Annotated in this window: 42 protein-coding genes, 3 tRNA genes, 1 other RNA gene and 3 pseudogenes (2 of these 49 running past the window's edge); 23 read left to right on the plus strand and 26 right to left on the minus strand. The window is 48.1% G+C overall.

Annotation, left to right across the window (positions count from 1 at the left end; all coding sequences use genetic code 11):
- On the plus strand, positions 1 to 29 hold the end of the coding sequence (locus IPM52_03605; protein ID MBK9290706.1) for an MFS transporter. Its footprint begins 1141 nt before the window's first position; 29 of the gene's 1170 nt are visible here — the last part of the coding sequence; its start codon lies off the left edge, out of view; its stop codon occupies positions 27 to 29.
- Between the two features lie 50 nt (positions 30 to 79).
- On the plus strand, positions 80 to 685 hold the full coding sequence (locus IPM52_03610; protein ID MBK9290707.1) for a phosphatase PAP2 family protein: 606 nt from the start codon (positions 80 to 82) through the stop codon (positions 683 to 685).
- Here the strand turns inward: IPM52_03610 and dprA are convergent, their stop codons facing one another.
- Positions 686 to 1786: a DNA-protecting protein DprA gene (gene dprA / locus IPM52_03615; protein MBK9290708.1), complete on the minus strand. Its 1101-nt coding sequence runs from the start codon at positions 1784 to 1786 to the stop codon at positions 686 to 688.
- Between the two features lie 47 nt (positions 1787 to 1833).
- On the opposite strand from dprA, the gene IPM52_03620 reads away from it, so the two are divergent.
- The 4 genes from IPM52_03620 (at position 1834) to IPM52_03635 (ending at position 4906) form a co-directional block, all read left to right on the plus strand.
- On the plus strand, positions 1834 to 2913 hold the full coding sequence (locus IPM52_03620) for a glycosyltransferase (GenBank protein ID MBK9290709.1): 1080 nt from the start codon (positions 1834 to 1836) through the stop codon (positions 2911 to 2913).
- A 31-nt stretch (positions 2914 to 2944) separates the two neighbouring features.
- On the plus strand, positions 2945 to 3679 hold the full coding sequence (locus tag IPM52_03625) for a hemerythrin domain-containing protein (GenBank protein ID MBK9290710.1): 735 nt from the start codon (positions 2945 to 2947) through the stop codon (positions 3677 to 3679).
- Between the two features lie 6 nt (positions 3680 to 3685).
- A complete protein-coding gene (locus IPM52_03630; protein ID MBK9290711.1) occupies positions 3686 to 4300 on the plus strand; it encodes a response regulator transcription factor in 615 nt (204 codons plus the stop codon).
- Positions 4301 to 4405: 105 nt separating this feature from the next.
- Positions 4406 to 4906, plus strand: a complete 501-nt coding sequence (locus tag IPM52_03635) for a flavodoxin (protein MBK9290712.1) — start codon at positions 4406 to 4408, stop codon at positions 4904 to 4906.
- A 131-nt stretch (positions 4907 to 5037) separates the two neighbouring features.
- On the opposite strand, the pseudogene IPM52_03640 reads toward IPM52_03635, so the two are convergent.
- The 4 genes and pseudogenes from IPM52_03640 to IPM52_03655 all read right to left on the minus strand — a co-directional run bounded on the left by IPM52_03640 (position 5038) and on the right by IPM52_03655 (position 10106).
- Positions 5038 to 5358: pseudogene (locus IPM52_03640) on the minus strand (asparagine synthetase B).
- A gap of 16 nt (positions 5359 to 5374) precedes the next feature.
- A pseudogene (locus tag IPM52_03645) lies at positions 5375 to 6887 on the minus strand (IS1634 family transposase).
- A 296-nt stretch (positions 6888 to 7183) separates the two neighbouring features.
- Positions 7184 to 8452: an asparagine synthetase B gene (locus tag IPM52_03650; protein MBK9290713.1), complete on the minus strand. Its 1269-nt coding sequence runs from the start codon at positions 8450 to 8452 to the stop codon at positions 7184 to 7186.
- Positions 8453 to 8531: 79 nt separating this feature from the next.
- The gene (locus IPM52_03655) at positions 8532 to 10106 is read right to left on the minus strand and encodes a peptide chain release factor 3 (GenBank protein MBK9290714.1); all 1575 of its coding nucleotides are present in this window, start codon (positions 10104 to 10106) and stop codon (positions 8532 to 8534) included.
- A 1036-nt stretch (positions 10107 to 11142) separates the two neighbouring features.
- Between IPM52_03655 and IPM52_03660 the strand changes: the two genes are divergently transcribed.
- The gene (locus tag IPM52_03660; GenBank protein ID MBK9290715.1) at positions 11143 to 13383 is read left to right on the plus strand and encodes a TonB-dependent receptor; all 2241 of its coding nucleotides are present in this window, start codon (positions 11143 to 11145) and stop codon (positions 13381 to 13383) included.
- Between the two features lie 234 nt (positions 13384 to 13617).
- Here IPM52_03660 and IPM52_03665 read toward each other — a convergent pair whose 3' ends face one another.
- From IPM52_03665 to IPM52_03685, 5 genes are all read right to left on the minus strand, one after another.
- A complete protein-coding gene (locus tag IPM52_03665) occupies positions 13618 to 14658 on the minus strand; it encodes an IS630 family transposase (protein MBK9290716.1) in 1041 nt (346 codons plus the stop codon).
- A gap of 200 nt (positions 14659 to 14858) precedes the next feature.
- A complete protein-coding gene (locus tag IPM52_03670; protein ID MBK9290717.1) occupies positions 14859 to 15380 on the minus strand; it encodes an outer membrane beta-barrel protein in 522 nt (173 codons plus the stop codon).
- Between the two features lie 124 nt (positions 15381 to 15504).
- Entirely contained in the window at positions 15505 to 15765 is a 261-nt protein-coding gene (locus IPM52_03675) for a response regulator transcription factor (protein MBK9290718.1), read from the minus strand.
- An 89-nt stretch (positions 15766 to 15854) separates the two neighbouring features.
- Positions 15855 to 16499 (minus strand): response regulator transcription factor, encoded by a 645-nt coding sequence (locus tag IPM52_03680; protein ID MBK9290719.1) that lies wholly within the window; start codon positions 16497 to 16499, stop codon positions 15855 to 15857.
- A 5-nt stretch (positions 16500 to 16504) separates the two neighbouring features.
- Positions 16505 to 18640, minus strand: coding sequence for a tetratricopeptide repeat protein (locus IPM52_03685; protein MBK9290720.1), 2136 nt, complete (start codon positions 18638 to 18640; stop codon positions 16505 to 16507).
- A 64-nt stretch (positions 18641 to 18704) separates the two neighbouring features.
- Here IPM52_03685 and IPM52_03690 point away from each other — a divergent pair, with 64 nt between their 5' ends.
- The 6 genes from IPM52_03690 (at position 18705) to aroQ (ending at position 24173) form a co-directional block, all read left to right on the plus strand.
- Positions 18705 to 19217 (plus strand): hypothetical protein, encoded by a 513-nt coding sequence (locus IPM52_03690; protein MBK9290721.1) that lies wholly within the window; start codon positions 18705 to 18707, stop codon positions 19215 to 19217.
- A gap of 5 nt (positions 19218 to 19222) precedes the next feature.
- Complete coding sequence (locus IPM52_03695) at positions 19223 to 19774, plus strand: hypothetical protein (protein MBK9290722.1); 552 nt, start codon at positions 19223 to 19225, stop codon at positions 19772 to 19774.
- 43 nt (positions 19775 to 19817) lie between these two features.
- On the plus strand, positions 19818 to 22223 hold the full coding sequence (locus tag IPM52_03700; protein ID MBK9290723.1) for a TonB-dependent receptor: 2406 nt from the start codon (positions 19818 to 19820) through the stop codon (positions 22221 to 22223).
- A gap of 88 nt (positions 22224 to 22311) precedes the next feature.
- Positions 22312 to 23127, plus strand: coding sequence for a hypothetical protein (locus tag IPM52_03705; GenBank protein ID MBK9290724.1), 816 nt, complete (start codon positions 22312 to 22314; stop codon positions 23125 to 23127).
- A gap of 52 nt (positions 23128 to 23179) precedes the next feature.
- Positions 23180 to 23680 carry a thiol peroxidase gene (gene tpx / locus IPM52_03710; GenBank protein MBK9290725.1) on the plus strand — a complete coding sequence of 167 codons (501 nt, stop codon included), beginning with the start codon at positions 23180 to 23182 and terminating at the stop codon, positions 23678 to 23680.
- A 70-nt stretch (positions 23681 to 23750) separates the two neighbouring features.
- Complete coding sequence (gene aroQ, locus IPM52_03715; GenBank protein ID MBK9290726.1) at positions 23751 to 24173, plus strand: type II 3-dehydroquinate dehydratase; 423 nt, start codon at positions 23751 to 23753, stop codon at positions 24171 to 24173.
- A 6-nt stretch (positions 24174 to 24179) separates the two neighbouring features.
- Here aroQ and IPM52_03720 read toward each other — a convergent pair whose 3' ends face one another.
- The 3 genes from IPM52_03720 to IPM52_03730 all read right to left on the minus strand — a co-directional run bounded on the left by IPM52_03720 (position 24180) and on the right by IPM52_03730 (position 27641).
- The gene (locus tag IPM52_03720) at positions 24180 to 25196 is read right to left on the minus strand and encodes a glycosyltransferase family 2 protein (GenBank protein MBK9290727.1); all 1017 of its coding nucleotides are present in this window, start codon (positions 25194 to 25196) and stop codon (positions 24180 to 24182) included.
- The gene (locus tag IPM52_03725; protein MBK9290728.1) at positions 25193 to 26077 is read right to left on the minus strand and encodes a lysophospholipid acyltransferase family protein; all 885 of its coding nucleotides are present in this window, start codon (positions 26075 to 26077) and stop codon (positions 25193 to 25195) included. Before IPM52_03725 ends, IPM52_03720 begins: the two co-directional genes overlap by 4 nt.
- A gap of 64 nt (positions 26078 to 26141) precedes the next feature.
- Positions 26142 to 27641, minus strand: a complete 1500-nt coding sequence (locus IPM52_03730) for a GWxTD domain-containing protein (protein ID MBK9290729.1) — start codon at positions 27639 to 27641, stop codon at positions 26142 to 26144.
- Positions 27642 to 27912: 271 nt separating this feature from the next.
- On the opposite strand from IPM52_03730, the gene IPM52_03735 reads away from it, so the two are divergent.
- A tRNA-Ser gene (locus IPM52_03735) sits at positions 27913 to 28001 on the plus strand.
- A gap of 472 nt (positions 28002 to 28473) precedes the next feature.
- Here IPM52_03735 and IPM52_03740 read toward each other — a convergent pair.
- Complete coding sequence (locus IPM52_03740) at positions 28474 to 28788, minus strand: hypothetical protein (GenBank protein ID MBK9290730.1); 315 nt, start codon at positions 28786 to 28788, stop codon at positions 28474 to 28476.
- Positions 28789 to 28966: 178 nt separating this feature from the next.
- On the opposite strand from IPM52_03740, the gene IPM52_03745 reads away from it, so the two are divergent.
- Positions 28967 to 29296, plus strand: coding sequence for a multidrug efflux SMR transporter (locus tag IPM52_03745; GenBank protein ID MBK9290731.1), 330 nt, complete (start codon positions 28967 to 28969; stop codon positions 29294 to 29296).
- Positions 29297 to 29383: 87 nt separating this feature from the next.
- Here IPM52_03745 and IPM52_03750 read toward each other — a convergent pair whose 3' ends face one another.
- The gene (locus IPM52_03750; protein ID MBK9290732.1) at positions 29384 to 32251 is read right to left on the minus strand and encodes an AAA family ATPase; all 2868 of its coding nucleotides are present in this window, start codon (positions 32249 to 32251) and stop codon (positions 29384 to 29386) included.
- Positions 32252 to 32786: 535 nt separating this feature from the next.
- Here IPM52_03750 and IPM52_03755 point away from each other — a divergent pair.
- The 5 genes and pseudogenes from IPM52_03755 (at position 32787) to IPM52_03775 (ending at position 43325) form a co-directional block, all read left to right on the plus strand.
- Positions 32787 to 32874: transfer RNA gene (locus IPM52_03755), tRNA-Ser, on the plus strand.
- 553 nt (positions 32875 to 33427) lie between these two features.
- Positions 33428 to 34666 (plus strand): annotated as a pseudogene (locus IPM52_03760) (IS256 family transposase).
- A gap of 380 nt (positions 34667 to 35046) precedes the next feature.
- On the plus strand, positions 35047 to 36543 hold the full coding sequence (locus IPM52_03765; GenBank protein ID MBK9290733.1) for a DUF4384 domain-containing protein: 1497 nt from the start codon (positions 35047 to 35049) through the stop codon (positions 36541 to 36543).
- A gap of 149 nt (positions 36544 to 36692) precedes the next feature.
- Complete coding sequence (locus tag IPM52_03770) at positions 36693 to 39968, plus strand: caspase family protein (protein ID MBK9290734.1); 3276 nt, start codon at positions 36693 to 36695, stop codon at positions 39966 to 39968.
- 45 nt (positions 39969 to 40013) lie between these two features.
- Complete coding sequence (locus IPM52_03775; GenBank protein ID MBK9290735.1) at positions 40014 to 43325, plus strand: caspase family protein; 3312 nt, start codon at positions 40014 to 40016, stop codon at positions 43323 to 43325.
- 153 nt (positions 43326 to 43478) lie between these two features.
- On the opposite strand, the gene clpB is transcribed toward IPM52_03775, so the two are convergent.
- The 10 genes from clpB to IPM52_03825 form a co-directional block, all read right to left on the minus strand.
- Complete coding sequence (clpB, locus tag IPM52_03780; protein MBK9290736.1) at positions 43479 to 46070, minus strand: ATP-dependent chaperone ClpB; 2592 nt, start codon at positions 46068 to 46070, stop codon at positions 43479 to 43481.
- Between the two features lie 1023 nt (positions 46071 to 47093).
- Positions 47094 to 48584 carry a succinylglutamate desuccinylase/aspartoacylase family protein gene (locus IPM52_03785; GenBank protein ID MBK9290737.1) on the minus strand — a complete coding sequence of 497 codons (1491 nt, stop codon included), beginning with the start codon at positions 48582 to 48584 and terminating at the stop codon, positions 47094 to 47096.
- 5 nt (positions 48585 to 48589) lie between these two features.
- A complete protein-coding gene (locus IPM52_03790) occupies positions 48590 to 50365 on the minus strand; it encodes a PAS domain S-box protein (GenBank protein ID MBK9290738.1) in 1776 nt (591 codons plus the stop codon).
- 124 nt (positions 50366 to 50489) lie between these two features.
- A complete protein-coding gene (locus IPM52_03795) occupies positions 50490 to 51956 on the minus strand; it encodes an aminoacyl-histidine dipeptidase (GenBank protein ID MBK9290739.1) in 1467 nt (488 codons plus the stop codon).
- Positions 51953 to 52393 carry a response regulator gene (locus IPM52_03800; GenBank protein ID MBK9290740.1) on the minus strand — a complete coding sequence of 147 codons (441 nt, stop codon included), beginning with the start codon at positions 52391 to 52393 and terminating at the stop codon, positions 51953 to 51955. The genes IPM52_03795 and IPM52_03800 overlap by 4 nt, the downstream gene beginning before the upstream one ends.
- Entirely contained in the window at positions 52383 to 53057 is a 675-nt protein-coding gene (locus IPM52_03805; protein MBK9290741.1) for a ribulose-phosphate 3-epimerase, read from the minus strand. Before IPM52_03805 ends, IPM52_03800 begins: the two co-directional genes overlap by 11 nt.
- On the minus strand, positions 53054 to 54100 hold the full coding sequence (locus IPM52_03810; GenBank protein MBK9290742.1) for an NAD-dependent epimerase/dehydratase family protein: 1047 nt from the start codon (positions 54098 to 54100) through the stop codon (positions 53054 to 53056). Before IPM52_03810 ends, IPM52_03805 begins: the two co-directional genes overlap by 4 nt.
- Entirely contained in the window at positions 54100 to 55056 is a 957-nt protein-coding gene (locus IPM52_03815; GenBank protein ID MBK9290743.1) for a glycosyltransferase family 2 protein, read from the minus strand. Before IPM52_03815 ends, IPM52_03810 begins: the two co-directional genes overlap by 1 nt.
- 7 nt (positions 55057 to 55063) lie before the next feature.
- Positions 55064 to 55588: a DUF4199 domain-containing protein gene (locus tag IPM52_03820; protein ID MBK9290744.1), complete on the minus strand. Its 525-nt coding sequence runs from the start codon at positions 55586 to 55588 to the stop codon at positions 55064 to 55066.
- Positions 55589 to 55598: 10 nt separating this feature from the next.
- On the minus strand, positions 55599 to 56141 hold the full coding sequence (locus IPM52_03825; protein MBK9290745.1) for a DUF4199 domain-containing protein: 543 nt from the start codon (positions 56139 to 56141) through the stop codon (positions 55599 to 55601).
- Between the two features lie 178 nt (positions 56142 to 56319).
- On the opposite strand from IPM52_03825, the gene ffs reads away from it, so the two are divergent.
- The 3 genes from ffs to IPM52_03840 all read left to right on the plus strand — a co-directional run bounded on the left by ffs (position 56320) and on the right by IPM52_03840 (position 57231).
- An RNA gene (gene ffs, locus IPM52_03830) (signal recognition particle sRNA small type) lies at positions 56320 to 56417 on the plus strand.
- Between the two features lie 63 nt (positions 56418 to 56480).
- Positions 56481 to 57092 (plus strand): threonylcarbamoyl-AMP synthase, encoded by a 612-nt coding sequence (locus tag IPM52_03835; GenBank protein MBK9290746.1) that lies wholly within the window; start codon positions 56481 to 56483, stop codon positions 57090 to 57092.
- Between the two features lie 66 nt (positions 57093 to 57158).
- Positions 57159 to 57231, plus strand: a tRNA-Lys gene (locus IPM52_03840).
- 50 nt (positions 57232 to 57281) lie between these two features.
- On the opposite strand, the gene IPM52_03845 is transcribed toward IPM52_03840, so the two are convergent.
- Positions 57282 to 57671, minus strand: the 3' portion of a protein-coding gene (locus IPM52_03845; protein MBK9290747.1) for a hypothetical protein. The gene runs 1155 nt beyond the window's last position; 390 of the gene's 1545 nt are visible here — the last part of the coding sequence; the start codon falls outside the window, past its right edge; the stop codon is at positions 57282 to 57284.

Consider the following 57671-nt stretch of genomic DNA (forward strand, 5'->3'; position numbering starts at 1 on the left):
GGCTCCAGCTGGCTATGCGCAAAGAATGATCTTTTACTCAGACTTTTTTTGGAACTTTGGCACAAACAAATAGTTTGCTTTGAAGGGTAAAAAACTCATTCTCCTGCTTGTGTCGTTGCTGGCTATGCTGTCGGCTGCGCTTCTGGCCTGGTCGCAGTTGGATGTGCAGTTGCTGCACGAGATCAATGCAGGCCGGCAGAGGCAGTTCGACACCTTGTTTATCGTGATTACCCACACTGCTGGGCCTTTTACCTTTGGTATTCCTGTAATCATGCTGATTGTGGCGCTTTTGCGCTACGACAGGCTGCTGCGGCTGGCATCCTGGTATGTGATGATTTCGGTGGCTGTGGCCGTAGCCATTACCAATCTGCTCAAATACACCATCAATCGCCCTCGGCCATTCGAAACCTATACTTTTATTGAGAAGCTTACCTCCGGTGGGAGTCCATCATTTCCAAGCGGCCACACCTCCGATGCATTTGTGCTGGCCATGGCTTTAAGTCTGGCGTTCAGAAAATGGTGGGTTACGATGCTCTCATTTATCTGGGCTTTTGCCATGGGCTACACCCGGATGGGACTGGGCGTACACTATCCGGCCGACGTGCTCACGGGAGCCGTGGTGGGTGTGGCTTCGGCATTTGTGGTGTATGAGCTTACCCGCGAGAGACTGCTGCCAGGTAAATAATCAGTTGTTTAACCGGTAACGCTTTCCGGGAAGCGCACTCACCACACCATCGAATTCGAGTCCGAGCAGCAAACCGGCAAGCCGCGAAGCCGGAAAGCCGCTGCGCAACATGAGGTCGTCCAGGGCACACTCTTTTTCCCCATTGAAACACGACAGCAGTTGTTGCTCCTCATCGCTGAATTCCCTGAAAAGCTTTGTTTGCGCCGAAATGGGCTGCTGCTTGTTGTCCCAGCCCATGCTGTATATCAGGTCGGCGGCATTGCGGATCAGGGCAGCCTTGTTGGTACGGATCAGGTGGTTGCAACCTTCGCTGAAGGCATCGTTGACGCGCCCGGGCAAGGCAAACACATCGCGGTTGTACGACGATGCTATATCGGCAGTGATGAGCGCTCCACCTTTCACTCCCGACTCAACGACAATCAGGGCATCAATCATCCCGGCCACAATGCGGTTTCGCCTGGGGAAGTTTTCCTTGTCGGGCAAGGTCCCGGAAGTGAATTCGGTGAGCAGCCCCCCATTGTGCAGCATCTTCTCGGCCAGACCTTTGTTGGCGTATGGATAAATCCTGTCGAGCCCATGCCCCAGCACTCCGACGGTGGGCAGCCCTGCCTTCACTGCGGCACGGTGGGCTGCAGTATCGATGCCATAGGCCAGACCGCTGACAATGAGCACCCCCAGGGGCGCAAGTCCATCTACAAGCTGGTCGCACAGCTGCCTGCCATACTCGGTGGCATTGCGCGTACCCACGATCCCGACCACATATGTGGCATTGAGGTCGGCATCGCCTTTGTAATACAGCATGATGGGGCTGTCGGCACAGTGCTGCAAACGTTTAGGATAAGCTTTGTCGAGGTAAAACAAAGGTTTGATGTGGTACTTCACCACGAAAGCTATTTCCTCCTCCGCCCGGTCGAATACACTATGATTAAGGAGATTATGAATTGAAGCCGGCCCCATGCCGGGAATCTTTTCGAGCTGACGTTTCTTTTCACGGAACACAGCTTCGGGGCCACCGCAATAGGCCACGAGCTTTTTGCCCAGCACGTCGCCAATGCCCGGCACCAGTGTCAATGCTATTTTGTAAAGGAGCTGGTCTGTCATTCGTGCCAAAATTAGGAAAAAGCCTAACTTCGCCCAAAACACCCGGTTTGTCAGCCCATAAAAAACGCATTCTTGTATGTCCGCTCGACTGGGGCATCGGGCATGCCTCACGCTGCGTGCCCATCGTCCGAAGGCTTATCGCTTCGGGCCATGAGCCGGTGATTGCTGCAAGCGGAAATGGCAAGGCCTTGCTGCAAAGCCACTTCCCGGAAGTGGAAGTTATTGATTTTCCTTCTGTACAAATCAAATACAGCCGTGGCAAACATCTGGGATGGAAACTCCTGTGGCAGATGCCGGGATTTATTTTCGGAATAATTCGTGAACATCAAAAACTTCAGCAAATTATTCACGACAGAGGCATTGATGCCCTCATTTCCGACAACCGCTTTGGCTGCTGGTCGAAAAAAATTCCCTGTGTCTATATTACCCATCAGGTGAACCTGATCGCACCGCTTTTTCCCCGGCTGCTCTCTCCCATTCTCAGCCGGATGCACCATTGGATAATCAGAAGATATACAGCATGTTGGATTCCTGACTTAAAGGGAGAACCAAACCTGGCGGGAAAGCTTTCGCACCCCCCGCCCGAAAAACCGGAAAGCAGCTATGTTGGTTTGCTGAGCCGGTTCAATCATGCAGTGAAACAGGATACCTCTCACAGACCTTATGTGCTGGCCATCCTTTCCGGCCCGGAACCTCAGCGCAGCCTGCTGGAAGAAAAACTCATCTTAGAACTTACAGAATACGAACTTGTTATCGTCCGTGGACTACCCGGACAGCATACCCCTCCCCCACCCAATGCCAGAACTACCTGGTATAACCACGTGGACGACCAAACCTTTGTTTCGCTTGTGGCCGGGGCTGCCCACATTATCTGTCGCTCAGGCTATTCCACTATAATGGATCTTGGGGCCCTTGGGCGAACTGCCCACCTGATACCTACCCCGGGACAAACAGAGCAGAAATATCTTGCCCTGCACCTGGGCAAGATGGGGCTATTCAGCTGGCAAAGCCAAAACGGACGCATCCTATTGCCAGCGCAATCCGGCTCTCTGTCGCCTGCTTTGCTGGCACATCTGAAAACAGACCACCTGACCCTGGCGGTGGATGCGTGGCTCCATCAGCTTTAATCCGTATTTTTGTACGTAAATTCTAAAGCAAATGCATATCAGCAAAGACATGAAGATGGTGGATGTGGTGCATCTGAATCACCATCTCATCCACATCATCCATCGCTTTGGCATACAGCTGGGTTTTGGCGAAAAAACAACCGCTGAACTCTGTGCCGAGTATGGCATCGACCTGCCTTTCTTCCTCGAAGTGCTCAATACCTATCACGACCCTTCTTACTTTCCGGTGCACAACTTGCAGCAATTCGCTGCAAGCCAGCTTATTACCTATCTGAAACGCACCCACCACGATTACCTCGAATACCGGATACCCGAAATCGAGGCGCTGCTCAATAATCTCATGGAACGACCTGACCTGGACGGAAAAAGCCGCAGTCTGCTGAGCGATTTTTTCCAGCAATACAAATCCGAGCTTACGCGGCACATTCAGAACGAAGAGCAGATTGTTTACCCATATATCCTTGCCCTTGAGCGTTTTACGCTGAGCGGCAACGATGATGACCTGGCTTACCTCAGGTCGCTGCAATACTCAATACAGAAATACGAGGAAGAGCACGACGATGTAGAGGCCAAGCTATTCGACCTTAAGAACATCATTATCAAATACATACCAAAGCCAAAAGACAGCAGGCTGCTCAACAGAATCCTGCACGAGCTTTTCGAACTCGAGGCGGATCTGAACAATCATGCGCACATGGAAGACCTGATTCTTGTGCCCATAGTGGAGCAAATGGAACGCAGGCTGTCGTCAACCCAAAAGGCCTAAGCAAGCATGGAGCAACCCCTGGTGATATTGCTCATCGAGCCTTCCTTTCTTGTGCGTGAAGGGTTTAAGATCCTCTTCAGCCAGATGGGACTCTCGTTTCGTATGGAAGAAACAGATCTCCCGGTGGCCAATCTGGGTAAGCTGGTACAACGGTCGCAGGCCAGGTTGGTCATAGTAAACCCAGAACTGTTGCTCCAGCCATATATCAACCGTACCGACACCAGGCTTTCGGGAATCAGTTTTGTGGGACTGCTCAATCCCCATCAACCCCAGCCGGCTACAGGACAGTTTGATGCCGTTGTACCCTGCAATGCAGCACGCGCCGAATTGTTGAAAACATTCGAGGAATTATTTCGCAGGCAGGGCATACTCGACGAAGTTCAGTCGGACCAGCAGCTCAGCGAGCGCGAAACCGAAATTCTGCGCCTGGTGGCATTGGGCCTGACCAATAACGAAATCAGCGAGAAGCTTTTCATCAGCGTGCACACTGTGATGACGCACCGAAAAAACATCACCCGGAAGCTGGGCATTAAAACCGTCTCAGGTCTGACGGTTTACGCCATCCTCAACAAGCTGATCATGGCCGAGGAACTCAAAGGTGCTCAAAACCTGCAGGATTGACGAACCTTTTGCAGCAGAGGAGATTGTTTACACCGGTAAAAGTGATAATTTGCAGGAATAGTGTATCTTTGCAACCGTTTTTAGAATGATTTTAAATAACACCAAATGGAAAAAATAGGCATCTTCTACGGTAGCACAGGCGGAAGCACCAGATCGGTTGCAGAGCGCATAGCCAAAGCATTTGGCAAAAGGGCTGAGCTGCACAACATTGGCGAAACCACGCCTGAGATGATCGACGGTTACAAATACCTCATTTTTGGCACCTCGGCCTGGGGAATCGGCGATATGCAGGACGACTGGGAATATTTTATCTACGAGCTCGATCAGATTAACTTCGACGGTAAGAAAGTGGCATTGTTCGGATTGGGCGATCAGGCAGAATATTCCGACAGTTTTGTGGACGGCCTCGGCACCCTTTACTGCCGCCTGCCAAACAAGGATGTCGTAGTCGGGCAATGGCCTCTTGAAGGATACAAGTTTGCTTTTTCGCTGGCTGAAAAAGACGGCAGCTTTGTAGGCCTCGTGATTGACGAGCACAACCAGGCCGACCAGACGGATGCCCGCATCAAAAAATGGGTCAAAATTTTGGAAAAGGAATTTGAATAAGCCTCAAAGATCAATTAAAAGGCTGCTCCGGACGGAGCAGCTTTTTTTATTTTAGCTAAATGCGATTGCAGCGTTTATTAACACTCCCTGCAGCTCATTCTGGTGAAATTCATTTTATTAGGCCCTAAGCTTCAGGTTTTCTGTTTTTTCTTTTTGGCGGCCGGAAAGAGCACGTTGTTAAGGATGAGCCTGTATCCGGGCGAATTGGGGAACATGTCCAGATCGGTGGGCGGGTCGCCTACCAGGTGTTGATAATCTTCCGGGTCATGACCTCCGTAAAATGTCCAGAAACCATTGCCAAATGTGCCATGAATGTACCTGTCCTCGCCAAAACCTTTGTTGTCGGCCAGCACAATGACTTCCGACTTCACAAAATCTTTGTTGAATGCCGTGGTTTGACCCATAAAACCTTTGATGACCCGCTCGTGGCTTTGGGTGAGCATGGTAGGCACACCTGACTTCCGCAAATTAACACCCTATATCAAAGATTTGGGCCAGTTTCATTTGCTCTTCGGTCAGCAGTAGGATTTTCTTGATTTTTTCTTTTTGTTTTGGGGTGGTAATTTCGATTTCGTAAATGCTTTGTGCGATTTCAATTACTTTTTCTGCTGAGAGATCTGAACATTTCTCTTTTAACTGTCTTTCAAGCTCTTTGAAAACTTTATATGCCACAAAATTCAGGCAGATGTGTGCTTCAATCCTTCTTTGCTTATAGTGGAAGATTGGTCTGATTTTCAGATCTGTTTTAGCAATTCTGAAAGCACGCTCAATTAGCCACAGTTGGTTGTAGTTTTCAAGTATTTCCTCTTTGGGCAGGGTAGAATTGGTCAAGTATCCCTTTAAGCCATCCCATCTTTGGTCTTGCTGTATCTTTTGCTGATCAATGCGAACTTGAACTTGCCCATCTATTTCCAGGAATTTGTTGTAGCCTCGATTGTTGATAGCTGCTTTTGTAAGCCTGCCTGTCTTGATTGCTTTTTCTAATCGTTTAAGCCCCTTTTTCCCGGTTGTATTTATCTTTTCTGCTCTTTGATGGGAGTAGTTGACTAAAAGCCTGAACCCTTCTTTCTCAATGACTATTGTGTCACCATCATTAAAAGTATGGCTGCAGATCTTTTCTTTTATCCACTGAGCTTCATTTTTGATCCTTGCTCCTAAAATAAAATCATGTCCGTTGACTGTAAGCTCTTCAATGTTAGATTGCGACAGCAAACCTGAATCAGCTACAACAGTCAGTTTTTCGATGTTATACTTTTGCTTGAACCCATTGATAACGGGTAACATGGTATGCCCTTCGAATTTTTTCCATCAAAAACATCGTAAGCCAAAGGATAGCCTCCTTGACGACAAGCAGCCCTAAAACAATTTGTGGATTTTGATGCCTTCCTTCTTTCGAAAATCCCGTGCGCCGAAAATCATCTTCACCGTCGGTCTCAAAATAAATCGTCGTTACATCATAAAACACCACTTGAACCCTTTGGGCAAGTATACGCATCGTGTGCTTATAGCTGATTTGCTGAACAAGCTCCTTCTGAGTGTTATAAAGCTTGTCCATGTATCGATAAATATTGTCCTCCGAAATGGATTTCTGGGCATACCGGTAAAGGTATTCTGTTGTCTTTAATTTACTCCTGGGATAAACCAACCTGTACAAAACCAAGTATTTAAACAACGGATCAATGACCTGATTAAAACCAATCTCATCAAATATCTTTCCCAGAATCAGATCGATACCAACAAGCTTGTGGGATGTGATAGCGTCGAGCAGACCCGCATAAACGGCTCTCTCCTGGTCAAAGTCAAACTCCGCTAACGACTGATACTCTTTAATCCATTGTTGAGCCCGTCTTACCAGAGCCTCTAAAGCATCCTCATCAGTGGCAGCCCCAAAACTCTTCCTAACTTTATACTTGCGGTCGAGCTTCTCAACTACTTGTACATAGATCCTGCCGCTTTTATGCTTTAGCTTCCTGACAAACACCCGCAAATATCATAACAAAAACCAAATTAACACCCAAAATTCCAAACACCCAATTTTTAAAACACAGACATACAACAACTTACAATGCAAAATTCAAAAATTCAAAAAAGTCTGCGGAAGTCAGGAAAAAATGGGTCAAGATTTTGGAAAAGGAATTTGAATAAACCCCAAAAAGCACAAAAAAGGCTGCCCCCAACCGGAGCAGCCTTTTTTATTGTTGCGAAATACGATTGAAGGGTTTAATTACCCTGCCTGCAGCTTATTCCTGTTATTTCTATTTCGCAGTGCCTTGCGACTCAGGTTTTCTGTTTTTTCTTTTTGGCGGCCGGAAAGAGCACGTTGTTAAGGATGAGCCTGTATCCGGGCGAATTGGGGAACATGTCCAGATCGGTGGGCGGGTCGCCTACCAGGTGTTGATAATCTTCCGGGTCATGACCTCCGTAAAATGTCCAGAAACCATTGCCAAATGTGCCATGAATGTACCTGTCCTCGCCAAAACCTTTGTTGTCGGCCAGCACAATGACTTCCGACTTCACAAAATCTTTGTTGAATGCCGTGGTTTGACCCATAAAACCTTTGATGACCCGCTCGTGGCTTTGGGTGAGCATGGTAGGCACAGGATCCCATTTTGCTGAAAAGTCGAACAGCACAAACACATCATTGCTCTGGTTGATGCTCCGCGAGCGGTAGTTGGTCACATCAATATTGCTGATTTCGTATTCCATGGGATTTGTGACCAGGGTAAAATCGGTAAACGCAAAGCAATTGTGGTATTGTATCATTTCGGGATGCCCCGGACCGATAGGGTCGCCATCGAACATCACATCGCAAATATCCAGTCCCTCAGCCGAGATGGCCACATCGAAGCTGTCGGTGGCCGAGCACATGGCAAACATGTATCCGCCTCCGGCCACAAATTCGCGTATCTTGTTGACTACGGCCAGCTTGAGTTGCGAAACCTTTTGAAACCCATGCCTGGCTGCTGTGGCTTCCTGCATACGCACGTCTTCCTGATACCAGGGGAAATTTCGGTAGCGTGCCCAAAACTTGCCATATTGCCCGGTAAAATCTTCATGATGCAGGTGAAGCCAGTCGTAAGTGGGCAACACCCCCGTGAGCACCTCATCGTCGTAAATCACATCGTAAGGTATCTCGGCGTAGGTGAGCACAAGGGTAACAGCATCGTCCCAGGGCAGTTTGTTTTTAGGTGAATAAACTGCAATGCGTGGAGCTTTCTGCAGTTTCATTTCATCCATATTGTTGCCCATGTCGGCTATCTCGGCCAGAATGGCATCGGCCTGGGCATTGGCAATCACCTGAAAGCTCACATTGCGCAGGCGGCATTCCTTTTCGATATCGGGATGGTGCGGAATGAGGTACGACCCTCCCCTGTAGTTTAGCAACCAGCTGATTTCCACATCCTGAGCGAGCACCCAGTAGGCCACCCCATAAGCTTTGAGGTGATTCGTCTGGCTGTGGTCCATTGGAACCAGGATGTAAGCCGCTTTCAGACCTGAAGAAAGAAAGGCAAAGACGATTATGAATATTAACGCAAACTTTTTCATGTTGCCAAAAATAATAGTACAGCGCAGATTCCGCCCGTCGGTCAACCCTTAAAATTGTTAAAACTGCTGAGCTCCTTTTTCAGAACTCAGAAGTGAAGTGGAATTTGATATCGGGATATTTTTCCATGGCCGTTTGCAGTGCATAGGGCGAATCGGCCAGAAACACGTCCCTGCCTTCTTTGTCGAGTGCCAGGAATGAAGCTTTGCGCGCTTTGAAGTCATCGAGCATTGCTTTGTTGTTGCTTGTAATCCAGGCGGTTTTGTAAAGGGTGATAGGTTCGTAACGGCAGCTGGCGCCATATTCGTGGAGCAGGCGGTATTGAATAACCTCGAACTGCAGTGCACCAACCGTTCCGATTATTTTCCGGCCGGTAGCCCTGCCTGTAAACAGCTGAGCAACGCCTTCGTCGGTAAGCTGTTCCAGACCTTTGGCCAACTGTTTCGATTTCATGGGGTCGGCATTTTCCACATAGCGGAACAGTTCGGGCGAGAAGCTTGGAATACCTTTGAAATGAAGCACTTCGCCTTCGGTGAGGGTATCGCCGATTTTGAAATTGCCCGCATCGTACAGACCCACAATGTCGCCGGGATACATCTCGTCGACCACCGATTTTTTCTGCGCCATGAATGCAGTGGGATTGGCAAACTTGAGTTTGCGGTCGAGGCGCACATGGTGATAGGGTTTGTTGCGTTCGAATTTCCCCGAAACCACACGCACAAAAGCTATCCTGTCGCGGTGGTTGGGGTCCATATTGGCGTGTATCTTAAAGACAAAACCAGTGAATGCCTGTTCCGTGGGATCTACAAGCCGTTCCTCGGCATCGCGGCCCACAGGCGTGGGTGCAATCCGGATAAAACAATCCAGCAACTCCCTGACTCCGAAATTATTCAATGCACTTCCGAAGAACACCGGACATATTTTACCGCTCAGGTAGTCGTCCACCTCAAAATCCGGATAAACCCCACTCACAAGTTCCAGGTCGTCGCGCAATTGCTGGGTGGAATCGCCAATATACTGAACCAGAAAAGGATTGCTCAGGTCATCGAAGGCAATGCCGGCTTCCACGCGTTGCTTGTTGGGTTCGAAGAGATAGAGGTTGCGGTCGAAAATATTGTACACGCCTTTGAAAGTAGGCCCCATGCCAATAGGCCAGCTCAGGGGTGTAACTTTCAGATGCAGCTTGCGCTCTATTTCGTCGAGCAGGTCGAAAGGGTCTTGTCCTGGCCGGTCGAGTTTATTGATGAATAGAATAATAGGAGTGTTGCGCATGCGGCAGACCTTGACCAGTTTTTCGGTCTGAGGTTCCACACCCTTGGCGGCATCAATCACCACCACCACACTGTCCACGGCTGTAAGTGTGCGGAAGGTATCTTCAGCAAAATCCTGGTGTCCCGGAGTATCCAGAATATTGATTTTCACATCCTTATACTCAAATCCCATCACCGAGGTGGCTACGGAGATTCCACGCTGACGCTCAATCTCCATCCAGTCGGATGTGGCTGTCTTGGTAATTTTGTTCGATTTCACCGCACCGGCCACCTGAATAGCCCCGCCAAAGAGCAGGAGTTTTTCGGTGAGTGTGGTCTTTCCCGCGTCGGGGTGGCTGATGATGGCAAAAGTTCGCCGGCGCCTGATCTCCTCAATCAATCCCATCCTGAAAAATTTTTACAAAGGTAAGGAAGATGGGCCATTTGCACCGACTTTGAGCTTGTGCGCCACTGGCAGTGGAAGCCACAAATGAAATCCATGCCTACATAATGAACCTTATAACCTATTTTTAGACAGATATATATGTCATACCAGCGGAATACAGATCAGGACGAAACAGCAGTTCATCTTGTGGGGGTATTGGCGTCAGCATGGTGTAGGTGATAAACTCACGCGCAATTCTCAAGACCGCAGGATTGTAGGCATTAATTTGATTACTGATTTAAAAGTCTTCCATCCCAAATTTCAATTTTAATCCTGTACAACTAGCAAATCATCACTGTCAGGTATTTAAGATAAACACCAATACGCTTGGCATTAGGTGCGATAGGATGGTGGAGAAAAAGAACTGGGTTATGCTAATTTTTTTATGGATGTACGGAACTCTGCCACCGTATTTGTAAAAGTCAAAGATTTCAGAATGCATCGAATGCCAAACCCAGCATTAAGCTGTCAAATTAACAAAAAAAACGTCAAAAAAAAGTAAGTAAGGAGTTATCGGTACTCGGTCAAGTACTTCGATTTGCTAATGCATGACCAATAGGTTGAATGTGACTAAATGAAACATTAATGAAAGTTGTTTTTCTGAAGTTTTGAAAAATTAAGACTTGGATGTACCTCCCATTTCGCAATCGAATATTGATGATGAGGTAAATTTTGCTTACCAGGATAATGCAAAATCTTTTAAGAATTCATGTCCATTGGTGAACAAAGATGTCCGATAATGAACAATCAGCGCACTCTATATTTCATATAAAAAACTTATTTTATTCTGCACGAGGCCGTTAGAACTTTGGCACAATTTTCAGCATTTGTAATCGAACCAAATTGAAACACTATGTCAGGAACATCTTCAGTGTGCCAAGTAGTCGTAGCAGTTGCAATTCTTTTACTTATTCAAGGGCGAGGTTTCACACCATCAGCGCAAAATTATACTCAAACCATACGTGGGCAGGTAATTGACTCACAGACTGGTATTCCGTTGCCCGGTGCAACAATAATTCTCATCGGCACCGATCCCTTGATAGGTACAATTTCAGATGCGGATGGAAATTTCAGACTTGAAAAAATTATTGTTGGCAGGGTTGACATTGTGGTGAGCATGATTGGTTATGAGCCTGTTAGCCTCAGGAATTATTTACTTACATCAGGAAAAGAGCTGCTTCTTACTGTTAGAATGGACGAAAAAATATACCAGCTTTCAGACATTGAGGTTCGTCCGGAGCTGGAAAAACACAAGCCACTCAACGAGCTGGCCATGGTGAGTGCAAGGTCATTCACGGTTGAAGAAACGGAGCGATATGCCGGGAGTCTGGGCGACCCCTCACGAATGGCAGCCAACTTTGCAGGCGTCTCGTCGCCCACCGACCAACGCAACGACATTGTGATAAGAGGCAATTCTCCCTTCGGTTTGCTTTGGCGCCTTGAAGGCATCGACATCCCAAACCCCAACCACTTCGGTACCATGGGGTCAACCGGGGGGCCTGTAAGCATACTGAACAATAATTTACTCGATAATTCCGATTTTTACACTGGCGCATTTCCGGCCGAATTTGGCAATGCTATGGCCGGGGTATTCGACTTGCGTTTGCGCAACGGAAACAACGAAAAACGGGAATTTACTGGCCAGGTAGGCTTCAACGGTTTTGAATTAGGTGCCGAAGGCCCTATTTTCCGGTGGAGCAAATCATCTTTCCTGGCAAATTTCCGGTATAGTACGCTTGAATTACTTCGGTCAGCAGGCTTGAGTTTTGGCACCGGCCAGGCAGTTCCACAGTACAAAGACCTGGCATTCAAAGTTAATATACCTTTAAAATCGGGTAAAATCAGCGTGTTCGGTATTGGTGGAATCAGCAGAATCGAAATGCTTGACAGCCAGGGCGACTCTGCTTCATATGGCTTCTCTGGAACAGATCTTCGTTTTGGTGCCTCCATGGGTGTGATCGGAATTAACCACCTACATTTTATCAGCGAACAAAGCCGGTTAAGTACCCATTTGGCCATCACAGGCCTACAAAACACCACTGATATGGTTGACCTTGGGCATGATAAAGAAATTCCTGTGATCGTGGAGGATGACCACGAGCTTACCATTAGGTTTTCCACCGGATTGCATCATCGGTTCAATGCAAGAAACTTCGTGCACCTTGGCACCAATTGCGACCTAAAAAATGCACGATACGTCGGAAAACAGTACCATTGGGATATTGATCGTTATGTTTACTATATGAATGGTAGAGGATTATTCTCTTTTGTACAGGCCTATACCGATTGGCTGCACCGTTTCAGCAACAACCTTAGTACTTCTATTGGATTACATTCCTCCTTTTTGCTTTTGAATAATGGATTTGCGCTCGAGCCACGTCTAGCAACGCGGTGGACATTCAAGCCAGGCCAGTTTTTAAGCTTTGCTACCGGAATGCACAGCCAGACGCAACCAACGGCGGTTTATCTGATGGAGGAATTGGTGGACACTTCGCAGATGGTATATCAACGCACTAACAAAGATGTAGGATTTTCGCGTAGCCTGCATTTTGTTGCTGGTTATGACCGACTGTTGGGCGAAGGACACAGACTAAAAACTGAGGTGTATTATCAATGGTTATATCATATACCTGTTTCGCATCAGCGTCCCGAATATGCCGCACTTAATCACGGTGGTGCGTTTGGCTATATCGTTTTTCATGAGTTAGTAAACCAGGGTAAGGGAAAAAATTATGGTATAGAGCTGACACTGGAAAAATTTCTCCGCAAAGGTTTCTATTACCTTATCACTGCCTCCATGTTTGAATCACATTATTGCGGGTTTGACAGCGTATGGCGAAACACCGCATACAATAATAATTTTGTTATCAATGCGTTGGGAGGGTTCGAATGGTCTATTGGCAAGCGCAGCCATATAGCACTCGATTTAAAAACAGTTTATGCTGGTGGGAACAGGTATTTACCGGTTGATGTGGAACAATCGTTAAAAAGGAATGGTGTTGTTTACGATTGGAAACATGCTTACGAAAACAGATACCCCGATTATTTCAGGATGAATGCCAGAATCAGTTATCACCTCAACGGAGAAAAAATTAACCAGCAATGGGCAATCGACCTGCAAAATCTTACTAATCAAAAAAATATTTTTACGCAAAACTGGAATAACAGTAAGCGCAAATTAGTAACATCCTACCAGATGGGGTTTATGCCAATGTTAACCTACAAAATACATTTCTAATCACTATTATCCGACTAAATTTTAAAATGTAACCCTTCGGCCATGAGCCTATTTTAGGATGGGGTTGGGTTGCAGATATTTGCGCTTAAAATTTTTGGGATATGATTCGTAAAGAGCGCAAAGACAAAATGTTTTTTTTGGTTGAGCAGTGGGAGCAAAGCGGTGTAACAGCCCCCTAATAGGTCGGACATAATTACCAACAAAAATTATTACTCCGGCAATTAAACATATCAATTAACAGGCTTTAGCGTAGTTTACTTTTTCGTGCTCAAAAAAGCTTTTGACTTTCTTCTTGTTGTGGTAAAGCTTTCGCATGTATGACCTCACATAGCCTTCAAGTTCACCCTGGCTACGTGGTGCAGGCTTGCTCCTTATCTTGTTCTTCACATCATTGTTCACATATTCATCAGGGTTCAGTTCGGGGCTGTAAGCTGGCAAGAAGTACAGCTCTATAAGCAGCCTGTTTTCTTCCAACCAGGCTGAAACCCGTTTAGAATGATGTACTTTCAAATTATCCACAATCAGGAAAACCTTACGGGGCGCATCGCGCACAAGCCGTTTCAAAAAAGTGAGGAAAAGGTCTATGTTCATTGCCCCTTTATAGACCATCCAACGTATCTTGCCTTGGTTGTCAATGGCCGAAACCATACTGGTACTAAAGCGTTTGCCCGTTACATTTCTCACAGGTGTTACCCCTTTGGGCGAATACCCCCTGCCCCTGTTATCCTCACTCGAAAAACCGGTTTCGTCGCACCACATAATGTCGGCTTCATGTTCTTTTGCCTTTTCCTTTATGGCAGGGTAAACCTCCTCAAGCCACCTCTTAACCTGTTCAGGTTGTTGCTCGTACGAACTTTTAACAGGCTTCTGGGGTGTAAACCCCCATCGCTTGAGGTAATCGCCTACTGTGCGTATGGGTAGTAAAATCCCAAATTGCATTTGGATCAGCTGGGCAACTGCATGGCGTGTCCACAAGGCATAAGGCAGCTTAAGCTGTTCAGGATGCTTGTCAATGAGCATGCTTTTAATGGCTTTCTCTTGCAACTTGTCCAAACGGCGCATTTCGCCTTGCTTTCTGCCCCTGGTCTTAGGATTGATTGCTGAAACCCCTTCTTCTTTATAGGATTTCCACCAAAGGTGAACTGTCCGGCCACTGCATCCAAGCATCTTTGCAACTTCAACTTGTTTTTTGCCACTTTTCAACATTCGTATGGCTGACCGGCGCATCTCCTTTAGCGCTGGGTCAGGTAGTTTTCTAAAATCTATTCGTTCCATACGACAAAAATACACAATTATTTTATATATTTAACCGCCGAGGTAATAAATCAGGGCGATTTATGAAGAATAAAAGACACTTTTGTTTGTTCGGAAATATGAAGCAGGGATTCTAAGCCCCTGCTTCTTAAATGAATAACTATTTGCTCATCATCTTTGTTTTGCAGACAAATTGTATTGTAAATGACCTACAAGTTTTGTCATAGTTTTAAGGTCAAGCCCGCTGTAATCCAGGAGATGCCATAGCCCAGTTCGCCAAACACCCCAAACTTTTCTCCGAAGTGATAACGGCCGCCTACATATCCTGAATAAGTCAAACCTCCGGCGGATGGAGTGGGGAGATTGACTGAGCCTTCAAGACTTACATTTGCGATGTTGTAACCTAACATTATGCCACCATAAGTGTCGATATTGTCAACCAATGGATAATGGTAAGCGCCCTTTGCACCAATGATAATATAGCTGTATTTCCATTTGTAGTTCAGTGCCGAAAAATCCTGCACCGATGAGGTGTAGCCGGCATATCCTCCAACTGAAATGTTGTCGTTGATGCCTACCTCAAAACTTACCGAAACCGGTGGCATAGTCACACTGCCCGCCGCAAAACGGGCACCCAGGCCAAGTCCAATATTCAGGTCTTTCTGTCCTTTTTCAAACTGGGCAAATGATGCTACATTCCACATCAAGAGGGCTACTGCCAGAAGTAATAATCTTGCTTTCATAATTTGATTTTGATTGATTGTTTGCCTACTCTATTCTAACTTTTCGGCCTACGCTATCTATCTTAACTTTTGGTTCTGATTCATCTAAAAGCTCAAATCGTAAACTACTGTACGAGCTGATTTTCTAAATGCTATTACCGTTTTCCTTTGAAAATTCTCTGAACATTTGCGATGAGATGATGCCGTTCCTCACAGCGTACTTAAACATGGCCAAAGGTGTGGCAGCACCGGTTTTTTGAATAATCTGTTTGCGATAAGTATCCACAGTGCGTACACTCAGGCCAAGCTTTTGAGCTATTTCCCTTGAGGTATATTCCTCAGCTACAAGACGCAATATTTCAACCTCCCGCGATGACAGCTTTTGCCTACGTGTGTTGATTTCCATGACATTCTTGTTTTGCACAAAAATATCACCGGCAATAAGCCCCTGTCATCCGTAAGAAAAGGTACTTTTGATACGTACTGGTAGGTATTTTATGGTACCAGTCCGTTCTCGAAGGCATAACGGATCAGCCCGACCAGAGTCTGGGAATTGGTCTTGTATAAAATGTTCTTCCGATGGGTGTCAACCGTGCGCTTGCTGATAAAAAGCTTCTCGGCTATTTGTTCACTTGAGTACTCCTGAATGATGAGTTGAAGAATTTCAAGCTCGCGCGGGGAGAGTTGAACGAGGTTGTTTTTTTGTTTTTTCTCCTTTTTGATCCTGCGCAACATCATTTCCATCACCTTGTTGCTGAAATAAGTCCCGTTATCGAGAATTTGTCTGATGGCAGAACTGAACTCCTGATAGGTTGCATCCTTTAGAATATATCCTTCCGCTTCGGCATCAAAGATTTCTTCAACCACCTCTGGTTCGCAATACATGCTGACAACCAATACTTTCACATCAGGAAATTTCTGTTTGACCTCTTTCACAAGATCAAGGCCGCTCATACCCGGCATTTGGATATCCGAAATCAAAAGATCCACTTTCCTGGACCGGAGGATGCTTAGCGCCTCAAGTGCCGATCCCGCAATGCCGGCATTTTCGGTTTCAGGAATAGTCGCGATTAGCGCTGCGAGTCCTTCAGCAAATAGTTTATGATCATCGGCAATTAGTATATGTACTTTGTTATCCATAATGCTCATGCTTCGGTGGTATTAAAAGCGAGTGTAAAAGTATTCGCGCCATCAACAAGTCGCCCGAACCAAATCTTGCCACTCAGCAGCTCAGCCCGCTTGAGGATACTCATCAACCCAATACCTTTTGATTCCTCAACCGGGGATGGTTCTGACCACTTTTGCCCGTTATCGGTGATGGTCAATTGTATTTGTTTGCCTTTATTTTCCAGGGCTATCAAAATTTTTGTAGCACTGTTGTGCTTCAGAATGTTATTGACCATTTCCTGAACTACCCTGTAAAGGGTGTGCTGAGTTTGTTTTTCTAAGGCATTAATATCGGCTTTAATCAGAAGTTCAATTTTCGCGTTATTGGTACCATTAATTGAATCTGCAAGCTCTTCCAGGGCAGCACCTAATCCTTTGCGGACCAAAAAACCGGGCATCAGATTTTTCGAAATGCGCCTGAGCTCCTGAGTAGATTCCTGGACAATTGTTTCGGATTTTTTTAAGAATTGATCATCGGCAGTATGCTGGGCGGTGCGCAAATTCAGGAGGGCGGCCGACAGCAACTGTCCAAGCCCATCATGCAGCTCCATTGCAATACGCTGCCTTTCACGATCTTCGGCAGCCATGGCTTCCAGAAACACTTTTTGCTGAAGGGTCGCTCTTTCTTTTTCGAGCGTTACTTTATGCCGATATTTCAAATGGGCCGTAATGGCGCCAAAAACCCAAACAACGCCGCCTAACAACAATAAGCCATACAAGATCAGGTTTTTGCGCCGAGCTTGTTCTTTGGCAAGTTCGAGGGCTTTGATCTGATTATCCTTGTTTAACTTTTCAATTTCCTGTTTCTTCCGCTCGGTATCAAACTTCACCTCCAATTCAGCAATCTTTTCTTCGAGTTTATTATTGCTCAGTACTTCATTGTAATGAAGCAATGAGTCCATCGCCTGAAATGCCAGGTCATATTCCCCAGCAGTGCGATGAATGGCGCTTTTAATTTTCCAGGATTTGGCCAGACGTGCAAGTGATTGGACTTTACGGGCTGAAATAAAAGCAGAGTCAATGTACCATTTCGCCATGCTTGTGTTACCGAGCATCAGATAGGCATGCGCCAGATGATTATAGTTGTGGCTCTTTCCAATTTCATCGTTAATTGACTTTCGGTATCGGAGCGACTGTAAAGAGTAATTTATCACCCGTTCATAATTTCCGATTAACTGGTGGATTTCTGCAAGGTTATTCAGCACAATGCCAAGGCCATACGCATCACCTAGTTTTTTGCGGATCTCATAGGCCGACTCGAACGCCTGAAGCGCTTTCGGGTAATTGTTCATCGCGTGATACGCATTCCCAAGGTTGTTCAGGGAAGCCGCAATACCGTGCTGGTCATTGAGTCGTTCTCGAATTGCCAGGGCCTCACGATGATACTCCAGCGACCTTTCGTATTGTCGCAAATCATCATAAACAAGGCCCAGATTGTTGTAAACGTTTGCGATCATTTGTTCCCTACCTTCCTCCTGCCGGAAGAGCTGCAATGCGTCGTAAAACACCTCGGCAGCACGGGCAAAATTTCCCCTCTGGTGGAAAATCATCCCCTGATTATTAAGCGAACTGCCTGCGATTGACCTGAATCCCTTTTCAGAGGCGAGCTCGTATGCATGTTGATAAAAATGTAAAGCACTGTCTGGTTTTCCCGACACATCGAAAGCCACACCAAGCACATTTGATGCCGTCGCCATACCTCGGTGGTAACCTAGCAAGTTTGCTTCGGCCAATGCCTGATTCCCAAAGACAATAGCTTTCGCAGGCTGGCTGTACCAATGCGCTCTGCACAATTGCACCAGCAGGTCAACCCTTGCTGAGTCAACAGCTTTTGTCAACTGCTGCTCCAGATTGGCTATGTCGGATGATTGGGCAAACAATGAAGGTAAACCGATATATAACAACAGAATCCTCAAGAATGTCAGACCCTGAATTATGCGCTTTCCAAAAAAATTGATACAAGTTTGATAAACAATTGGTTGAAACATAGTCAAGCAAATGTTGACATCTCCAAAAGTAAGTATTATCGGGGATAAATCAAAACATTTTGGAATCAACCTTGCTTCTGAAATCGGTACACAGTTTAAAATGCAACAAGCGAAGCTGCGTGCCATCTAAATCAGGAAAATTTTCGGTTTAAAGCTTCAGGAAGTATAGCCTGTGTAACTTTACCAAAAAATGAAACCTTCTTCCACATTCAGAATCATAGGGCTTGGGCTTCTGGCCGGAGCTTTCAATCTGCTTGTTTTTCCGTATTTCTCCATGATGATGGGCGGGCATCAGTTGCTCGACACGCGTTTTTTCTACAATCCGCAATCAGTTGCCGGGCTGTTGTCCGATTTGGGCGAAGATGGCCGCCGGTGGTATTTGTGGATGTCGGGGCTGGCCGATATGCTTTATCCCCTGTTTTATGGCAGACTTTTTCTGGAATTGGCACGCCTGGCCACGCCGCGCAAAAGTCTGCACAAAATGGCATGGCTGGCCCCATTGGCAGATGTGGCGGAAAATATGTTCACTTTCAGCATGTTGCTTGTCTTTCCATCATTTATTCCTGCCCTGGCTTATTTAGGAAGTTTCTTCAACGGCACCAAATGGCTGGCTGTAGGTTTGTTTTTATCCTGGCTCTTGTTCGCTGCCGTAGCGAAAATCATCCGAAGACTTGACCCCAAAAGGCACGACGCAAATTATTGATAGCTTTGCGCACTATGCGAATTGCAGCTTTCATCGCTACCTGCCTGCTTGCCGTGGCGCTGGTGGTTCCCTTTTGGGGTGCTGCCTGGCTGGTAGTTCGCATACAACTCACACAATTTCAGGTAAAAAAACAGCTCACGACGGGTTTCGAAGCGCAAAATCTGATGGTGCTCGACATCCCCAAATCAGAGGAAGCTTCGGGCAATGGCAGGTTTCATCGCATCCACGCTTCAGAATTTGTCTATGATGGCCAAATGTACGATGTGGTCTCGGTGAACGATCTGGGAAACGTGATGCGCTACCTCGTTTATCCCGACCACGAAGAAACCAGACTCAAACGCCGGCTGACACGAAAAATGGAAAGTCAGGGCGCCATGCCCCTGAATAGATGCGTGGAACTTATGGCTTCGGTGCATTGGCTTGTTCAGAAAGACACCATGGATCTATACCGACCGGCTGCTTCCTTCGTCTCCTACTTCGATCAAGGTTCAGATACATTAAGCCGTTACACAACGCCTGAACATTTACCTCCTGATTATCAGGGTTTGATGCGCTAAGAACTTTAAACCCAATTTATTCATTAATTTATCAGGAGATAAAATGAAAAAGATCTTTTTATCACTCATATTATTTTTAGCCCTGCAGTTGCATACGCTGGGGCAACAGATTCAGCTATTGGACGCTACTACCCGGCAGGCACTGCCATTTGCCACAGTTGTGCGGCTTCAGACCGGCGAGGCACGTATTGCCGGGTCGAATGGCAGGTTGGTGTTCGACGGACTGACACAGGCTGACACACTGCAATTCAGCATGTTGGGTTATGCCACCAAGAAACTATCGTTGAAGCAGCTCGAAGAAAGGCGGTATGTTGTAGCCTTGCGTCCGGTGGATATCAGGCTCGGCGAGGTGGTTGTTTCGGCCAACCGCTGGGCAAGCGTTGCGCGCGAAGTGCCACAGCGCATCAGCCGCATCAGCAGCGCTGCCATCGGACTGAGCCAGCCTCAGACTGCGGCCGACCTGCTGGGAAGCGGAGGCGAAGTATTTATTCAGAAAAGCCAGCAAGGTGGCGGAAGTCCGATGATTCGCGGATTTGCCACCAACAGGCTGCTTATCGCTGTGGACGGGGTGCGCATGAACAATGCCATCTTTCGTGGGGGTAACCTGCAAAACGTGATTTCTATCGACCCTTTCAGCCTGCAAAGTGCCGAGGTGCTCTTTGGTCCGGGTTCGGTAATGTATGGAAGCGATGCCCTTGGCGGGGTGATGCTCTTCAATACCTTACGTCCTGAAATACAGGATGATGAACCGCATGTGAATGGAGCTGCCACAGCACGGTACGCCTCGGCCAACAACGAAAAAACCTTTCATATGCACCTGATGGCCGGAGGAAAAAAAATGGCCTCGCTCACCAGTTTCAGCATGAACGATTTCGGCCACCTCCGCATGGGACGCTATTGCCGCGACGAATACCTTAAAACCTATTACATACAGCGCATGGACAGCGTGGATCGTGTGGTCGAAAATCCCGACCCCCTTGTGCAAATTCCCAGCGCCTACAAACAGTGGAATCTCTTACAAAAATTTCTGGTTCCACTTACGCCCAATCTTGAACTGGGTTACACGCTTATTCACTCTACCACAAGCAATTACGACCGCTACGACCGGCTGCTCCGCTTCCGTAACAACCTGCCACGGAGCGCAGTGTGGTACTACGGGCCGCAGGACTGGACCATGAACCTGCTCAGCCTGCAATGGAGCCATTCGAACAAGTTTTTCGACGATTTGAAGCTCAACATTGCCCGTCAGGACTTTGCCGAAAGCAGGCACGACCGCGATCTGAACCGCAACGTATTGAGGCACAGATGGGAAAAAGTAACAGCCTGGTCTTCGAATGCCGACTTCAGGAAGCTGCTTGCACCTAACCGCACCCTCGTTTATGGCCTGGAGTGGATCTGGAACAATGTAGAATCGACCGGCGAAGATGTCAACATCAAAACACGCAAGACAACCAAAGCCCTGGCCAGGTATCCCATGGCCGACTGGACAAGCCTGGGCGTGTATGCGCAACTCAGTCACCGCTTCAACCAACAATTCCTGGTACAGGCAGGTGCCCGATACAGTCATACACTGATCGATGCCACATTTGACCAGGCGCTCAGCGGACTGCCATTCAGCAAGGCTGAACTGAACAAAGGTGCCCTTACCGGAAGCGCCGGACTGCTGTTTAATCCCGACAGCAAAACCAGCCTGAGTTTCAACCTGGCTTCAGGCTTCAGGGCGCCGAATGTGGACGATATGGGCAAAATCTTCGACTCCGAACCAGGTACCGTCACCGTACCCAATCCTGCGCTCAAACCTGAATACCTCTATTCGGCAGAGCTTGGCCTGGCACGTGAGTTGGGTAACCGGGCCAAATTGGATGCCACCGCCTACTACAGCTATCTCGACCAGGCCATGGTGCGCCGCGCATTTACCCTGAACGGGGCCGACAGTGTAATCTACAACAACGAGATGAGCAAGGTGATGGCCATACAGAATGCAGCCTTTGCCACGGTGTATGGCCTGCAGGCCTCGCTCGAACTCAAGGCAGGAAACGGCTTATCGTGGCGCAACAGCCTGGTATGGCAAAAAGGCGAAGAAGAGCTGGACAACGGCGAGCGCAGTCCGCTCCGCCATGCCGCTCCCCTGCTCTACCGGTCGGCATTGAGCTACAGGAATCAACAAACAACCATCGAACTTTATTACATTTACAACGCCGAAGTGAGTCACGAAAACATGCCCGCCGAAGAAATCTCAAAGGATTATATGTATGCCATAGACGAGAATGGAAAACCTTTCTCACCAGTATGGTACACACTGAATATCAGATTGATGCATCAGATCAACGAAACCTTTGGCATTTCTGCAGGCATCGAGAACATCACCGACAGGCGCTACCGACCCTACAGTTCAGGTCTGGTGGCACCGGGTCGGAATATGGTCTTTGCGCTCAATATGAAGTTCTGAACAACGAGGCTTGCAGCAGGTTGCCTGTTGCAAGCCTCTTTTAAACCACCTTATTGCAGCAAAAATGTTTGTAAGAAACTTACTGTTGTTGTTTGCATTTTTGGGAGCCTCAGCCGCGCTGCATGCCCATATCGAGCCACCAAAATCGCCGGATGAGCGTAAAAATGCACTTGCCACGCGCGAAAAATACCGGAAAGCCGGGGTGATGCGCGCAACTCTCACCCAAACCTCAGCTGATGGTAAAACTTTCCCCTTGATCGAGTGGAAATACGACGACCAGGGACGTGAAAGCACCATGGTGATGTATGATCAAAAAACCGGCAACAAAACCTTCGTCACCCAAACGTATGACAGGATGAGCAACCTGGTGCTCAATGCCGACCGCAACGAAACCGGACAGATTTCGGAAATGAACGTGCTGGAATATACCCCCGAAAACCTGATTAGCCGGGTAATCAGCTATGACAGCAACCTGCATATTTCCGGCACCATGGAATATACCTACCTGAAAAACACTGTCTTGGCAACAAAATACCTTCATAACCATAGTCAGCAATACACCATCACCTATGTTTATGTCAACGGGAAAAACACCGGGGCTATCCAGCAGGATGGCGCCGGCAAGCTGATGATGCGCACAGTGAATCAATATGGTTACGATGGCATGCGCACGCTGAAAGAGGTGTACAACTCCGACAATCAGCTCGATTTTTACTACACCTACTCATACTCCGCAAATGGCGACTTCGAACGTATCGAAAAGCGTAGTCCGGAGCGAAAACTGTTGCGAACTGATGCATTTACCTACAACGAAAAAGGCTTGATTGACACCCTGACAATTTCTGACGCTGACGGAAACATGATCCTGAAAAGACAATATGCTTATGTTTTTATTAACGATTGAGCTTTGAACATCTGAACACAGTAAACGTTTTAAGTCAAATTTACCAAACACTATGGCAACAATTACCCTTAAAGGAAATCCCATCAACACAGTGGGCCACCTGCCCGAGAAAGGCAGCATGACACCAGACTTCAAACTTGTAAAAAGTGACCTGAGCGTGGTTACGCCAGCCGACCTCAAAGGCAAGAAGGTGATTCTGAACATCTTCCCCAGCCTGGATACGGATGTATGTGCTGCCTCTGTGCGCAGGTTCAATGCCGAAGCATCGACGCTCGACAACACTGTAGTGCTTTGTATATCCAAGGACCTTCCTTTTGCCAACAAGCGTTTCTGCTCGGTGGAAGGTTTGGAAAATGTGGTCACTGCCAGCGATTTCCGCGATGGCAGTTTTGGGAAGAATTTTGGTGTGACCATAGCCGACGGTCCATTAGCCGGGCTGCACTCGCGCGCTGTGGTGGTGCTCAACGAAAACGGCCAGGTAATTTACACCGAGCAGGTTCCGGAAATTGTGCAGGAACCCGACTACGAAGCTGCCCTCAACGCGGTGCGCTAAAAAAGAAATCTGACTAACTTGCAGGCCTGCAACAAATGTTGCGGGCCTTTTGCTTTTTATTGTATTCAATATGAAGATACTGATTCTCAATGGCCCCAACCTCAACCTGCTTGGCAAACGCCAGCCCGAGGTTTATGGCAGCCAAAGCATGGACGAGGTTGTTCAAAACCTCAGGGAACAATTTCCAGAGCATAGGCTCGAATATGCCCAATCGAACCACGAAGGCATGTTGATCGACTGGTTGCACGAAGCCGGACAAAGCTTCGATGGTGTAGTCTTCAATCCCGGTGGCTATGCCCACACCAGTATTGCACTGGCCGATGCCATCCGAAGCATTAATGTGCCTGTGGTAGAGGTGCACATCAGCAATATCCATGCCCGGGAGGCCTATCGCAACCACAGCTTTACGGCTGCTGCTGCCAAAGGCCTGATTTCCGGATTTGGCACCAAGGGTTACGCATTGGCTGTCAAGGCATTGGAAATGATGGCCTAGACCATTTCAGCTCAGGCTTTTCTGATTGAGCTCAGTGAAAAATCGTTTCTGCAGAAGAAAATAGTCTATCACAATATTTCTTCGGTAAATCCGGCTCACCTTTTTGGGCTGTATAGCTTTTCGCTTTTTGCTTAGCACAGGCAGTTTGCGGTAGAAATGGGCATGTGCCCGCCATACTGCAAAGAAATCACCCCAACCACCTTCAATAAGGAATTTAAGACTTGCCACAATGTCGAGAAACAAGCGCGAAAGAATGACGTACCAGAAATAGGACGACGGCATGTTTTTGTAGATCATCGAAAGGTTGTTGCGAAAGTTCAGATAGGTCTTTCGCGACGAAACCTTGGGCAACGTACCCCCTCCGATGTGATATACCTTAGAATGAGGCACATAAATTATTCGCCAGCCAAGATGCTTCATTCGCCAGCAAAGATCAATCTCTTCCATGTGAGCAAAAAAATCGGCATCGAAACCTCCTGCTGCTTCGAATGCCTCCCGCCTGAGAAACATGCAGGCTCCGCTGGCCCAGAATACCTCGAACACATCATCGTACTGGCCCAGGTCTTCTTCCAGGGTTTGAAACAAGCGGCCACGACAAAAAGGATATCCGAATTTGTCGATGAATCCTCCGCCTGCGCCAGCGTATTCAAAATATGCCATATCGGCATAAGAGAGCAGTTTTGGCTGACATGCAGCCACATCGGGATGCGCCTCCATAAAACCATAAAGTCCTGACAGCCAACCCTGTGTTACTTCAATATCGGAATTAAGCAGCACAAAGTATTTGTAACGGAGCTGTCTCAGGGCCTGGTTGTAGCCACCGGCATATCCGTGATTTTTATTGTTGATGATGATGCCAGCCTCGGGATAATTCGCCCTGAGCCATTCCACCGAGCCATCGGTGGAAGCATTATCGGCCACAATCACATCAGCCTCGGGACTAAAACGCAGCACATCCGACAGAAAACGTTCGAGGAAACGCTTGCCGTTGTAATTCAGGATGACGACGGCTATATCTTTCATTTTGAGGCTGATTTGCGTTTATGTTTCCATCTGCGGTGGCTCCACAGCCAGTTGTCGGGACTTTGGAGGAGCGAATGCTCGAGCCGGCGCGCATAAGCTTCGGTGAGCGGGTTAGTCTTTTCTGGGTCATCCACCGGACGCAGTTCTTCGACCACTGCCAGGTAATTTCCCCTTTCCGTGCGGAGCAAATCTACATAAAAGACCTCAAAACCAAGGCTTTGTGCCATCTTTTCCATTCCGGTGAAAAAAGGCGTCTCCTGATGCATGAAAGTGGTCCAATGATCGCTGCTTTTTCCGCCCGGGGTTTGGTCGCCAGGGATAATCATTACGCGCACCTTGCTATCGCCGGAAGCCAGCTTACGGTAGGCCGTCTTCGACTCGAGCAACTTCAGTCCGCCCAGCCTGCTGCGCATGTGGTAAAAGAGGGCATCGAACACCCTGCTGCGCTGTTGTTTGTAAAACGAGCCTGCCTGACCGGGAAAAACGAGCGACAAATAGGCCCCAAACCATTCCCAGTTGCCGCAGTGCCCTATGGCCAGAAACACGCGTTTACCCTGGCTGAGGGCGTTGTCAATCAGCGCTTTGTTTTTCATTTGCATGAGTTGCGTCAGCTTTCGCGGCGAAATGCTGAGCAAACAAAGCGCCTCGGTAAAAAGGTCGGCGAGGTTGCGGTAAAACTTCTTTTCTATCGCCCGGAGCTCGTCAGTTGTCTTTTCTGGAAAGCTGAGTTGCAGATTTTTTCTTACCACCATGCGCCTGTAGCGGACCACCCTGCGAAGCAGAAATGCGATGACATCCGAGAATGCATACCGCAGTTTTGATGGTAAAGCCCTGATTAAAAACGATATGGCAGTAAACAACCAAATGATGGCCCTGGTCATAAGTGCATCTTCTGAGGCGCAAATTTACGGCCTTGGCTTTAAAGAATTGATGATGCGCAACGGATTAGCGCGGTGTTCTGAAGAAGTCGTCAGCCCTGTTGCCGAAAATATCTTCCGGGCGGGTGGCATCGATGCTGTGCGGATCCCAGGTGCGCTTGTAAATATCGAGCTGCCAACGGTAGTTCGACAGTTCGCCTATGGCATCGCTGTGAATGAGCACAAAATCGTTGGTCACCATGTCCTTGGTTGCAAAAACGAAACGCTTGTTGCGCTGCCTGCCCAGGGTATAGTAGTGCCAGATTTCGTAGGGATATGCGCCGGGTTCGCTGTAGCTTTCCACCACCTGATCCGGCGGACCATATTTCAGGTAAACCCTGCCCCGGTCGGTGTTGTAGCCTTTCTTTACGGGGGTTGCGTATGCTGCATTTACCTTCCTGACCTCCAGATAATATTTTTCCCATTCGGTGGCCGGGTCGTCGTAATTGCGTTTTTGCCAGAAGTTGTAGAAAAACCTCTGCATGGTAGCCAGGTCGTTGGTTTTGGCCAGATTGTAGGCATAGTCGCGCTCGGCCTCGGAGGCAATGGGCGCAATACAGCGGAGGAAATCGCGCAAAGTATCGGCATGGGTGATCCGGCTGGCAAAGGTATTGCCCACTACCACCGACGAAAGGTCGGCCATACGAAACTCCACTCCGGGATTGGATCGCTGGAAAAAAACTTTGTTATTGGTTATCAGTTTGTTCTGCTGGTCGCGCACTTCCAGCACAAGGTTGTAATTGCCCGATGGCAATTGGCTGATATCCATGCTGTGCAATACTATGTTTACCGGCCGGGCATCCATGCGTTTGCGAAAAACAAAATCGTTCATGCGGCTGAGGTTCTCGCTGGATTCGATATAGCCGCTGACGAGAAACTTGCCATCGCTGCCCCACACCTTATCGGAGTGATAGATCTCCGAATAGAAATTCAGGCGGTTCGACGAAGCCGGATAAAAGGCATAGACCATCGGAATGAGGTCATATCCGTTTTTGGTTAGTTCGTTTTGTGTGGCCGCAGGCTCAAAACGCTCCAGGAGCTGAATGGCCGAAAACTGAACTTTCTCCTTGTCGAATTCCAGATTGATCACCTCTGAGGTTGAAAAAGGAGGCACAACAGCGTTGTTGGGATCGGAAAGCTCCACATTCATGGTGTAGGTTCCCTGCGGCAGAAAGAACCGTTGCTGGTCGATGATGCCGATGGCCGAACGGCTCAGGTCGGGAATCTTTGGGCTTCGGAGGGTGTATTTGGCAAAACTGCGGATGCTGTCGTTGCGCGAAAAACTCAGGGTAATGTCAACCGAGGCCTGAAACTGGTTGTCGTCCACAGGTACAAAAACCACACTGCTTCCGGCCACCGCCAGATAAACTTCCACATATGGATCACTATCAGGCACATTGAAAGTGGCATAACTCAGGTAGGCCCGCAGACTTTTTTCATCCTGCTGGGAAAAAGCAGTGGTGCTATTGCTTTGTAGCATGAAGAGTGCTGCGAGACAGATCAGATGTTTGATAATAGGCAAACGCATAGTCAGGTTATTTTAGACAAGCTGATGTCCGTTCGATGTTCTTTTTTTTGCTGGTTCTTAGAATTAACTATTTGATTACCAATACATTACTCAAATCCCGTTCACAAGAACCCTGAAACAGTCGAAGAAGGAACTTCAGCTAAGTACAAATATAATCAAATACCCATTAGGGCGTGAGTTTGCAGCAGGATAAGGCAGTTTGCATCTTGTTTCTGGTTTCGTGGCCGAAGATCATTTGCGAGCGAGCGCCAAAAGTTTTTACCTTTGCAGCGGAGGAATGGCAGAGCGGTCGATTGCGGCGGTCTTGAAAACCGTTGTCCGCCTAACGGCGGACCGGGGGTTCGAATCCCTCTTCCTCCGCAACTTTTGATGAAGTTTGAAGTAAACCACTGTAAACCCCACTGTTTACGGTGGTTTTCTGCTTTTAGGGCAGTAGCCGGATGCAACCGGATGCAGCATTTCCGGTGGAGTTTAGGTGGAGTTGAGATTTCATGAAAATCTGCTCCACCGAATTTGAGCCTAATACGCTGATTTGCACTACATTGCAATGTGCCTGATGGGGAGTTTAACCCTATGTTTAACCCTAAAAAACTTTTCATCATGGCATCATCTAAATTCAATGTGTTGTTTTACGCCAGGCACATCAGTATGGCGCCAAACGCCCGTATCAGAAGCCTAAGCCCGGCCCAACTTGTTTAAGAACAGGTTTAGGCTTTCAGGACACACCCGAAAAGGCGGTGCTGATGTGGTTGGAGCTCTCCTTCACGGAATTACAAAACTACCCTGGAATTTTTGCCCTTGATAATCGTTCTTTCCAAAAGTTGATTTTAGGTCAATTGTTCCGCTCAATCACCAGTTCATGCCAGTGCTCAGCAGCTGCAAGCAGCACTTTCAAAAACATCTGAACAAGCTCATCTTCTTCAATATGAACATCTTTTATTTCAAGATGCTCCACCTTAAGCAGATAGTAATGATCCAACGGACTTGTGGAACTGTAGATTGGGTTGGCTTTTTTCCAGGCCAGCTCCTCCTGGTCCGAAAACTGGCTTGCGTCGGTAATGTCGATCAGAAAGCGGTTGTGTGGCCCCGCCTCCAAAAGCATCTTCATGGGCTGGGCGGGATGAAGATAGATATCAATTTCCTGCATGTGATCGGGATTGGTTTCTAAACATAAAGATATGAAAAACAGAGTGTTTTTGCAAGAAATCTGCTGCAAAAAAGGCCATATGGCAGGCTTAATTTCTGCGAAAAAATGACCCTTTTAACTTTGTTGCAAACTGTTTATTTAAGCTATCTTGCGCCCAGAATTCAATGGTCATCATTTGATGCACTGGTTTATTTTGATCACTGCCGGCTTGTTTGAAGTGGCATTCGCATTTTGTCTTGGCAAAGCCCGCCTGAGTGAAGGTGGCACCATGTGGCTATGGTATGCTGGTTTTGCAGTCTCGCTGTTTGCCAGCATGGCATTGCTCATCAAAGCCACGCAGGTGCTGCCCATTGGAACTGCCTATGCGGTGTGGACGGGCATTGGTGCTGCCGGCACAGCCTTGCTGGGCATTCTGGTATTCAGGGAACCGGCAGGTTTTCTGAGGCTATTTTTTCTTTTTACACTCATTGCCAGCATAGTTGGCCTCAAAGCAGTGTCGCCGCACTAATCTATGACCACTTTCGCTTTTACCCATATCCAAAACAAAAAAGGCTGCATCACCAGCGCGACACAGCCTTTTAATTCACTTTGGAAATCAACAAAATGCAAGTTGGTGATCCGGCAACAGCTGCCCGATGCTCAGCTTATTTTTCGGCATGAACGCCAACACCTCCTGACCCACAGAATTGCTGCGCATTAATGCACCGGCAAGAATCTGGATCTCGGGCCAATATTCATGAAGCAGGTTGTTGGCTGCATCTCTGGCAAGACCGACCAGTACATTTGTCTTACGGCGCACCCTCGAACTGTCGGAAAAACCAGCATTGTTGCCCAGGGCATAAGTCAGCACCAGCTGTTCGCCCTGCCCGATGTCATAATTCTCGACAAGCATACCCGCCAGCATAGCAATTGTGTCCATCTCCATGCGAATTGGCAAAAGATTTTTATTCAGCGCCTTTTGCTCACTCAGAATGGTGCAGTAGGTCGAAATCATCTTCGCAAAGATATCCCTGGCCAGCACAAAGATATTGTTGTCTTCCACACTCGAGTTGATGATGCGGGCAAAGGCTTTTTCCCTTTTTGAGAGCACAATGCGACGGATTGAATAGCCTCGTATAAGCAATGATTTTGCCAGGGCCTCGGCCGAAATTCTGTAAGCCAGTGCTCGGCGCACCTCAGCGTCAGTCTCCGGCAGTGCAAATCCCATCAGGTGGGTGTCCAGGGCTTCCTCCACATCGTTGAGCAAGACCTTTTGTCGATTGTTGGCAATAGTTTTTCGCTTTATTTCTTCCACCAGGGCTTTGACAGAGGAGTTGGGGTGCCCCGTAGGCAGGCTTTCGTTGATGAGGCTGAGCATGTTTTCGTAGTCTCCCTCCACCTGATCGGGAAGCAGCAGCATGCGCAGATAATCCATGCGCTGCGCATCTGTCAGGTGATTCACCTCGTACACAAAACCGAAGCGGCCGTGTCGGATTAGCGCTTCATCAACATCTTCAAGGCGATTGGTGGCACCCACAAAGATGATGTCGCGGTTCGAATCCAGGCCGTCCATCCAGGTGAGCAGGGTGTCGAGTATTGTTTTAGCATCATACGCTACGTCCCCGAGCTTGTTAAAATTGCGGTTCGAGAATGCGTCAAGCTCATCCAGAAACACGATGCAAGGCGCATTGTGACTGGCTTTGCGGAGAAACTCGCGAAGCATGTTGGCGCCAAAACCCGCAAAAGGCTGGCCGTTGATCTCGGCAGCCGATTTGTAGAAAAAAGGAATCCCGGCCTCGTTGGCAAAGGCCTTGACCACAAAGGTTTTACCAGAGCCGGGAGGGCCGTAAAGCAACACATTATGCAGGGGATGAACTCCCAGCGCCTCGTATTTTTCGGGGTGACGGATCCCATCAAGCAACATGGCCAACTCTTTTTTCACCTCATCCATTCCGGCCACATCGCCCAGGGTGTGCGTCGATTCCATCCGGTTTACAGGCCCCAGTTGATCTCGGCCCGGCACTGATTCTTCCTTGATAAAAATAACCCCTTGCTCAACCTGATATTCGACAAAAAAGGCAACAGTCCTCTGCTCTTTCACATAGTCGGCAAACATTGAGGCATAATATGACATAAGACTTTCAATATCAGGCATTTCATATGCTTCGGCAAACCACCCCGAAGGGAAGCCTACTTTGAAAGGTTTGCTGAGGTTGTCGGTTTCGTGCAGCAACTCGCGCAAAAATTTTCTGAAATAAAGGACATACGTCTCCGGCATGACATGTGTCAGACGCTGCGACAAGAGGAAGCGTGCAGCAAGGTGTATCACATCTTTGTGCGAAATGCGCCCGAAGGCAGCATCGCCTGTAAGCTCGGCGTACGACCTCAAAAACTCCTGCATACATAGGCGGAAAAATTCCTGTAAGTTGATGGAGGCCTGTGTGATGCTGTTCGAAGGTGTGCTCAGGCTCAGCAATTTTTCGAAAAGTTCTTCGTCAGATATAATCGGAAAAAACTCGTCATCATTGTTCTCCTTCAGGTTTTCTAAAAGGAGAGCTTTAAAGTCATTGAAATGCAGGTTGAAGTTGCCCGCCAGCTCATCCGGGAGCAACACCTGAATCAATAAGTATTTATCCTCAAAAAGGTTATGCACCTCACCATCCAGGTGCGTGTAGAATAGCTTTTCATTAGGCAAATCCTCTCCCAGGTCGCCACCCAGCGAATTGATCAGGGCAGCGCACTCCTCTTCGTTGCGCAGGCGATTGAGGCGAATGATCACCAGGCTATTGGCAGGTGTTTTTGCAAGGATCTGGCGCATCAGACCGAACTTATCATGCCCCTCCTCAAACACCACCGGCTTTTTACCGGTCAGTCCGAGCGAAAGTTGATCGAGCATAGCCGCATCCCTCCGTCCGGAAAAGTAGAACACAGGTTCCACATGCCGGGAACCTCGCATGCGCAGCTGGGTTTTGAAGAGCTGGATGAGATTCCTGTAAAAATCGGCCAGATGTGGCCAACGTTGCGCCAGCTTTGAGGCAACTGATTCAGCCTGAACGATAAGCTGATGCGACTCATCATCCGCACGTACAAACCAGGCTGGATGAGGTACCACCTCCTTGAGCGCGTTGGCCAGTCCGGCAAGGTCTTTGGGCAATTTAAACTTTTTGGTTTTGAGCATTCTCCGCCAAAGTATGATAACTTTCATTTCAGGATCCTGGTCATCAATGTTCAGTTCATCAACAATTGATAACTCAGGATTGAAAAGCTGAACAATCTCGAAAGGCCAGAGAAAATCAGCAGTTTTCAAAGCATCCATCTTCTCCTGGCCGACGGGTTCCGGATGGTATAGCTTATCTTCTTCTGTCTGGAGTACCTCAGCCATCACTTTTCTACCCTGCATATGGAGCAACATGGCTTTTGCAAGATACAGTGGTTCGGGCATGATGCCATCCATTGCCATTGCCGCGAGTTTGACCTGTTCCAAGGGGCCAGTTTTTGGTTGTGTTTTCATGATTTTGTTGTATTTATTTGATTTACAGTTATTTAATTTTTTTTGAATAGCATATCATACAGGTATTCAGGGCAGATGGCAGGTGGTGATGTCATGCAACACCACGCCATCCCCCGCGAAGGAGATCAGAATTTTGCCGTAAATGAAGGGGGGGGGTTACTCTATGGCCTGCACAAAAAGGGTTGGTTCGACATGGGGTTGATTCACTGCTGAAGATTGAATCTACACGTAGCACATTCTTCGCAGTTCTGGCGCTGTCCAACGGGACAGACTCTTTAAAGTGTTGTGGGCCAGAGAGCTAAGCAAAGCTTAGTTTGCGAAAAAAATCGGTGACGTTACGAGCGTTTCCGACTTTTCAAATCTATACTGGTTGAGTGGGGATTGTCAAGTGGTTTATGAAACTTTTTTTTCAACAAGACATTAAGTCGAAAAAATCCTTTTGGTGAATAGGGAAATTTCTATCTTTGCAGCCGCAAAGCGCCAATGCAGGCATCAGTTCTTTTGATACGGAGAGGTGGGTGAGTGGCTTAAACCAACAGTTTGCTAAACTGTCGTACCTGATTAGGGTACCGGGGGTTCGAATCCCCCCCTCTCCGCAACTTTTGATGAAGTTTGAAGTAAACCACTGTAAACCCCACTGTTTACGGTGGTTTTCTGCTTTTAGGGCAGAAGCCGGATGCAACCGGATGCAGCATTTCCGGTGGAGTTTAGGTGGAGTTGAGATTTCATGAAAATCTGCTCCACCGAATTTGAGCCTAATACGCTGATTTGCAATACATTGCAATGTGCATGATGGGGAGTTTAACCCTATGTTTCACCCTAAAAAACTTTTCATCATGGCATCATCAAAATTCAATGTGTTGTTTTACGCCCATCACATCCGCATGGCGCGAAGCGCCAATCCTAAAAGCCAAAGCCCGGCCCAAACTTGTTTGAGGTCGGGATTAGGCTTTTAGGAACCGCCCTTCAGGGCGGGGCTGATGGGGTTGTAGCCTCACTCAACGGGATCAGCGAAGCTAATCCCCCTTCTCCGCAACTTTTGATGAAGTTTGAAGTAACGGTTTGCTTGTTGCCGCAGTTGGCGATTTCGGATAGACTGTTTACTAAACTGTGTCAAGGTTAAGAAGTAGAAATGATAACTTTGACAACATGAAGAAGGAAAAATCATTTGATTACAGCTCATTTGAGCGTGAAGCAATTGAGAAGTTAAAATCGGGCAAGCCATTGGTGGGAGCTGATGGGATATTTACGCCATTGATTAAGCGCATAATTGAGTCGAGTCTTGAAGGCGAGCTTGATGCCCATCTTGAGGAGAGTTCAGAGCCCAATCGGCGAAATGGTAAGATGAGCAAGCAGTTGAAGACCAGCCTTGGGTTGATAGAGATTGAGACACCAAGGGACCGTAACAGCAGTTTTGAGCCTCAAATTGTAAGGAAGCGGCAAAGGGTATTGAATGAGGAGCTTGATCAGAAGATCATACCTATGTATGGACTCTGATTAAGCTACAGTGACATTCGCAAGCATTTGCTTGAGGTGTATGGAGTTGATACCTCGGAGTCGACGCTGACAGCGGTTACGGACCGGGTTGTTGAGGAAGTGAGGCAATGGCAGCAAAGGGCATTAGAATCTGTATATCCGATAATCTGGATGGATGCTATTCATTTTAAGGTAAAGGAAGATGGCAAGATTATCAATAAGGCTGTTTATTTTGTCATTGGCGTAAACCGCGAGGGCTTTAAAGATATCCTTGGAATGTATCTGGGACAGTCAGAAGGGGCCAGTTTTTGGATGGATGTTTTGACTGATCTTAAGGCCCGAGGGGTGGAAGATGTTTTCATTTCCTGCATTGATAATTTAAAAGGGTTTTCACAGGCAGTTGAAGCCATTTTTCCACGAACTGATGTGCAGTTGTGTGTCATTCACCAGGTGCGCAATACAATGAGGTATGTTCCATACAAAGAAAGTAAGGCCGTGATGAGTGACATGAAGAAAATCTATAAGGCTCCAAATAGGGAGGCTTCGGAGCTGGCTTTGGAGGAGTTTTGTCAGCAATGGGAAGCCAAGTATCCCTATATTGAAAGAAGCTGGAAGCAGAACTGGGAGCTTCTGACCAATTATTACAAGTACCCACCTGAGATAAGGAGACTAATACATACCACCAACGTCATTGAGAACTTCCATGGCAGACTGAGAAAAGTAACCAAAACAAAACGGGTATTCAGTAGTGATATGGCATTGATGAAGCTGCTCTACCTGGTTCAGAAACAGTTTGTGTCTGAAAACTGGCAATTACCCATGTTCGCATGGAGGACCATTCAATCACAACTAAGGATTATTTTTGATGAACGATTTACATGCAATAATTTTTCTTTCCCAAAAACCCGTTAATGGGTGGGGGTCTTGGGAAAGAAAAATTATAGGTTGACACAGTTAACTGAACAGAGCCGCATGGTATAGGCGATAAACTCACGAGTGACTCCCAAAACTTAGGCTTGGAGGCGCAAGTTCGGTGCATTGATTTCATTTAACAGTCACATTGAACTCAGAGAAATATTTGCCTAAAGATTGAATTACAACGCAAGGAATTACTTGAACAAATAGACTTCAACTTTTTCCAGATTGATTCCTTTGGTATCTCAATGTTCTGGTTCTCCACCAGAGTTGACCTTAACAACATGATTGTAAACAATATCTTAAAATACATTATCCAATAGTTGATTGAAATAAAAAAATTTAAATTTCGTCGCCAAACAACCAAAACAATGAAAATGCTGAAAACAACACTCTGCCTGGTTGCCTGGATGTTCGTAATAATAGGCGCCAATGGTCAGCCTTTCTCCACCGGATTGATTTTCGACGTTCCCAGTTACAGGGGCACACCCTACAAGGCCCGCCTGACAGCTGCAAGTTATGCTTCTGTACCCTCCTCGGCTTCGCTCGAAAAGTATTGTCCCACGCCCGGTGATCAGGGCCGGCATGGCACATGCGTGGCTTTTGCGGTGGCTTACCATACCCGTACCATTCTCACTGCCAAGCAGAAAAACATCACCAATCGTGCTGAGATTGATAAGCTTGTCCACTCTCCCACATGGGTGTATGAGCAAATTAAGAATCCGTCGGACAGCGATTGCCAACAAGGATCAAATCCAATACTCGCGCTTGAGCTTTTGAAGCAAGACGGCTGCCCAACCCTCTCGGTGCTGCCTTACGCCTGCGGCCTGAATATCACTGAGCAAGCCAGGATGAATGCCCGCGACTATCGCATCGAGGATTATCAGATACTTTTTCTGCCGGATGAACAAAGCGCCCAGGTGAAGATCCAGACAACTAAAAAAGCCCTGGCCGAAGGTTACCCGGTGGTGTTGTGTTTTGTGGTTCCTGAGAGTTTTTACCGCCCTGCCGCTGTATGGATTCCTGCCGCGGGCGATGATGGTCCTTCGGGACAACACGGCCTTCATGCCATGACAGTTGTAGGTTATGACGACAACAAAAGCGGTGGGGCTTTCAGGGTACTTAATTCCTGGGGACCTGATTGGGCTGACAACGGTTATGTTTGGATCAGGTATCCTGATTATGCCAAATTTGCCATTGGTGCGCTTCAAGCCTATCCCGCGCGTTTACCCGAGCCGGAACCACCCAGGCCAGAGCCAAGGCCTGAACCTCAACCCACGCCACCACCTGCCATCACCAGTTTGTCGGGAGTAGTCGAGTTTCGTCTCAACACCGGCGATCCCATGCCTGTGAGTCGCGTTTCGGTGCGCAACCTAGTGATAGAGGACGATGCTCCGGTGGAAAATTACAAGGAAGACCTGGTGGCTTACCGCATGGACCGCGACTACCCCAGCGGCACACGCTTCCGTTTTTACCTGACCATCAATACCGACTCTTACATCTATGCGTTTGCTACCGACCTCTCAGGTAAAGTGAACAAGCTTTTACCTTTTGAGGATGGCATGTCGCCACGTGTTGGACCCAACAGCCAGATTGCCTTTCCATCTGAAACCAAGGTAGTGCGTCTCGACGACAACAAAGGCACTGATTATATGCTCATTCTGTTCTCGTCCGAAAAACTTGACCACAATGAAATTCACCGCGTCATGAACCAGACCAGGGGCGGTCTCTCGTTCAAAATCCGCAAAGCGCTGGGCGATAAGTTGATTCCACCGGGTCAGGTAAAATACAAGCCCTATGAGGTGGGCTTTGAGGTGGATGGCAAAGTACAGGGAAAGGTCGTTCCATTGATGGTTGAGATCACGCACATTTAGCACCTTTTCAAATTAAGGGCAAGACTTTTCAGAGAATTCTATCGCAGTTGTACTATGATAGTAAATTAACACATTGTAAATCAACCTCATTCTTTGCATCTCGGAATCCAGCACTTTGCTATCGGTATGTAATTTTAATGATCAAGCCCATGAAAAAGATCGTAAAACACCTGTGGTTATTCGGCATCATCCTCTACTTTCAGCAGTTGGCAATCGCACAGGAGCCCAGACTTGTGCTGCCTGCTATCGGAGGCCGACCTGCCTCTGCATTGATGGTGCAAAATGGTAAATACCTGTTCCTGGGCAGTGGTGATTTCGGCAGCATATGGGAAACATCTGGCGGGCACATGCTGCTTACACAAAAACCGGGTTGGTGGGCAGCCGTGGAAGCACCCGATAAGCGTACGGTAGCTCTTGTGAAAAACCATAGAGTATATTTTTTTGATCTGGAAGATTTCCGTGTTACCGACTCGGTGCGTATTGATCAGTTAGCAGCTTTGGCCTATGCAGCCGATGGTTCACTCTACGCGGCAATCAACTATCGAGGCAGTCGTGTCATTGCACTTGTTGACCGACAATTAAAAGATAAAGTGGATATCTTCTCAACCACCGATTATAAACCCGGGAGCAATACCGTACTCAGCATCAGTCGCGACGGAAGATATGCCCTTCTGGAACCTGAAAAAAGCCCAGCTCAACTCATCGACCTGCAAAACCGTTCGTTAATTCAAAGTATAAACGAGCCCAAAAGCAGGTTCTATTTCATGCCTGGTGGAAAGCTTGCGGCGATAGAAGAAACCGCAGAATACCAATACATATTTAAAGTACTTCATGTGCCCTCCCTTCGCGAAGAGTTTCGTTTTAATGGATCCACCCGGTCTTTGCCATTCTCACATGGCAAAAACACCTTTTGGCTCGACGACAACCGATTGATGGTCTGCCAGGAGGAAACAAGCGCCGTGGTTGACTTTGGCCGCCGAAGCGTTAGCCCAGATTTTAAATATCATTCTACCTATGCACCAGCAAGTGTCCACACTGCAGGGCGGGTTTCGCAGGGCGTGACACAAACCGTCCTTCGGATTATTACTTATCCAGGTAACAAAATTGAGGAATGGGACATTCGCACCGAACAATACAGGAAAATACGCGAGATAGGCGCTTCCGTCATATCACCATATTATACAAGTCTGGCACCTGATAGATTCAGCATTCAATTAGGTAAAAAAAAGGAGGCCACACTTGGCCGCACAGTAATGTTTCGGAAAATTACTGCTCAGAACGATAAAAGTGTGTACTCACCTGACGGTCAATTCAGATACCATTTTGGAAACGCAACCATCTTCTCGAAATACAAAGTAACTGATCCGTCAGGCAAAAGTATTGCCTGGTTGACAAATGGTATTAATGAGCCTGTTTACAGTGTAAAACTAAATAAGCGAGGCAACATCGCTTGCCTGGTCACCAGCATTGGCACGTATGTAGTGGATGCAGATAAGATGGAGTTTCTCCGGGAAGTGAGGGTAGGCAAGGATGGGGAATTCACTATTGATATCGATCTGGGTTGCTTTATTGATAACGACACCAAATTCGTAGCTGTTGGCAAATTCACCGACAACACATTCAAAACCTATTGCTTTAACGTAGCTACTGGAGCCATACTGTGGTCTGTACCAGGTAGAAACACACATTTCAGACAAACCCCGGAAGGCATCCTGTGCTTCAATCGCGACGAACAACAGATCAAATGGCTGAACCCGCAAAATGGCAGTACCATGCGGACCCAGGATCTCGGTGGTCCGATTGGCAGAAATGCCCCTACAATACTTACTATTTCCATTTCCCCTGATAACAAACAGATCATATACACAGTAAACGAAAAATTGTTTTTTTACGATATAGCGAAAAAGAACCGGGTTGCCGCTGAATTCAACGAAAGCCAATCCTCGTTTTGGAGCGTGCAATATTTTCCACACAATCCCACCTTTGCAATTTCGGTTGGCGATGACGGGCGAATCATGCTTTGGAATACGAAATCTTTTCAACGCCTGGCGACGCTCTACTTCTTCAACGACACCGACGATTGGGTATGTATGGCCCCCGGAGGACGATTTGATGGTTCGCAAAGCGCATTGAACCGCCTCTACTATGTCCTGGGAAAAGAGGTCATCCCTTTGGAGCGATTGTTCGACCGATATTTTACACCCGGCCTGTTGGGGCAGATTATTGGCGACAAATCTCCGGCCCCACCCACGCCGCCAGACGAAGAAAACATCAAGCGCCTCAAGCGTCCCCCAGTGATTGCACTCAGATACGAGGATAAGCAACGCAATCTGGTTGTGGATGACGACATTCCTACTTACAACACTTCATCTTCCGAAATAACCTTGATTGCAGATGCCACGGCCCTTGAGGATGTGATTGTTGAAATCCGTCTGTTTCACAATGGCAAGCGCACCGATGGCAACACCCGCAACCTGGTAATTGATGATGATGACAGAAGCCAGAGACTCAGCCGGACTTTTGTCGTATCGCTAAATGCCGGAGAGAACCATTTCAAGGCCGTTGCCCTGAACAGCCAGCGCACGGAGTCGGTTCCTGCAGAGTTAAAAATTATCTACACCCCTCAACGACCTGCACCCCCTTCCCCACCTGGAAGCCTGAGCGACATGAACCTCTACATGGTAGTCGTAGGAATCAACCAGTACAAAAATCCCCGGTATAACCTCAATTATGCGCTTTCGGATGCAACTGCCTTTTCCAATTCACTCAAACAGAACGCATCGAAACTTTTTAAAAACATTGTTTTAGAGCTCGTCACAGATCAAAACGCGAGCAAAGACGGAATCCTGCAGGCATTTGAGCGGGTGAGAGCAAAATGTGAAGCAAAAGATGTGTTTGTGTTTTACTACGCCGGACATGGGGTGATTGCCGGCGACAAAATGTTTTACCTCGTACCACACGATGTGACGCAGCTTTACGGCAATGATGAGGCTCTTGCCCGCAATGGCATTAGCGCCAACATGCTCAAACAACTTGCCACTGGCATTAAAGCTCAGAAACAGCTCTTTGTGCTCGACGCCTGCCAGTCAGCCGGTGCATTGGAGCAGGCAGCTCTGCGCGGAGCCGCAGAAGAAAAAGCCATCGCCCAACTTGCCAGGGCTACCGGAACACACTGGCTCACCGCCTCGGGCAGTGATCAGTTTGCAGCCGAATTTTCCCAACTTGGGCATGGGGTTTTTACCTATACCCTGCTTGAAGCACTAAAAGGCAGCGCCGATAATGGCGACAATAAAATAACCGTCAAGGAAATTGACGCCTACCTGCAACAAATGGTTCCAGAATTAAGCGCCCGTTACAAGGGCAGCCCACAGTATCCGGCAAGTTATGGTTTTGGAAATGACTTCCCGCTTGCCATACCCAGATAACCAGTGAATATCAAATCAACAGCATAACTTTAAAATATATCAGCCATGAAAAAAACATTTCTGATCATTTGGTGCTTACTGATTTCGACCATTGCCAGTCCACAAGAACATCCTCAGCTGGTTTTACCTGTGCTCGATTTATTCGATATCACAGGAATTCATTTTGTACCAGGAAAGAACTTATTGGTTTCCTACGGATCGGACGAAAACTTAAAAATCTGGCAGGTGGGCGATGGCAAACAACTGGCAGTCATAGCACTCGAAAGCTATGAAAAAGTCAATGATCTCTCGTTTTCGCCGGATGGTAAAACCATGGCTTTCATCACCACCTACAATCGCATCTATTGGACAAATACCGAGGATTTTAGCATGCAGATGATCGAAGGTATGGCTGAAAGCGATGCAATGCTGCAGTTTGAATTCACCAGTTGTGCTTTTAGTCCGGATGGAAAAACATTGTACCTGGCTGGTGGAAACTATTTTGAAGTCGCAATCTGGACCATTCCCATTCTTGGTGAAAAAACTACCAAAATCATCCAAACTGCTGGTGAACCTCAGGAAATGGATGCATCTGGTGCTGACCCTGTCAAGGGAATTAAAAGGTTAATCGTGTCACCCAACGGCAAAAGCATCTTTCTGACTGCCGGAAAAAAGACCATTTATCAGTTTAATGTCGCCAACCGAAGTATCCAGAAGTTGCCCGGTACCGCAGCCAACGATTTTGCCCTGCTTCCCGATGGACAAATGCTTGTTAGTCTTGCAGATAATGACAAAACTCAGGTGAAGCTGTTGAATCAATCATTGCAAACCATTGGCAACTTCCAGGTACCATTTCCTGTGGTTGGGCTCAGTTCATTTCCTCGCTCAGGGAAGTGTATTGTTGCCGGTGCCGACAGATATGCTGTTTTGGATATCCAAAACAGAAAAGCCGAAGGTCCGTTTATTCTTCCGGTTCAGAATATCAGGCAGATCAGTATTGATGAGCATGAGTCCAACATTGCCTATGGCGGGGTAAGCGACGAACTTTCGCGATTGGCCATCCGTAATCTCAAAAGCAACAGCGACGTTGTCGAAATGGGCATACCACTATTCCAGGCCGGAAAGATTTTTTCGAACACCGATGCTTCATGGTACCTCACAGCCAAAAGTTTTCCCGGGCACATTAAAACTTTTCATATTCAGCAAGGGACAATCCAGATAAAAACCCTCCCCATGGCCGAAACCATCGGACAAGCAGCTCTTGGCAATAAAAGGCAGGCAGTTTTCTGGGAATACGGCAGGCAACCCAAAACCTTTGATGCGTCTGCTCAAGATGTTCGTTATCAAACTTTCACAGAGATTAAGCCTGACAATGGATTGGTTTTTTCGGAAGAAACGTCCAGGGCCGCAGTATTGACGAATTACGGCATTTATGTGTACGATGTGGCCAAAGGCCATCAGGTGGCACACCTGCTTCACCGACCAGAAAGCAAAGAAGTGAACCAGATGTATTATGCAGCTTTTAGTCCTGATGGCAGGTTTCTTGTGGCTTCCTACGGTGCCTACAACACCATCATGGGAGTAAAATGCTGGGATCTCAGCACCGGATCAACGCTTTGGCATCTGGAAAAAAGTGAGTTCGATAACTTCAAATACTCTGCCGATGGAAAACAAATAATTTGCATTGAAAACGGACGTACCCAACGAGCAGTACGCTGGCTGGAGGCCTCAACCGGGCAAACCCTCAAAACAACACCGATTGACATGCCTCAAACAAAAATGCTTAAAGTAGTATATGCGCCCGACAACAGTACATTTCTCGACCTGGATAGGCTTGTTCTCTATGAAACAAATTCCGGACGCAAACTACAAAAGTATGTGCCGAATGGTAAGCCATATGGGGCAACCTTAATGGCAAATGGCTATTACGCATTGGTTGCTTATACTTCAAGTGCTCCGGAAGACTACCTCATAAGCAAAATTGTGCTTTATGATTTTTCGAAAAATCTGGAATTGGCCACATTATATCTATTCGACGACAGCAACGACTGGGTGCTCATAACACCCGGCGGACATTATGATGCGACGCCCGGCGCAATGCAGAGAATGTACTACCGCCAAGGTCGGAACCTGATTGGCCTTGATGCATTGGCCGACAGGTTTTATTACCCGAGGCTTTTCGCTAAATTACTCGACGATTACACCCCACCTTCAAACGACAATATCAATAAAATCAAATTACCTCCGGTTGTAAAAATTGGAATACCAACAACACAACGCAACCTGATTGTGGAAGAGGAGGTGACAAATATCCGGAATTACACGGTTCAGCATCAACACATTAAACTAAATGTTGAAGCTACAGCGCTTGATGATATTGTGGAAGAAATCCGATTGTTCCAAAACGGAAAACTGGTGCAGCGTGCCACCCGCAACCTTGTGATTGAAGATGACCCCGGCCGTTCCATGATAACCATTGAATTTGAACTTTCTCTTATTGAAGGCGAGAACCACTTCCGGGCAATAGCCATCAACAGCCAACGGACCGAAAGTGCACCTGATGCCATAATCGTGAACTACAAACCTGCATCTAAGCCAGAACAATCCACAGCAGATATCAACCTTCATGCTGTTGTAATCGGCATCAACGAATACAAAAACCCGCGTTACAACCTGAATTATGCCAACGCAGATGCCAACGAATTTGCCCAGGTCATAAGTTATGGCGCATCAAAACTATTCAAGGAGATCAAAGTGCACCGCCTGAGCGACAAAGAAGCCACACGCGATGGTATCATCTCGTCGCTTGAACAAGTCGCAAAAGCTGCAATGCCTCAGGATGTATTTGTTTTTTACTACGCCGGCCATGGGGTGCTCGATGATCAGAACCAGTTTTTCCTCGTACCTCATGAGGTTTCGCAACTCTACGGCAACGCTGAAATGCTTGCCAAACAAGGCATCAGTGCACAAACACTTCAGTTTTTTGCAAAAGAAATCAAAGCACAAAAACAATTGTTTTTACTGGATGCCTGTCAATCAGCGGGTGCATTACATAATGCACTTGCAATGCGTGGTGCGGCAGAAGAACGTGCCATTGCCCAACTTGCACGTTCCACCGGAACACATTGGCTCACCGCATCGGGCAGTGAACAGTTTGCAGCTGAATTTGTCCAGCTTGGGCATGGTGTATTCACCTATACCCTGCTCGAAGGACTGAAAGGCAAAGCTGACAATGGAGATAACAAAATTACTGTCAAGGAAATAGACGCTTTCGTCCAACAGATGGTTCCCGAACTAAGCGCACGCTACAAAGGCAGCCCGCAATATCCGGCAAGCTTTGGATTTGGCAATGACTTTCCTATAGTTGTCCTACGATGATTGAGCAGCTTCTGCATGATCGTCTGTTCTACAAATTATGATTTTTCGAACCATGTATTGACTTAAGTCCCCCCTTACCGCCCGATTACCAAATTTGCAATCGTTAAAACCAAACAAAAAGGCCATCCCTGTCGGATGGCCTTTTTGCCTGATTTACTGGTTCTTATACACCAGCTGTCCATCTTCGAAATCAATCAGCAGCGGATGTTCCGGACGTACCTCACCGGCAAGGATCTTCTTCGACAGCTCGTTAAGCAGCTGTTTCTGGATCACCCTGCGAACCGGACGGGCGCCATATTGCGGATCGAAGCCGGCATCGGCAATGTGCTCAAGTGCCGCACGGCTGATTTCGACCATGATGCCATTTTTGGCCAGCATCCTGCGTGCCTGATCAAACTGCATGCGCGTAACCTCGACAATCTGCTCGCGATTGAGCGGACGGAACATGATGATGTCGTCGATGCGGTTCAAAAACTCCGGCCGCAGCTGGGCACGCAGCATCTCAAACACCTTATTGCGGGTTTGCTCAAACACCCGCTCATCCACTTCGCCTTCAATATGGCCCAGGCGCTCCTGGATGATATGTGAACCGATGTTGGAAGTCATGATCACAATGGTGTTCTTGAAGTTCACAGTGCGGCCCTTGTTGTCGGTGAGCCGGCCATCGTCGAGCACCTGGAGCAGGATGTTAAACACATCGGGGTGGGCTTTTTCGATCTCATCGAGCAGAACCACCGAATAAGGTTTGCGCCGGATGGCCTCGGTGAGCTGGCCACTTTCGTCGTAACCCACATATCCGGGAGGTGCACCAATGAGGCGCGACACGCTGTGCTTTTCCTGGTATTCCGACATGTCGATGCGCACCATGGCATTCTCGTTGTTGAACAAAAACTCAGCCAATGCCTTTGCAAGTTCGGTCTTACCTACACCTGTGGTTCCCAGGAAGATAAACGACCCAATCGGTCTGGAGGCATCCTGCAGTCCTGCCCGGCTTCGCCTGATGGCATCCGAAACGGCACGTATGGCCTCGTCCTGACCCACTACACGCTGGTGCAGATGAGCTTCGAGTTGCAGCAGTTTTTCGCGCTCGCTTTGCAACATCTTGCTCACGGGAATGCCCGTCCAGCGCGACACGATGCCGGCAACCTCCTCAGCACCAACCTCTTCGTTGATCATGGGCTTGTCGCCCTGCAAGGCACGCAGCTTTTGCTGAGCTTCCTCTATGGCGCGCTCTGCTTCGCGGATGCGTCCGTAGCGGAGCTCAGCCACCCGTCCGAAATTGCCCTCACGTTCTGCGCGTATGGCCTCGTTCTTAAACTCCTCAATGAGCTGCTTTTGCTTTTGAATCTCTTCGACAAGCGTTTTCTCGCTTTGCCATTGGCTGCGCAGGCGGTTGCGCTCTTCGGTGAGTTCAGCTAGCTCTTTCGAAATGCGGTCGAGTTTGTGCTGGTCGTTTTCGCGTCTGATGGCTTCGCGTTCAATCTCCAGCTGGCGGATTCGGCGCTCAACAATTTCCAGCTCTTCGGGCAACGAGTTGATTTGCAGGCGCAAACGTGCCGCAGCCTCATCAATCAGGTCGATGGCCTTGTCGGGCAGGTAGCGGTCAGTGATGTAACGTTGCGAGAGTTCGACAGCCGAAACAATGGCTTCGTCGAGAATACGCACCTTGTGGTGGGTTTCGTAGCGTTCCTTGAGCCCCCTCAGAATGCTGATGGCATCTTCTGTGTCGGGTTCGTCCACCATCACAGGCTGAAACCTGCGCTCCAACGCTTTGTCGTTTTCGAAATATTTCTGGTATTCTTTGAGTGTGGTAGCACCGATGGCACGAAGTTCACCACGCGCCAGGGCCGGTTTGAGGATGTTTGCAGCATCCATAGCGCCTTCACTTTTTCCTGCTCCCACCAGGGTGTGGATCTCATCAATAAACAGGATCACCTCGCCTTCGCTGGCCACTACTTCCTTAACCACGCTCTTAAGGCGTTCCTCAAACTCACCTTTATACATAGCCCCGGCAATGAGCGCACCCATATCGAGCGAATAAATCTGCTTGCTCTTTAGGTTTTCCGGCACATCGCCATTCACAATGCGGTGGGCCAGACCTTCAGCTATGGCAGTTTTTCCCACCCCCGGCTCGCCAATCAGTATGGGGTTATTTTTGGTACGCCTCGACAGGATCTGCAGCACGCGACGAATCTCCTCATCGCGACCGATTACCGGGTCGAGCTTCCCTTGCCGGGCAAGGTCGTTAAGGTTGCGTGCATAACGTCCAAGCGCTTCAAGCGACTGCTCAGCGGAAGGGGTATTCACTTTCTGACCCTTGCGCAACCGGGCTATTACCTCTTCGAGCGCCATGCGGCTGATATTGTTGTCTTTCAGCATCCGGCCTGCAGTGGTGCTGGAGTCAAATATGGCCAGCAACAAATGGTCGATGGCCACATACTCGTCGCCCATTTCACGCGCAATGGCCAAAGAGGCTTGCAGCGTGCGGCTCAGCTCGTTCGAAAAATACTGCTCTCCGCCCTGCACCTTAGGCAATGCCTTGAGCGACTGATCCACTGCACGTGTAAAAACATCCGCGTTAACGTCCAACTTGCCCAAAATATGCGGCATGATGTGGGTGTCAGCCAACAACAAACCTTTGAGCAGGTGCAGGTTTTCCACCGCCTGATGGCTGTGCAGCCTGGCCTGCTCCTGGGCATGCTGTATGGCTTCCTGTGCTTTATGTGTAAACTGATTCAGATTCATAATTCATTTTTTTCAGGCTGTGGTCAAAAGTCATACCACAGCACAACTCATGTCATTTTGTCAGCATTAAAAGATGTTATAATTCAAATTACTATCTTTAAAACTATAGCCTTACCCTTTGATATCCAGATGTTTAAAATTTTGTAAAAATATATTTATGTCATTTTTGCAGTTTTTCTGATCATTCTTCTTTTTCCAGCTGTAAGAAATGGACAAATAAATACCATACCTGGGAAGTGAGGGCATGGAGGGGCATAGAGAGTTTTTTAACCACAGAGGACACGGAGGGGCACAGAGTTTTTTTTACCACAGAGGGCACAGAGGGGCACAGAGTTTCTCTCTCTCTGTGTATCTCTGTGTTCTCTGTGGTGAATTGTTTTTTAACCACAGAGGACACGGAGGGGCACAGAGTTTTTTTACCACAGAGGGCACAGAGGGGCACAGAGTTTCTCTCTCTTTGTGTATCTCTGTGTTCTCTGTGGTGAATTGTTTTTTAACCACATAGGGCGCAGAGGGCCACAAAGGTTTTTTTAACCACAAAGGGCACAGAGGGGCACAGAGTTTCTCTCTCTCTGTGTATCTCTGTGTTCTCTGTGGTGAATTGTTTTTTAACCACATAGGGCACAGAGGGGCACAGGTTTTATTTACCAGAGTGGGCACAGAGGGGCACGGAGTTTCTCTCTCCGTGTATCTCTGTGTTGGTAATTTCCAGATAAAAAAATTATCACACGTAATATTGAAACGCCAGTTTCTTTTTAGTTCAAGCTTACAATCCCACGAAACTGGAGTCCGGTATTTTACCATGCCTCCTGAGCAATTTGACCGAAAACAGACATTCCTGTGCCAACAGCCGGATTCAGCCACAAAGGCTTGTTTTCAGATACAAACATACCTGGTCCGAATCAAAAATCCAATCATCAGATTAACGTGGTTCTATTCCGTTAAACAAGTTATAAAATGAAATGCCCCCTTGAAAAGGTTGAGGAGGCATGGTAAAATCATGAAATTAAAACCAAAGCTCACTTATTCAAGCCGGAGCACCGGCCAATGGCTTCGTTGCCTGAGCTCAGCAAATTCTTTGTAATTGATAAGCCCATACATTGATTGAGGCTCCAGGGCGAGTATCAGCCTGAGGTTGTATATCTGATTGAGCGGAACGTAGATATAACTTTGAAAATCAACGCCCTGTAAATATTCCTTTTCCACCAATGCCAGTTGATTGGCTATTTCTTCATCCACACTTTCAACAAAACCTGAAAAGCGATACCTGCTTACCTGACCTTCCTCAGGGCTAAAGCCTGTTGAAATGAAGCTGTTTCTGTTTAACCAATCTTTCAGTAGCGGCTCATTTTTTGGAATGAGGTAGCCTTTGGGAGGCATGACATCGAGTGTGGAGACCACTTTATTGTGGTAATTTTCGACAAGGAACACGGTGTCGTTTCCGGTGGCCAGCGAGCGGAGCGGATAAGCCAGCGCCTTTCCGTCGGGGAAATGCTCCTGTCGTATGGAAACCGGAACCGGCAGCTCTTGTATCATATTGCGTGCATCTTCAACCATCGCAACAACTTCCTTGCGGTTCTGTACTGCCCACGAAATCAATGCCTCGGCTGTAAGCATCTGGCTGTGTGCACGCCGCTCAAGCCTGTGTAGCGAATCGCGGCCATTCATTCCTTCCACGATGACCGAAAATGTACCTGTGATGGCAAAGCTCTGCCGCCCGTCGTCAATATCTGTTGTGCTGCGCCGCATTCGCTCGCCTGAAGGCAGGTGTCCTAATGTGTATTCGAAGAAACTATAATCGTACGAACGCAGCCTGCGCTCCACATACGGAAGCAGGCGGTTTGCGAAGGCATAGCGTATTTCTTCGCTGGTGTTGAGATTTGTTGGCCCGCCCAGCTGGATGTCGAAGTTGCGCAGGTAGCCAAAGGCCTCCCAGGTGTGGCCATAAGGGTAATATTCATGAAAGTCGGCAGTAAAATGCGGATCGAATTTGTCGAACACCTCCTGGATGATGCGGGTTTCGGGTTGTTGCAACAGCAAATGGTCGCGGTTCAGGTCGCCGCCCATGGCATTGCGCCTCTGGTGCAAGGCCAGTCCCATGGGGTTGCACATGGGAAGCATAACAACTGAGGCATGTTTCAGCCAATGGTCGTGTTTACCTTCGGCCAGCAACCCGGTCAGACGCAAAAGCCCCTCCATTCCGGCAGGTTCGTTGCCGTGCTGCCCGGCAAGCAACATGATGCGGATATGATTGTCCTCGTTGAGGGTGGTATCAGAAAAATAAACTATTGGAAACAGGAGGGTATCGTTCAATGCATTGATCTCCAGCCTAATTGCCGGATGCTTTTCTGCACATCGTTCGAGAAAGTGCAAGGCCTCGCTGTTGCTTGTCAGTTGTGTGTAGGCGACCGTTTCGGCTGGTGTGAGCCAGCTGTTGCGCTGCTTGCAGGCGTGCTGCAGCAAAGACAATAAAACAATGAGAACCAGGACAATCGACCGCTTTAGAAGTCTCATAAACATCAGGAAATTGATTCCGGTTTGCCGTCGGGCAAGATCAGGGTAAAAGTAGATCCCTCTCCTGGTTTGCTGCCCACCATCAACCGGCCTTTATTGCGCTCTGCAAAGTCCTTGCACAAAATGAGCCCCAGGCCGGTGCTTGGTTCACCATCGGTGCCAGGACGGTTGACCTTACTGTCGAGCACAAATAATTTATCGATCATTTCCTGCGTCATGCCAATACCGGTGTCGGTCACCTCAATGGAAACATATCCATCCGGGTTTCGGAAAGCTCGTATTTGGATGCTCCCACCTGTAGGGGTGAACTTGATGGCATTCGACACCAGGTTGCGCAGGATGGTGAAAAACATGTTTTCGTCCACAAACACTTTCAAACCGGCCGGTATATGCAGTTTTACGTCCAGCCGTTTTCTTCCAACGGCCTCGCCATTCAGTTCCAGGGTGCGATCAACAACTCCCGTGATTTCAACCATTTCCGGACGAATGACCACCTCGTTGCGTTGCATGCGCGACCACTGCAGCAGGTTGTCAAGCAGGCCGTACAGCGATTCAGCCGAACGGTTCATGCCCACAGCAATTTCCTTCATCTCTTCCCGACTCATGTCATTAATGTCTTCCACAAAAAGTCCGGTCAGATTCATAAAAGCGCTGATCGGGCTGCGCAGGTCGTGTGCAATGATAGAGAAAAGCTTGTCTTTTTGTGCATTGAGTTCCCTGAGCTGGCTTTCGCTGTTGCGTACTGCTTCCTGCAGTTTGTAACGTTGGGTGATATCGTGCACGATGAGCAGCTTCCCCATTACTTGCTTTTTATGGTTGAGAATGTCCGACGAGCTTACCAGCGTGATGCGTTCTCCTTCTTTACTGCCAAGACGGAGTTCTATCAGGCCTTCGCCGGGTGTATGGCACAACTGGAGCAGTTCATCATAGCCCGGCCACAATTCATCAATCGCCTTGCCAAAAGGGGCTTTGGGCCAGCCAAACATCCGATCGGCCATCGGGTTGCAGTCAACCAGCCTCATTTTTTTGTCAATCACTAGCAGCCCATCGCCCATGCTTTTGAACACATGTTCCCGCGCAATTGGCATCAGATCGAGCATCCTGAACCTGAGGATGCTCACCGACATCAGCAAACCCGAAACAGTGAAGGCAAATGGGGTGGGGTCGATGTTCTTGATGGGCATAAGGCCGGTAAAATAAAGGGTAAATGCAAATAAAGGCACAAAAACAGCCAACAGCAGCAAAGCCAGCTGATTGCGAAACAACGAACGCTGCTGGAAAAGCTTTTTCAACAGCACAGCCAGCGCATAAATATTCAACAGATAGGAATAGATCACGTGGACATAGTACCAAAAACCAATCTCAAGACGAAGCAATGGTATCGGCCCATCCCGACTTAACTCCACGCTTTTGTAATACAGCTGATGATGTTCGTGGGTAATTGCCAGGAACATGGTAATTGAGGGAATAATGGCCAGATACCCCACATGGCTGCTTCGAATGGTGGTTTCGATGCCGGCATAGTTGAGAATGACCAAAAGCATCAGCAACGAGACCCAGGGAATGGCCAAGTATTCCAGCTTAAGCCAGAACTGCATCATGGCCTGGGTGGTCGAAGCCAGCTCCATGGCATAGGTGAACGACCAGACGGCAATGGAAAGCATGGACAGGGCAAATATTCTGCCTCTTGGCGCATAACGCTTTTTCGCTGCTTCATATGCAAGTAAAGCAGACACCAGAGCTGGCAGCAGCAATACTATGGCGTAAGCATTGAGTTGCATGATACTTTGGCTCACTTGAGCAAAGGTAAGCCAAAGTTCAGGGATTGAACAAGAGTTGAAAAATTTTACCCGTTTATTTCACTTTCAGCCTGAGATATTGTCTGAAAGTAAAACAACTTAAATGTCAATCAGCAACAGGTGCACTTTTGAGCACTTCGAGGGTCAGATCCCAGAACTTCTGCACCGATGCAATTTCAATGCGTTCGTCTGGCGAATGTGCACCTCGTATGGTTGGCCCAAACGAAATCATATCCATGCCGGGATACTTGTCACCGATGATGCCACACTCCAGTCCGGCATGTATTGCCTTAACCTTTGGCGCCATGTTAAAGAGCTGATTGTAGGCACTTTCGGTGATTTCCCGGATTTTTGATTCCGGATTGGGTGTCCAGCCGGGATAGCCGTTGCTGTGGGTAACTTCGGCCCCGGCAAGCTCAAATACCGCCCTGACCATGTTGGCAATGTCGCTTTTTGCCGACTCTACCGAGCTGCGCTGACTTGTGGCTATGAGGAAGTGGTCTTCCTTCATGCGGATGGAAGCCAGGTTGGTGCTGGTTTCCACAAATCCGGGTATGGTTTGCGAATAGGCAATCACCCCATGCGGACAGGCATACAGGCTACGGATTAATTTGTGCTGGGCCTCGGCATCAACCACCTGTGCAGGCGTTTCATCCGGGATATTGATCTGGATGAATAAACCGCCATCAGAAACATGGTACTCATTGCGGATATCGGAAGCGAGCTTCCCGAGCTTTTGCACGAGCGAATCTTTTTGCCCGGGTTCGATCAGGAACACAGCTCTGGCTTCGCGTGCTATGGCATTGCGCAGGTTGCCTCCCTCAACAAAGGCAAGCCGGATGTCAAAGTTCCTATCAGCTTCCCAAAGCATCCGGTTCAGTATTTTGTTGGCATTCCCCAGGCCTTTGTGGATATCATCGCCTGAGTGTCCGCCTTTGAGCCCACCCACATTAATTTCTACAGCCACCTGCCCTTCCGGAGCCGGTTCAAGACGGTAAGGAAGCTTGATTACGGTATCCTTCCCGCCGGCACATCCGATGAACAACTCCCCTTCGTCTTCCGAGTCGAGGTTGAGCAGGATGCGACCTTCCAACAGATTGGATTCTAGGGCAAAAGCGCCTGTTAATCCGGTCTCTTCGTCCACTGTAAACAGGCATTCGATGGGGCCGTGTGCAATGCTGCTGTCAGCCAGGATGGCAAGCTGGCAAGCCATCCCAATGCCATCGTCGGCGCCCAGGGTGGTGCCATTGGCTTTCACCCATCCATTTTCGACTTTTACCTCAATGGGGTCGTTGTCGAAATCGAAATCCTTATCGCTGTTTTTTTCGCAAACCATGTCCACATGGCTCTGAAGCACAATGGTTTTGCGGTTCTCATATCCTTTTGCTGCGGGCTTGCTGATGACCACATTGCCCACTTTATCCACTTTGTAAGGCAACTTATGTTGTTCCGCAAAGTCGACGAGGTAACGGATGATTCGTTCTTCCTTCTTCGAGGGGCGTGGCACGAGCGTAATTTCTCTGAAATAGTGCCAGATACCACTGGGTTGCAAGGTGTTGAGTACTTCGTTCATATCACCTGGGCAGGTTTGTTGGGTAAATAATTCTGGATGATTTTAATTAGATCAGCTTTACGGTAAGGCTTCGGCAGAAAACCATCGCAACCAGCTGCCAGACAGGCCTTCCGGTCGTTGTCCATGGCATAGGCGGTTTGCGCAATCAGTGGCAGATCGGGCCGGAGTTGCTTGATGATGCGTGTGGCAGTGAGGCCGTTCATTTCCGGCAGGCGGATGTCCATCAAAACCAGTTCGATGTTTTTCTCATTCTGCACCGCTTCCACAGCCTCCAGACCCGTGTAGGCAAAAATCAGGTTGGCACCGCTTCGACGCAAATATGTGTCAATCAATGCCTTATTCGAGACGGTATCTTCCACCACGAGAAAAGTTCGTCCGCTCCAGTCGGGCATATCAACCTTAGTGTTCGAGCCGATAGCAAACAATTCAATCGCCATAAGAAAGGTTTTTCAGGTAACTAATTTCAGCAGCAGGGTCGGCAGCGCCAAACACGGCCTGACCAGCCACCAGGATATCCACACCTGCCCGCAAAAGCTGCGGAGCAGTGTTTCTGTCCACTCCCCCATCCACTTCGATGCGCACCGAACAGCCGCATTGGTCAATCATTCTTCGGAGCCTCAGTATTTTATCGAGAGTGGACGAAATAAAGGTCTGTCCACCAAATCCGGGATTGACCGACATAAGTAAAACAAAGTCAGTAGAAGACAGAATATCCGTCAGCAACTCGACCGGACTATGCGGATTGAGCACCACACCTGCCTGCATACCCAACTGCCTGATGCGATCGAGCGTGCGGTGGAGATGGGTGCTGGCTTCATAATGCACCGAGAGCATCTGTGCACCGGCATCGCGAAAAGCTTCGAGGTAGCGCTCCGGCTTCTCAATCATCAGGTGCACATCCAACGGCTTGGTTGCAACACGGCTGATGGCCTTCAGCACAGGCATGCCAAAGCTGATGTTTGGCACAAACAGGCCATCCATCACATCGCAATGGATCAGGTCGGCTTCGCTGCGGTTGATCATCTCCACGTCCTGGCCCAGTGCCAGAAAATTGGCCGACAGCAGGGATGGGGCTAACAGATGTGATTTTTTTGTACTCATTTGCCAAGCAAAGATAGTTGCCTGCGATACACCCGCTCCATGCCGTCGCGCAACGAGATGCGGGGTCTCCAGTCGAACTTGCTGAATACCAGATCCATATTGGCGTAGCGGGAGTGCACACCCACGGGCTTGTCGAGCAAAGGCTTAATGGTGGGCTTGTAGCCTGCAATATCGCCGAAAAGCTCAATTAGTTCGATAAAGCTGGTCAGCTTCCCTGATCCGATGTTGTAAGCCGAGCCGTCGGACACATTGTCGAGCAGCACAAAGATGAAATCGAGGATGTCGTCAATATGCACAAAGTCGCGTCCCTGCTTGCCGCTTCCCCATACCTCGAAAGGGTTTTCGCGTCGGGCTGCCCGTGCGGCTATGGCCGGCACGGGGTAAGAGGTCTCCTGGTCTTCGCCATAACCACTGAATGGCCTGATGCACACCACACTGATGCCGTAATATTTTGCCGCAATCTGCGCCAGAAACTCACCGGTGAGTTTCGACCAGCCGTAAGTCATATCAGGTGTGCCCAGGTTGCCACCGAAGTCAATGTCGCTTTCACGCAAGGCCACCGCAGCCTGATCGGTTTGCAGGCTCACCGGATAGGCCGCACTCGAACTCGGGTAGAGCACACGCTCCGGCTTGTGCTGGGTAACCCAATGGAAAAACTCTGCATCAATGCTCAGGTCGAGGGCCACCATCATCGGATCGCCTTCAATCTTTAATCGTCCACCGACGATGGCCGCAAAATGGAAAACATCGCTGAATCGCTCAAAATCAATTCCATAGGTGGTTTGCAAATAGTCGGGACGACGGCGCATCTCGAACAGCAGATCCCTGAAATCGCCTTTCCAGAAAAACAGCCTTTCATCCTGGCCGATGACTTCCAGGTCGCCGCGCATGGTGCTGGTATAGCCGGGCAGCCATTCGGAGGGGTGGCGACCAATCGAAAGGTCATCCACCATATACACATGATCGGTGGTGGTTGCAAGCAGCCGCCTTACCATGTTGCGCCCCACAAAACCGCAACCACCGGAAACGAGATGAATTTTCATTAGGATATATCTTCTTGAATATTAATTTGTTCTGCGATTGAATATTGATTCCCCATCTTTTGGAATGCCAGCGAAACCAGCTCCGCCAGAAAACCTGTGACAAAAAGTTGTGTACCGAGAATCATGGCCAGCAATCCAAAATAAAACAGCGGGCGCTCGGTCATGCGGTAGGCTTCATGGAAAAATTTGGCATAGGCCAGCTGGCCGGCAATGATAAAACCTGCCAGAAACATCAGGCTGCCAATGCTTCCGAAAAGGTGCATCGGCCGCTTGCCGAATTTGGTGATAAAAGTAATGGTAAGCAGGTCGAGGTAGCCCTTCATGAATCGGCTCATGCCATATTTCGACTTGCCATAACGTCGTTCACGGTGTTCGACGACCTTCTCCCCTATTTTGTCAAATCCAGCCCATTTGGCCACCACCGGAATATACCTGTGCATTTCACCTTGAATATCTATGCTTTTCACAAGATCACCCCGGTAAGCTTTCAGGCCGCAATTAAAGTCGTGCAGCCTGATGCCGCTGATCAGGCGGGTGGTCAGATTAAATATCTTCGAAGGCAAGGTTTTGTTTATGGGATCGCGACGTTTCTTTTTCCAGCCCGAAACCATGTCGAACCCCTGATTTTCAATCATCTGGTAAATGGCGGGTATTTCGTCCGGGCTGTCCTGCAAATCGGCATCCATGGTTATCACCACCCGGCCTTGTGCGGCTTTGAAACCAGTGTTGAGCGCAGCCGACTTGCCATAGTTTCGCCTGAAACGTATCCCTTTGATTTCGGGCCATTTGTTGGCCTGATCGCGGATCACTGCCCAGGAACCATCGCGAGAGCCGTCGTCCACAAAAATTATCTCGTAAGTAAGCCCTTGTCCGGAAAGCACTCTTCTGATCCAGCCGGCCAGCTCCCCAAGCGACTCCTCTTCGTTATAGACCGGTATGACGATCGAAAGATCCATGATGAAATCAGGCAGGAAAATCGTTGGTTTTGTCTTTTTTGATGAATGCAGCGGCAATGGCACTCACAACCAGGGCAAACACTGGTGTCATCCAGACTGACCGCTTAAGCGTGCGTGAGGGATCGGTGTTTTCTTCCATCGAATCGATCATCTTTTCCAGCGTTTCCTCGGGTATCTTTCCTTCCATGGTGTCCACAAAATTGGAAAGCTGCGTCTGAAGGTAGGACGGATCGATGACCGTGGAAAAGATGTAGTTGTACAGTGCACCCAGATAGCCCGAAACGATCATGAGCAAAAAACCTGCAATCAGGGCATTGGCATAGGTAATTTTCCCTCCAAACACCTCGTCTCTGGTTTTGTTCATTGCTAATACGGCCATAACGATCAGGAACACAAAATTGACCAGCATGCTGGTGATCGACACCATGGGGCTGAAGATGTTGGCATTGGTCAGGTAAAGCACTGCAGAATACAGAATGAGCACAACTCCTGTGATCAAACCGAACTTAACGGAAATCTGAAAGTTTTTCATATGGATATATTTAAAGATTTGTTTTTTCGTCATCCAGGATGCGCCCACGTCTGCGGGCAAAGATAGCAATTAGGAAGGCCGAGAGCGGGAGCGAGGCAAAGTTGAATGCAAAAAAGTAAAGCGCCTGGCTCATTGGCGCCAGCATCCGACGAACAAGCTCCTTTCGGTTGTTGAGCTCTTCGAGGCCAAGCGAAGGATTATCGAGCACCACCTGCCCCACAAGGAAATCGATGCGCCTGTTGAGCACCGAAGCCAGCATGTCGGAAAACATGTAATAGATGGCCACCGAAAAAACGACAGCGGCCACAAACCCTGTAGCAAAGCTGATACGGAAACCCTGCCCGAACCGAAGCATTCCGTAGTTGAACCGATTGCGCAGGCTCACAGCGGCCAGCCACATGCCTGAGAAAGGAACCAGATAAATAAGGAAAAATGCCGGAGAAAACACTGCCGGAACAAAACTGAGCAAGGCCAGATAAACCACAAATGCAACCAGGCCGGTAAACAAGCCTGCCACCAGCATGACCAGAATAAACTGCCAGGTTTTGTACATCAGCATATTAGCTTTGCCACAACGAAGGTAGGATAAATTACCCACAGAAAAAAACAATCTCCTTGATTGAGATTGCATCCTTCTTGTTTACAGGGCTTTACTGCAACAAGTGAAGTTAAGTGCACCCCCATTTCGCAAGCAGCAGTTGCGTTGCAATAATTTGTTGTATTTTTGCAGCGGGTAAGCCTCATACGACCAGCTCCCATTGAACCCCCCCAGGTCCGGAAGGAAGCAAGGGCAGATGGTTGAGCGGTGCGATATGTCAGCTTACCCTTTTTTCTTTTATCAGGCTGTGGAATTTGTATTTTAGCAGAACAAAACGCTCAAAAATACAATACCATGCTGCTCAAGATTTATCCCGAAAACCCTTCGCCCCGCAACATCCAAACCGTGCTTGACTGCCTGAACGACGGAGGCGTGGTCATTTTCCCCACCGATACCGTGTACGGAATGGGCTGCAGCATCAAGCATCCTAAAGCTTTCGAGCGCATTGCCCAAATCAAAGGCATCAAAAAGGAAAAAGCCAATTTTTCGTTTATTTTCCACAGCCTGAGCTTGCTTTCCGAATTCACCCGCCCCATTCCGAACGAAGTGTTCAAGCTGATGAAACGCAACCTGCCCGGGCCATTCACCTTCATCCTGGAAGCCAACAACAACATTCCCAAACTGTTTCAAAACAAAAAACGCACCATAGGGATCAGAATACCTGACGAAAAAGTCATCCAGGCCATCGTGAGCGAGCTGGGCCATCCCATCATGACCACCTCCATCCTCGACGACGACAAGATCCTCGAATACACCACCGACCCTGAAATCATCTATGAAAAATTTCGCGATAAGGTTGATATTGTGATCGATGCAGGCTATGGCGGAAACCAGCCAAGCACCATTGTCGACTGCACTGGCCCCGAGCCTGTGGTTGTCCGTCAGGGCAAAGGTGAATTAATTTGAACTAAAAATGAGCTCGCTTGTTTGCTCAAAAGAAATTTGTTGTACTTTTGCACCCTCAAAACGGATGATTTGTTAGCTCAGCCGGTAGAGCATTTGCCTTTTAAGCAAAGGGTCCCGGGTTCGAGTCCCGGACAAATCACACCGACAAGCCGCCCGAAAAGGCGGCTTTTTTCATTTTATATCTCCAGCTTAAGGAAGAAATACTTTTTTCCGTAACATCGGAAATCTATCATCTAACGATTTGATTGACAGGATATAAACACCAGTCTTTATCTGCGGGCTCAGACCCATCCGGAAGCTGTGCGTTTGCATCTGCATCATGCTCCGGCCAGCAAGGTCGCTCAATTCAATCAGCATTCCATCGCTGCAATTTGTGCCTTCGATGTGCAGCTCCCTCCCTTCCATGCGCGCCTTGACTTTCGGTTCATTCAGCTTACCCGACAATCCGGTTATGCCATAATTGATCAGCATGATACTTGCATAGGGCTGACTGATTGGCGCAAACGGACTGAAATGCACATAACTGCTGCCCCGGCCGGCAACGGCCATCTGACCTCCACCCAAATCAACCGCCTTCGA

The organism is Bacteroidota bacterium (assembly GCA_016715945.1).
In the GTDB taxonomy this organism is placed as follows: Bacteria; Bacteroidota; Bacteroidia; order Bacteroidales; family F082; genus JALNZU01.

Bases quoted from the DNA above. Each gene is read 5' to 3' on its own strand.
- dprA (MBK9290708.1), bottom strand. From the start codon at position 1,786: ATGACAGACCAGCTCCTTTACAAAATAGCATTGACACTGGTGCCGGGC.
- IPM52_03625 (MBK9290710.1), top strand. From the start codon at position 2,945: ATGCATATCAGCAAAGACATGAAGATGGTGGATGTGGTGCATCTGAAT.
- IPM52_03630 (MBK9290711.1), top strand. From the start codon at position 3,686: ATGGAGCAACCCCTGGTGATATTGCTCATCGAGCCTTCCTTTCTTGTG.
- IPM52_03635 (MBK9290712.1), top strand. From the start codon at position 4,406: ATGGAAAAAATAGGCATCTTCTACGGTAGCACAGGCGGAAGCACCAGA.
- IPM52_03650 (MBK9290713.1), bottom strand. From the start codon at position 8,452: ATGAAAAAGTTTGCGTTAATATTCATAATCGTCTTTGCCTTTCTTTCT.
- IPM52_03655 (MBK9290714.1), bottom strand. From the start codon at position 10,106: ATGGGATTGATTGAGGAGATCAGGCGCCGGCGAACTTTTGCCATCATC.
- IPM52_03665 (MBK9290716.1), bottom strand. From the start codon at position 14,658: ATGGAACGAATAGATTTTAGAAAACTACCTGACCCAGCGCTAAAGGAG.
- IPM52_03670 (MBK9290717.1), bottom strand. From the start codon at position 15,380: ATGAAAGCAAGATTATTACTTCTGGCAGTAGCCCTCTTGATGTGGAAT.
- IPM52_03675 (MBK9290718.1), bottom strand. From the start codon at position 15,765: ATGGAAATCAACACACGTAGGCAAAAGCTGTCATCGCGGGAGGTTGAA.
- IPM52_03680 (MBK9290719.1), bottom strand. From the start codon at position 16,499: ATGGATAACAAAGTACATATACTAATTGCCGATGATCATAAACTATTT.
- IPM52_03685 (MBK9290720.1), bottom strand. From the start codon at position 18,640: ATGGCACGCAGCTTCGCTTGTTGCATTTTAAACTGTGTACCGATTTCA.
- IPM52_03690 (MBK9290721.1), top strand. From the start codon at position 18,705: ATGAAACCTTCTTCCACATTCAGAATCATAGGGCTTGGGCTTCTGGCC.
- IPM52_03700 (MBK9290723.1), top strand. From the start codon at position 19,818: ATGAAAAAGATCTTTTTATCACTCATATTATTTTTAGCCCTGCAGTTG.
- tpx (MBK9290725.1), top strand. From the start codon at position 23,180: ATGGCAACAATTACCCTTAAAGGAAATCCCATCAACACAGTGGGCCAC.
- aroQ (MBK9290726.1), top strand. From the start codon at position 23,751: ATGAAGATACTGATTCTCAATGGCCCCAACCTCAACCTGCTTGGCAAA.
- IPM52_03720 (MBK9290727.1), bottom strand. From the start codon at position 25,196: ATGAAAGATATAGCCGTCGTCATCCTGAATTACAACGGCAAGCGTTTC.
- IPM52_03725 (MBK9290728.1), bottom strand. From the start codon at position 26,077: ATGACCAGGGCCATCATTTGGTTGTTTACTGCCATATCGTTTTTAATC.
- IPM52_03730 (MBK9290729.1), bottom strand. From the start codon at position 27,641: ATGCGTTTGCCTATTATCAAACATCTGATCTGTCTCGCAGCACTCTTC.
- IPM52_03740 (MBK9290730.1), bottom strand. From the start codon at position 28,788: ATGCAGGAAATTGATATCTATCTTCATCCCGCCCAGCCCATGAAGATG.
- IPM52_03745 (MBK9290731.1), top strand. From the start codon at position 28,967: ATGCACTGGTTTATTTTGATCACTGCCGGCTTGTTTGAAGTGGCATTC.
- IPM52_03765 (MBK9290733.1), top strand. From the start codon at position 35,047: ATGCTGAAAACAACACTCTGCCTGGTTGCCTGGATGTTCGTAATAATA.
- IPM52_03770 (MBK9290734.1), top strand. From the start codon at position 36,693: ATGAAAAAGATCGTAAAACACCTGTGGTTATTCGGCATCATCCTCTAC.
- IPM52_03775 (MBK9290735.1), top strand. From the start codon at position 40,014: ATGAAAAAAACATTTCTGATCATTTGGTGCTTACTGATTTCGACCATT.
- clpB (MBK9290736.1), bottom strand. From the start codon at position 46,070: ATGAATCTGAATCAGTTTACACATAAAGCACAGGAAGCCATACAGCAT.
- IPM52_03785 (MBK9290737.1), bottom strand. From the start codon at position 48,584: ATGAGACTTCTAAAGCGGTCGATTGTCCTGGTTCTCATTGTTTTATTG.
- IPM52_03790 (MBK9290738.1), bottom strand. From the start codon at position 50,365: ATGCAACTCAATGCTTACGCCATAGTATTGCTGCTGCCAGCTCTGGTG.
- IPM52_03795 (MBK9290739.1), bottom strand. From the start codon at position 51,956: ATGAACGAAGTACTCAACACCTTGCAACCCAGTGGTATCTGGCACTAT.
- IPM52_03800 (MBK9290740.1), bottom strand. From the start codon at position 52,393: ATGGCGATTGAATTGTTTGCTATCGGCTCGAACACTAAGGTTGATATG.
- IPM52_03805 (MBK9290741.1), bottom strand. From the start codon at position 53,057: ATGAGTACAAAAAAATCACATCTGTTAGCCCCATCCCTGCTGTCGGCC.
- IPM52_03810 (MBK9290742.1), bottom strand. From the start codon at position 54,100: ATGAAAATTCATCTCGTTTCCGGTGGTTGCGGTTTTGTGGGGCGCAAC.
- IPM52_03815 (MBK9290743.1), bottom strand. From the start codon at position 55,056: ATGGATCTTTCGATCGTCATACCGGTCTATAACGAAGAGGAGTCGCTT.
- IPM52_03820 (MBK9290744.1), bottom strand. From the start codon at position 55,588: ATGAAAAACTTTCAGATTTCCGTTAAGTTCGGTTTGATCACAGGAGTT.
- IPM52_03825 (MBK9290745.1), bottom strand. From the start codon at position 56,141: ATGTACAAAACCTGGCAGTTTATTCTGGTCATGCTGGTGGCAGGCTTG.
- IPM52_03835 (MBK9290746.1), top strand. From the start codon at position 56,481: ATGCTGCTCAAGATTTATCCCGAAAACCCTTCGCCCCGCAACATCCAA.